Origin of the sequence: Dactylosporangium cerinum (assembly GCF_042653625.1) — a bacterium.
GTDB lineage: Bacteria > Actinomycetota > Actinomycetes > Mycobacteriales > Micromonosporaceae > Dactylosporangium > Dactylosporangium cerinum.
The window spans coordinates 1-48,988 of the sequence record NZ_JBHSIU010000051.1; the positions used below are offsets into that span (position 1 = coordinate 1).

41 protein-coding genes, 10 tRNA genes and 1 riboswitch are annotated in these 48,988 nt (G+C 71.0%); of the genes, 27 read left to right on the forward strand and 24 right to left on the reverse strand.

The window, feature by feature from the left end:
- Window positions 1-212 precede the first annotated feature (212 nt).
- The gene (locus ACFPIJ_RS36685) at window positions 213-3,794 is read right to left on the reverse strand and encodes a cobaltochelatase subunit CobN (RefSeq protein ID WP_380122297.1); all 3,582 of its coding nucleotides are present in this window, start codon (window positions 3,792-3,794) and stop codon (window positions 213-215) included.
- A 39-nt stretch (window positions 3,795-3,833) separates the two neighbouring features.
- A riboswitch (cobalamin riboswitch) is annotated at window positions 3,834-4,022 on the reverse strand.
- Between the two features lie 35 nt (window positions 4,023-4,057).
- Between ACFPIJ_RS36685 and ACFPIJ_RS36690 the strand changes: the two genes are divergently transcribed.
- From ACFPIJ_RS36690 to ACFPIJ_RS36700, 3 genes are all read left to right on the forward strand, one after another.
- A complete protein-coding gene (locus ACFPIJ_RS36690; RefSeq protein WP_380122299.1) occupies window positions 4,058-5,185 on the forward strand; it encodes a precorrin-3B synthase in 1,128 nt (375 codons plus the stop codon).
- Between the two features lie 85 nt (window positions 5,186-5,270).
- Window positions 5,271-5,897, forward strand: coding sequence for a precorrin-8X methylmutase (locus tag ACFPIJ_RS36695; protein ID WP_380122301.1), 627 nt, complete (start codon window positions 5,271-5,273; stop codon window positions 5,895-5,897).
- Window positions 5,894-7,417 carry a precorrin-2 C(20)-methyltransferase gene (locus tag ACFPIJ_RS36700; protein ID WP_380122303.1) on the forward strand — a complete coding sequence of 508 codons (1,524 nt, stop codon included), beginning with the start codon at window positions 5,894-5,896 and terminating at the stop codon, window positions 7,415-7,417. The genes ACFPIJ_RS36695 and ACFPIJ_RS36700 overlap by 4 nt, the downstream gene beginning before the upstream one ends.
- Here the strand turns inward: ACFPIJ_RS36700 and ACFPIJ_RS36705 are convergent.
- The 3 genes from ACFPIJ_RS36705 to ACFPIJ_RS36715 form a co-directional block, all read right to left on the reverse strand.
- The gene (locus ACFPIJ_RS36705) at window positions 7,408-7,758 is read right to left on the reverse strand and encodes a hypothetical protein (protein WP_380122305.1); all 351 of its coding nucleotides are present in this window, start codon (window positions 7,756-7,758) and stop codon (window positions 7,408-7,410) included. The genes ACFPIJ_RS36700 and ACFPIJ_RS36705 overlap by 10 nt on opposite strands.
- Window positions 7,759-7,780: 22 nt before the next feature.
- The gene (locus tag ACFPIJ_RS36710) at window positions 7,781-8,338 is read right to left on the reverse strand and encodes a GOLPH3/VPS74 family protein (protein ID WP_380122307.1); all 558 of its coding nucleotides are present in this window, start codon (window positions 8,336-8,338) and stop codon (window positions 7,781-7,783) included.
- 100 nt (window positions 8,339-8,438) lie between these two features.
- Window positions 8,439-9,218 carry a class I SAM-dependent methyltransferase gene (locus ACFPIJ_RS36715; protein ID WP_380122309.1) on the reverse strand — a complete coding sequence of 260 codons (780 nt, stop codon included), beginning with the start codon at window positions 9,216-9,218 and terminating at the stop codon, window positions 8,439-8,441.
- A 75-nt stretch (window positions 9,219-9,293) separates the two neighbouring features.
- Between ACFPIJ_RS36715 and ACFPIJ_RS36720 the strand changes: the two genes are divergently transcribed.
- The 4 genes from ACFPIJ_RS36720 to ACFPIJ_RS36735 are packed head-to-tail and all read left to right on the forward strand — an operon-like array spanning window position 9,294 to window position 12,584.
- Window positions 9,294-10,511, forward strand: coding sequence for an MFS transporter (locus tag ACFPIJ_RS36720; protein WP_380122310.1), 1,218 nt, complete (start codon window positions 9,294-9,296; stop codon window positions 10,509-10,511).
- Complete coding sequence (locus ACFPIJ_RS36725) at window positions 10,508-11,080, forward strand: cysteine hydrolase family protein (protein WP_380122312.1); 573 nt, start codon at window positions 10,508-10,510, stop codon at window positions 11,078-11,080. The genes ACFPIJ_RS36720 and ACFPIJ_RS36725 overlap by 4 nt, the downstream gene beginning before the upstream one ends.
- Entirely contained in the window at window positions 11,080-11,979 is a 900-nt protein-coding gene (locus tag ACFPIJ_RS36730; RefSeq protein ID WP_380122314.1) for a GlxA family transcriptional regulator, read from the forward strand. Before ACFPIJ_RS36725 ends, ACFPIJ_RS36730 begins: the two co-directional genes overlap by 1 nt.
- Window positions 11,980-11,987: 8 nt before the next feature.
- Entirely contained in the window at window positions 11,988-12,584 is a 597-nt protein-coding gene (locus tag ACFPIJ_RS36735; protein WP_380122316.1) for a hypothetical protein, read from the forward strand.
- On the opposite strand, the gene ACFPIJ_RS36740 is transcribed toward ACFPIJ_RS36735, so the two are convergent.
- The 13 genes from ACFPIJ_RS36740 to ACFPIJ_RS36800 form a co-directional block, all read right to left on the reverse strand.
- Window positions 12,499-13,707 carry a YbfB/YjiJ family MFS transporter gene (locus tag ACFPIJ_RS36740; protein WP_380122318.1) on the reverse strand — a complete coding sequence of 403 codons (1,209 nt, stop codon included), beginning with the start codon at window positions 13,705-13,707 and terminating at the stop codon, window positions 12,499-12,501. The two genes, ACFPIJ_RS36735 and ACFPIJ_RS36740, sit on opposite strands and share 86 nt — an antisense overlap.
- Window positions 13,708-13,884: 177 nt before the next feature.
- Window positions 13,885-13,959: transfer RNA gene (locus tag ACFPIJ_RS36745), tRNA-His, on the reverse strand.
- A 17-nt stretch (window positions 13,960-13,976) separates the two neighbouring features.
- Window positions 13,977-14,048: transfer RNA gene (locus tag ACFPIJ_RS36750), tRNA-Val, on the reverse strand.
- 18 nt (window positions 14,049-14,066) lie between these two features.
- A tRNA-Pro gene (locus ACFPIJ_RS36755) sits at window positions 14,067-14,140 on the reverse strand.
- A gap of 5 nt (window positions 14,141-14,145) precedes the next feature.
- Window positions 14,146-14,218, reverse strand: a tRNA-Leu gene (locus tag ACFPIJ_RS36760).
- Between the two features lie 77 nt (window positions 14,219-14,295).
- Window positions 14,296-14,368: transfer RNA gene (locus ACFPIJ_RS36765), tRNA-Thr, on the reverse strand.
- A gap of 13 nt (window positions 14,369-14,381) precedes the next feature.
- Window positions 14,382-14,460, reverse strand: a tRNA-Thr gene (locus ACFPIJ_RS36770).
- A 9-nt stretch (window positions 14,461-14,469) separates the two neighbouring features.
- Window positions 14,470-14,540, reverse strand: a tRNA-Gln gene (locus tag ACFPIJ_RS36775).
- Window positions 14,541-14,549: 9 nt separating this feature from the next.
- Window positions 14,550-14,621 (reverse strand) — tRNA-Phe (locus ACFPIJ_RS36780).
- A 13-nt stretch (window positions 14,622-14,634) separates the two neighbouring features.
- Window positions 14,635-14,707, reverse strand: a tRNA-Ala gene (locus ACFPIJ_RS36785).
- A gap of 152 nt (window positions 14,708-14,859) precedes the next feature.
- A tRNA-Trp gene (locus ACFPIJ_RS36790) sits at window positions 14,860-14,932 on the reverse strand.
- 278 nt (window positions 14,933-15,210) lie between these two features.
- Window positions 15,211-16,113 (reverse strand): N-acetylmuramic acid 6-phosphate etherase, encoded by a 903-nt coding sequence (murQ, locus tag ACFPIJ_RS36795; protein ID WP_380122319.1) that lies wholly within the window; start codon window positions 16,111-16,113, stop codon window positions 15,211-15,213.
- Window positions 16,110-17,024: a MurR/RpiR family transcriptional regulator gene (locus tag ACFPIJ_RS36800; protein WP_203844424.1), complete on the reverse strand. Its 915-nt coding sequence runs from the start codon at window positions 17,022-17,024 to the stop codon at window positions 16,110-16,112. Before ACFPIJ_RS36800 ends, murQ begins: the two co-directional genes overlap by 4 nt.
- 53 nt (window positions 17,025-17,077) lie before the next feature.
- Here ACFPIJ_RS36800 and ACFPIJ_RS36805 point away from each other — a divergent pair, with 53 nt between their 5' ends.
- The 6 genes from ACFPIJ_RS36805 (at window position 17,078) to ACFPIJ_RS36830 (ending at window position 24,114) form a co-directional block, all read left to right on the forward strand.
- A complete protein-coding gene (locus ACFPIJ_RS36805) occupies window positions 17,078-18,058 on the forward strand; it encodes an N-acetylglucosamine kinase (RefSeq protein WP_380122321.1) in 981 nt (326 codons plus the stop codon).
- Between the two features lie 253 nt (window positions 18,059-18,311).
- The gene (gene ngcE / locus ACFPIJ_RS36810; RefSeq protein ID WP_380122323.1) at window positions 18,312-19,721 is read left to right on the forward strand and encodes an N-acetylglucosamine/diacetylchitobiose ABC transporter substrate-binding protein; all 1,410 of its coding nucleotides are present in this window, start codon (window positions 18,312-18,314) and stop codon (window positions 19,719-19,721) included.
- 3 nt (window positions 19,722-19,724) lie between these two features.
- Entirely contained in the window at window positions 19,725-20,633 is a 909-nt protein-coding gene (locus ACFPIJ_RS36815) for a carbohydrate ABC transporter permease (protein WP_380122325.1), read from the forward strand.
- A gap of 8 nt (window positions 20,634-20,641) precedes the next feature.
- Window positions 20,642-21,499 carry a carbohydrate ABC transporter permease gene (locus ACFPIJ_RS36820; protein ID WP_380122327.1) on the forward strand — a complete coding sequence of 286 codons (858 nt, stop codon included), beginning with the start codon at window positions 20,642-20,644 and terminating at the stop codon, window positions 21,497-21,499.
- A gap of 10 nt (window positions 21,500-21,509) precedes the next feature.
- The gene (locus ACFPIJ_RS36825; protein ID WP_380122329.1) at window positions 21,510-22,559 is read left to right on the forward strand and encodes a leucine-rich repeat domain-containing protein; all 1,050 of its coding nucleotides are present in this window, start codon (window positions 21,510-21,512) and stop codon (window positions 22,557-22,559) included.
- A gap of 43 nt (window positions 22,560-22,602) precedes the next feature.
- Window positions 22,603-24,114 carry a dolichyl-phosphate-mannose--protein mannosyltransferase gene (locus tag ACFPIJ_RS36830; protein ID WP_380122331.1) on the forward strand — a complete coding sequence of 504 codons (1,512 nt, stop codon included), beginning with the start codon at window positions 22,603-22,605 and terminating at the stop codon, window positions 24,112-24,114.
- A gap of 217 nt (window positions 24,115-24,331) precedes the next feature.
- Here ACFPIJ_RS36830 and ACFPIJ_RS36835 read toward each other — a convergent pair whose 3' ends face one another.
- Together ACFPIJ_RS36835 and ACFPIJ_RS36840 are read right to left on the reverse strand one after the other, a co-directional pair.
- Complete coding sequence (locus tag ACFPIJ_RS36835) at window positions 24,332-24,697, reverse strand: STAS domain-containing protein (protein WP_380122333.1); 366 nt, start codon at window positions 24,695-24,697, stop codon at window positions 24,332-24,334.
- Window positions 24,698-24,780: 83 nt separating this feature from the next.
- Complete coding sequence (locus ACFPIJ_RS36840; protein WP_380122367.1) at window positions 24,781-25,407, reverse strand: alpha-ketoglutarate-dependent dioxygenase AlkB; 627 nt, start codon at window positions 25,405-25,407, stop codon at window positions 24,781-24,783.
- A gap of 82 nt (window positions 25,408-25,489) precedes the next feature.
- On the opposite strand from ACFPIJ_RS36840, the gene ACFPIJ_RS36845 reads away from it, so the two are divergent.
- Window positions 25,490-26,581 carry a cytochrome P450 gene (locus ACFPIJ_RS36845; RefSeq protein ID WP_380122335.1) on the forward strand — a complete coding sequence of 364 codons (1,092 nt, stop codon included), beginning with the start codon at window positions 25,490-25,492 and terminating at the stop codon, window positions 26,579-26,581.
- Here ACFPIJ_RS36845 and ACFPIJ_RS36850 read toward each other — a convergent pair.
- Window positions 26,559-27,836 carry an ROK family protein gene (locus ACFPIJ_RS36850; protein ID WP_380122337.1) on the reverse strand — a complete coding sequence of 426 codons (1,278 nt, stop codon included), beginning with the start codon at window positions 27,834-27,836 and terminating at the stop codon, window positions 26,559-26,561. The genes ACFPIJ_RS36845 and ACFPIJ_RS36850 overlap by 23 nt on opposite strands.
- Before the next feature lie 539 nt (window positions 27,837-28,375).
- On the opposite strand from ACFPIJ_RS36850, the gene ACFPIJ_RS36855 reads away from it, so the two are divergent.
- A complete protein-coding gene (locus tag ACFPIJ_RS36855; RefSeq protein ID WP_380122338.1) occupies window positions 28,376-32,656 on the forward strand; it encodes a galactose-binding domain-containing protein in 4,281 nt (1,426 codons plus the stop codon).
- 26 nt (window positions 32,657-32,682) lie between these two features.
- Here ACFPIJ_RS36855 and ACFPIJ_RS36860 read toward each other — a convergent pair whose 3' ends face one another.
- Window positions 32,683-34,071, reverse strand: a complete 1,389-nt coding sequence (locus ACFPIJ_RS36860) for an aminotransferase-like domain-containing protein (protein ID WP_380122340.1) — start codon at window positions 34,069-34,071, stop codon at window positions 32,683-32,685.
- On the opposite strand from ACFPIJ_RS36860, the gene ACFPIJ_RS36865 reads away from it, so the two are divergent.
- From ACFPIJ_RS36865 to ACFPIJ_RS36880, 4 genes are all read left to right on the forward strand, one after another.
- Window positions 34,070-35,017, forward strand: a complete 948-nt coding sequence (locus ACFPIJ_RS36865; RefSeq protein WP_380122342.1) for a DMT family transporter — start codon at window positions 34,070-34,072, stop codon at window positions 35,015-35,017. The genes ACFPIJ_RS36860 and ACFPIJ_RS36865 overlap by 2 nt on opposite strands.
- Before the next feature lie 21 nt (window positions 35,018-35,038).
- Window positions 35,039-35,626, forward strand: coding sequence for a hypothetical protein (locus ACFPIJ_RS36870; protein ID WP_380122344.1), 588 nt, complete (start codon window positions 35,039-35,041; stop codon window positions 35,624-35,626).
- An 18-nt stretch (window positions 35,627-35,644) separates the two neighbouring features.
- Complete coding sequence (locus tag ACFPIJ_RS36875; protein ID WP_380122346.1) at window positions 35,645-36,055, forward strand: RpiB/LacA/LacB family sugar-phosphate isomerase; 411 nt, start codon at window positions 35,645-35,647, stop codon at window positions 36,053-36,055.
- Between the two features lie 281 nt (window positions 36,056-36,336).
- A complete protein-coding gene (locus ACFPIJ_RS36880) occupies window positions 36,337-38,106 on the forward strand; it encodes an ABC transporter substrate-binding protein (protein ID WP_380122347.1) in 1,770 nt (589 codons plus the stop codon).
- 144 nt (window positions 38,107-38,250) lie between these two features.
- Here ACFPIJ_RS36880 and ACFPIJ_RS36885 read toward each other — a convergent pair whose 3' ends face one another.
- The gene (locus ACFPIJ_RS36885; protein WP_380122349.1) at window positions 38,251-38,868 is read right to left on the reverse strand and encodes an NAD(P)-dependent oxidoreductase; all 618 of its coding nucleotides are present in this window, start codon (window positions 38,866-38,868) and stop codon (window positions 38,251-38,253) included.
- 82 nt (window positions 38,869-38,950) lie between these two features.
- Here ACFPIJ_RS36885 and ACFPIJ_RS36890 point away from each other — a divergent pair, with 82 nt between their 5' ends.
- Window positions 38,951-39,517 carry a TetR/AcrR family transcriptional regulator gene (locus tag ACFPIJ_RS36890; protein WP_380122351.1) on the forward strand — a complete coding sequence of 189 codons (567 nt, stop codon included), beginning with the start codon at window positions 38,951-38,953 and terminating at the stop codon, window positions 39,515-39,517.
- 56 nt (window positions 39,518-39,573) lie between these two features.
- Here ACFPIJ_RS36890 and ACFPIJ_RS36895 read toward each other — a convergent pair whose 3' ends face one another.
- Both ACFPIJ_RS36895 and ACFPIJ_RS36900 read right to left on the reverse strand, forming a co-directional pair.
- Window positions 39,574-40,662, reverse strand: a complete 1,089-nt coding sequence (locus ACFPIJ_RS36895; RefSeq protein WP_380122353.1) for a baeRF3 domain-containing protein — start codon at window positions 40,660-40,662, stop codon at window positions 39,574-39,576.
- A 58-nt stretch (window positions 40,663-40,720) separates the two neighbouring features.
- The gene (locus tag ACFPIJ_RS36900; RefSeq protein ID WP_380122355.1) at window positions 40,721-41,356 is read right to left on the reverse strand and encodes a class I SAM-dependent methyltransferase; all 636 of its coding nucleotides are present in this window, start codon (window positions 41,354-41,356) and stop codon (window positions 40,721-40,723) included.
- An 80-nt stretch (window positions 41,357-41,436) separates the two neighbouring features.
- On the opposite strand from ACFPIJ_RS36900, the gene ACFPIJ_RS36905 reads away from it, so the two are divergent.
- The 7 genes from ACFPIJ_RS36905 (at window position 41,437) to ACFPIJ_RS36935 (ending at window position 48,783) form a co-directional block, all read left to right on the forward strand.
- On the forward strand, window positions 41,437-42,810 hold the full coding sequence (locus ACFPIJ_RS36905) for a condensation domain-containing protein (RefSeq protein WP_380122357.1): 1,374 nt from the start codon (window positions 41,437-41,439) through the stop codon (window positions 42,808-42,810).
- A 54-nt stretch (window positions 42,811-42,864) separates the two neighbouring features.
- Window positions 42,865-43,191, forward strand: coding sequence for a YciI family protein (locus ACFPIJ_RS36910; RefSeq protein ID WP_380122359.1), 327 nt, complete (start codon window positions 42,865-42,867; stop codon window positions 43,189-43,191).
- Complete coding sequence (locus tag ACFPIJ_RS36915) at window positions 43,179-44,408, forward strand: RNA polymerase sigma factor (protein WP_380122369.1); 1,230 nt, start codon at window positions 43,179-43,181, stop codon at window positions 44,406-44,408. Before ACFPIJ_RS36910 ends, ACFPIJ_RS36915 begins: the two co-directional genes overlap by 13 nt.
- A gap of 141 nt (window positions 44,409-44,549) precedes the next feature.
- Complete coding sequence (locus ACFPIJ_RS36920) at window positions 44,550-45,917, forward strand: FAD-binding oxidoreductase (protein ID WP_380122371.1); 1,368 nt, start codon at window positions 44,550-44,552, stop codon at window positions 45,915-45,917.
- Window positions 45,914-47,230 (forward strand): class I SAM-dependent methyltransferase, encoded by a 1,317-nt coding sequence (locus ACFPIJ_RS36925; RefSeq protein ID WP_380122361.1) that lies wholly within the window; start codon window positions 45,914-45,916, stop codon window positions 47,228-47,230. The genes ACFPIJ_RS36920 and ACFPIJ_RS36925 overlap by 4 nt, the downstream gene beginning before the upstream one ends.
- Window positions 47,231-47,317: 87 nt before the next feature.
- Complete coding sequence (locus ACFPIJ_RS36930) at window positions 47,318-47,857, forward strand: PadR family transcriptional regulator (RefSeq protein ID WP_380122363.1); 540 nt, start codon at window positions 47,318-47,320, stop codon at window positions 47,855-47,857.
- On the forward strand, window positions 47,854-48,783 hold the full coding sequence (locus tag ACFPIJ_RS36935; RefSeq protein ID WP_380122365.1) for a CPBP family glutamic-type intramembrane protease: 930 nt from the start codon (window positions 47,854-47,856) through the stop codon (window positions 48,781-48,783). Before ACFPIJ_RS36930 ends, ACFPIJ_RS36935 begins: the two co-directional genes overlap by 4 nt.
- The last annotated feature ends 205 nt before the right edge of the window (window positions 48,784-48,988 follow it).

Below are 48,988 nucleotides of genomic sequence, written 5' to 3' on the forward strand. Positions count from 1 at the left end.
TGGCTCGCCGCTGGCCTGGTCGGTGTTCGCGCAGCATGGTGTCCGGCATGGGCGGTCCACGGCGTAGGCACTTCGCGCATTCCCGCACCGGCCTGCCACCCCACGGTGAACGGGCATGATCGAAGGACAGGTCTGGTCGCCCACGACCAGACCTGTCCTTCGATCAGTGCCGCAACGGCGTTGAAGGGGTGGGAGATCCGGCGGGGTCGGCGTCAGGGGCTGTCTTCCAGGTCGCCTTCGGTTTCGAGGTAGACCTGGCGGAGAGCGTCCAGGGTGGACTGCTCGGGATGTTCCCAGAGGTTGCGGTCGGCGGCTTCCAGGAGGCGTTCGGCGATGCCGTGCAGGGCCCACGGGTTGGACTCGTCGAGGAACTTGCGGTTCTCGGGGTCGAAGACGTAGGCCTCGGCGAGCTTCTCGTACATCCAGTCGGCCACGACGCCGGCGGTGGCGTCGAAGCCGAAGAGGTAGTCGACGGTGGCGGCGAGTTCGAAGGCGCCCTTGTAGCCGTGGCGGCGCATGGCGGCGAGCCAGCGGGGGTTGACCACGCGAGCGCGGAAGACGCGGGCGGTCTCCTCGCTCAGGGTGCGGGTGCGCACGGCGTCGGGGTTGGTGCTGTCGCCGACGTACGCGGCGGGGGCGCGACCCGTCAGCACACGGACCGTGGCGATCATGCCGCCGTGGTACTGGAAGTAGTCGTCGGAGTCGGCGATGTCGTGTTCGCGGGTGTCGGTGTTCTTGACCGCGACGCTGATCCGCTTGTAGGCGCCTTCCATGTCGCCGCGGGCGGGGAGCCCGTCCAGGCCGCGGCCGTAGGCGTAGCCGCCCCAGACGGCGTACACCTCGGCGAGGTCGGCGTCGTCGCGCCAGTTACGGCTGTCGATGAGGGGGAGGATGCCCGCGCCGTAGGCGCCCGGTTTGGAGCCGAAGACGCGCAGCGTGGCGCGGCGCTGGTCGCCGTGCAGGGCAGCGTCGGCATCGACATGGGCGCGCACGTAGTTGTCGTCAGCGGACTCCGGAAGCGAGGCCACCAGCTGCACGGCGTCGTCGAGGAGGGCGACGACGTGCGGGAACGCGTCGCGGAAGAAGCCGCTGATCCGCATCGTGACGTCGATGCGGGGGCGGCCCAGCTCGGTCAGGTCGACGGGGGAGAGGCTGACCACCCGGCGGGACGCGTCGTCCCAGACCGGGCGGACCCCGAGCAGGGCGAGGGCCTCGGCGATGTCGTCGCCCGCGGTGCGCATCGCGCTGGTGCCCCACATCGACAACCCGACGGAACGCGGCCACTCGCCGTGGTCGGCGCGGTATCGGGCGAGCAACGAGTCGGCCATCGCCTGGCCGGTCTCCCAGGCCAGCCGGCTCGGGATCGCCTTGGGGTCCACGGAGTAGAAGTTGCGGCCGGTCGGCAGGACGTTGATGAGACCACGCAGCGGCGAGCCGCTCGGCCCGGCCGGGACGTAGCCGCCGTCCAGGGCGTGCAGCACCATCGTCAGTTCGTCGGTGGTGCGCGCCAGCCGCGGCACGATCTCCCGGGCCGCGAACTCCAGCACCCGTACCACATCCGGAATATCGGAAATATCGGAGATGTCCGAAGTGGGCCAGCCCCGCGACTCCATCTCCGCAACCAGCGCGCGGGCTGAAGACTCCACCGTGTCCACCGAGACGCGGCCGGAAGCGCCCTCGGTCAAACCCAGCGCCTCGCGCAGACCCGGCAGCGCGGCCACCGTGCCACCCCACATCTGGCGGGCCCGCAGCATCGCCAGGACCAGGTCGACCCGCGCCTCACCCGACGGTGCCACCCCCAGCACGTGCAGCCCGTCGCGGATCTGCACGTCCTTGATCTCGCACAGCCAGCCGTCGATGTGCAGGATGAGCTCGTCGAAGCCGTCCTCGCCCGGCCGGTCGGCCAGGCCCAGGTCGTGGTCGAGCCGGGCGGCCTGCAGCAGCGTCCAGATCTGGGCGCGGATCGCCGGCAGCTTCGCCGGGTCGAGGGCCGCGATCGTCGCGTGCTCGTCCAGGAGCTGCTCGAGGCGGGCGATGTCACCGTACGAGTCGGCCCGCGCCATCGGCGGGATCAGGTGGTCGACCAGCGTGGCGTGCGCCCGGCGCTTCGCCTGGGTGCCCTCGCCGGGGTCGTTGACCAGGAACGGGTAGATCAGCGGCAGGTTGCCCAGCGCCGCGTCGGCGCCGCAGGACGCGGACAGTCCGACGGTCTTGCCCGGCAGCCACTCCAGGTTGCCGTGCTTGCCGACGTGGACGACCGCGTGCGCGCCGAACTCGTCGGCCAGCCAGCGGTACGCGGCCAGGTAGTGGTGGCTCGGCGGCAGGTCCGGGTCGTGGTAGATCGCGACCGGGTTCTCCCCGAAGCCCCGCGGCGGCTGCACCATCACCACGATGTTGCCCTCGCGCAGCGCTGCCAGGACGATCTCACCCTCGGGATCACGGGACGTGTCGACGAACAGCGACCCGGGCGCCGGCCCCCAGTGCTGCTCCATCGACGCGCGCAGTTCCGGCGGCAGGGTGGCGAACCAGGCCTTGTAGCGACCAGCGGAGATCCGGATCGGGTTGCCCTGCAGCTGATCCTCGGTGAGCCAGTTGACGTCCTGCCCACCGGCGGCGATGAGCGTGTGCATGAGTGCGTCGCCGTCCTTGGGGAACCCGTCCGCGCCCACATAGCCCCGCTCGTCCAAAGCGGACAGGAGCCGGACCACGCTGGCGGGCGTGTCGAGGCCGACGGCGTTGCCGATTCGCGCGTGTTTGGTGGGGTACGCACTGAGCATGAGCACGATCTTGCGCTCGCTGGGCGGCAGGTGCCGCAACCGTGCGTGCCCGACGGCGATCCCGGCGACCCGGCCGGCCCGCTCAGGATCGGCGACGTAGACGGTGAGTCCGTCGGCGTCGACCTCCTTGAACGAGAACGGCACCGTGATGATCCGCCCGTCGAACTCGGGGATCGCGACCTGCGTGGCGGTGTCGAGCGGCGACAGGCCGTCGTCGTTGGCGTCCCAGGTGTCGCGGGCGCTGGTCAGGCACAGTCCCTGCAGGATCGGCACGTCGAGCGCGGCCAGGGCACCCACGTCCCAGGCCTCGTCCTCGCCACCGGCCTGCGCGTCGGCGGGCCGCGTGCCGCCCGCGGCGAGGACGGTGACGACGAGCGCGTCGGCCTGCCGCAGCGTGTCGAGCAGCTCGGCCGGCGCGGTGCGCAGCGACGACGCGAACACGGGCAGCGCCCGGCCGCCGGCATCCTCGATCGCATCGCACAGCGTCCCCACGAACGCGGTGTTGCCGGCCAGGTGGTGCGCCCGGTAGTAGATGACACCGACGGTGGGGCCTGTTGCGGTTGAGGGACGGTCGAGCAGCCCCCAGGTGGGGGTGGTCGCCGGCGGCGCGAAGCCGTGGCCGGTGAGCAGGACCGTGTCGGACAGGAAGTTGTGCAGCTCACCCAGGTTGGCCGGGCCGCCCTCGGCGAAATACGCGTGGGCCTGCGCGGCGACCCCGGCGGGCACCGTGGAGTGCGACATCAGCTCGGCGTCGGGCAGCTGCTCACCACCGAGCAGGACCACTGGCAGCGGGAGCCGGGAGCTGCCGGAAGGGCGTGACAGCCGGAGCAGCGCGTCGAAGCCCTCCTGCCAGTCCCGGTAGCCGCCCAGGAACCGCACCACGACCAGGTCGGCGCCGTCGGCCAGGCCCGGGAGGTCCTCGACGGCGGTCCGGGACGGGTTGGCCAGCCGGAACGCGGCACCGCTCGCACGCGCGCTGAGCAGGTCGGTGTCAGACGTCGACAACAGCAGGATCACGCCGGGGTCCTCCCTCGGGGTCCGCGCCCCAAGTCGGTCGGGAAAGGTCGGGCGACGGAGAGTCTCCTGGCTCCCGGATCGGCGCTCGCCTCCGGCCTTCCCAGGTGTGCAAAACCCGGTGGCCTTCTGTCGAAGGTCAGCTCCCCGGTCACAGTGGCGGGACCGCGCCGGATTCACACCGGCTTCCTCCACACGTCGCCGTACAGCACCGACAACTCTCCTGGACAGCGCTGTCTTGCGTCAAGCGCAGTAGTATCCGGCCCGTGCAGGCTGCCAGTGGACGCGACGCTCCGGACCGGTGCCCGGGCGCGGTGCAGGTCCACGCCGCGGCCGACGGGGGCCTGGCCCGGGTCCGGCTGCCCGGCGGGCGGCTGACCGTGGACGGCCTGCACACGCTCCGCGCGGCCGCAGCGGCGCTCGGCGATCCCGCCCTGGAGCTGACCTCACGCGGAAACATCCAGGTCAGGGCGCTGCGCCCGGGGGCGGAGACGGAGCTGGCCGCGCGGTTGTCCGCCGCCGGGCTGCTGCCGTCGGACACCCACGAACGGGTGCGCAACATCATCGCCAGCCCGCTCAGCGGCCGCGACGGCCTCGGCGACGTCGATGTGCGGTCGGTGGTGACCGCGTACGACGCCGGCCTGTGCGCCGACCCGGCCCTGGCCGCGCTGCCGGGGCGGTTCCTGGTCACCGTCGACGACGGGCGCGGCGACGTGACCCCGCTCGGCGGCGACGTCGGCCTGCACGGCGACCGGCTGACCCTGGCCGGCACGCCGACCACCGCCCGCGGCCACGCTGACCTGCTGTTGCGGGCCACCGGAGCGTTCCTGGCGGAGCGGGCCGAACAGGGCGGCAACGCGTGGCGCCTCGCCGAGCTGACCGACGGCCCGGCCAGGGTGGCTGCCCGCCTGGACGCGGCCGTCGACCCGCGTCCTGTGAACAACGGCACCGGCCCGGCCGTCGGGTGGACGCCGCAGACAGACGGGCGGGCCGCCCTCACGGTCGTCGTCCCCCTCGGGCTGCTCACCCCGGCGCAGTCGGCGGCGCTCATCGAAGCCGCGCCGGGAGAGATCATCGTCACCCCGTGGCGGACCGTCGTCGTGCCGGACGTACCGATGGCAGAAGCTGAACCCGTCGAAACCCTGCTGACGGCGGCCGGCCTGGTCACCGACCCCGGATCGCCATGGGCGGGGGTGACCGCGTGCGCCGGTCGGCCGGGCTGCGCCAAGGCCCTCGCCGACGTGCGGGCGGACGCGCGCGCGGCGGTCGAGGCGGGCACGGCGCCGACCGGACTGCCGGTGCACTGGGTCGGTTGCGAACGGCGCTGCGGCGCACCGAAGGGAAGGCACGTGGAGATGCTCGCGACCGCGGACGGCTACCAGGTGGTTACGTGACCGGGCCGGAGCGCAGCGGAGGAGCCGGGCACCATGTGCACAGTGTCGAGTCAGGCCGGCGCCGGAGCGAAGCGGAGGTGACGGCGTGACGAACTATGAGTACGTGAAGGACGGCGCGGAGATCTACCGGCGGTCGTTCGCCACGATCCGGGCCGAGGCCGACCTGTCCGGCCTGCCCGCCGACATCGCCCAGGTCACCGTCCGCATGATCCACGCGTGCGGGATGGTGGACCTCGCCGGTGACGTCGGGTACAGCGCCGACGTGGTCCGCCTCGCCCGCGCCGCGCTGCGCGACGGCGCCCCGATCCTGTGCGACGCGGAGATGGTCGCGTCCGGCGTGACCCGGGCTCGGCTGCCCCGCGACAACGAGGTCCTGTGCACCCTGCGGGACCCGCGGGTGCCGGCGCTCGCCGCCGAGCTCGGCACGACCCGCAGCGCCGCCGCCCTCGAGCTGTGGGGCGAGCGCCTCGGCGGGGCCGTCGTTGCGGTCGGCAACGCGCCGACGGCGCTGTTCCGGCTCCTGGAGATGATCGAGGCGGGCGCGCCGCGACCGGCGGCGGTGCTCGGCATCCCCGTCGGGTTCATCGGCGCGGCGGAGTCGAAGGCGGCCCTCGCCGCATCGGACCTGCCGCACCTGGTCGTGCACGGCCGCCGGGGCGGCAGCGCGATGACGGCCGCCGCCGTCAACGCGATCGCGGACGAGAAGGAATGACCACAGTGGACAGTGCAGGGGTGACCGGGCGGCTGTACGGCGTGGGCCTCGGACCGGGCGACCCGGAACTGATGACGGTGAAGGCGGCCCGGCTCGTTGCGGCCGCACCCGTGGTCGCGTTCCACAGTGCCCGCCACGGGCGCAGCATCGCGCGGTCGATCGCGGTGCCGTACCTGCGCGAAGGCCAGATCGAAGAGGCCCTCGTCTACCCGGTCACCACCGAGGAGATCGGCGACTACCGCGCGGTCATCGAGGAACACTACGACGCGTGGGCGGCCCGGCTCGCCGCGCACCTCGACGCGGGCCGCGACGTGGTGGTGCTCTGCGAGGGCGACCCGTTCTTCTACGGCTCGTACATGCACATGCACAAGCGGCTGGCACACCGGTACCCGACCGAGGTCGTGCCGGGCGTCACCTCCGTGGCCGGCGCGTCCGCGGTGCTGGGCCGGCCCCTCGTCGAACGCGACGAGATCCTCACGATCCTGCCCGGCACGCTGCCGGCCGACGTCCTCGCCGAGCGGCTCGCGGCGACCGACTCGGCCGCGGTCATGAAGCTGGGCCGCACGTTCGGCACCGTCCGCGACGCCCTGGAGCGGGCCGGCCGCCTCGACGACGCCTGGTACGTCGAGCGTGCCACCACCGACCGCGAACGGGTCGCGCCGCTGTCCACTGTGGACCCGGACAGTGTGCCGTACTTCTCGCTCGCGCTGCTCCCGAGCCGGGTGCACGAGTCGACTGCTTCCGTGCTGCGTGAACAGAAGCCCGCGACCGGCCTTGGTGAGGTCGTGGTCGTCGGGCTCGGGCCGGCCGGGCGGGACTGGCTCACCCCGGAGGCCCGGGCCGCGGTCGAGGCCGCCGAGGACCTCGTCGGCTACGGCCCTTACCTGGCAAGGATTCCGGCCAACCCGCGGCAGCGCCGGCACGCCTCCGACAACCGCGTCGAGTCGGAGCGGGCCGAGTTCGCTTTGGCGCTGGCCAAGGACGGCCGCCGCGTCGCCGTCGTGTCATCCGGCGACCCGGGTGTGTTCGCGATGGCGGCGGCGGTGCTGGAGATCGCCGCCGAGCCCCGCTGGAAGGACGTGCCGGTCCGGGTCCTGCCGGGGCTGACCGCGGCACAGGCGGTGGCGAGCCGCGTCGGCGCGCCGCTCGGCCACGACTTCTGCGTGCTGTCGCTGTCGGACCGGCTGAAGCCGTGGGACGTGATCGCCGGCCGTCTCGAGGCCGCGGCGCAGGCGGACCTGGTCATCGCCGTGTACAACCCGGGCTCGCAGAGCCGGACCTGGCAGGTCGAGGCGGCCAAGGAGCTGCTGCTGCGGCACCGGTCCCCGGACACCCCGGTCGTGCTGGGCCGCGACGTCGGCGGATCCGGGGAACGCGTCAGGGTGGTGCGCCTCGCCGACCTGCAACCGTCCGAGGTGGACATGCGGACGCTGCTCATCATCGGCTCGTCGCAGACCCGCGCGGTGGAGCGCGGCGACGGCGGCACCCCGGTGGTCTTCACCCCTCGCCGCTATCCCTGACCGGTCGGCGGGTTGGTGCGGTAGAGGCCGAGGATCTCCGGCAGCGGCACGATCCCCGGCCCGCCCGCCTCGACCCACGCGGTCAGGTCCCCGATGACCGCGTCGTCGAGGACGTACCCGAGCCAGACCGGCCTGGCCCCGGCCCGCCGCGCGGCCGGGGTCGGGTGCACGACGACGATGTTGGACCGCTCGCACGCGTCGAGGCAGGCGCTGACCCGCACCCCGGTCTGCCCGAGCGCCGTGCGCAACCTGGCCACCTGCGCGGCGTGGTCGACGTCCGGATGCTTGCGCGCCGACCCGCAGCAGCAGTCCCGGCACACGGTGACAAGGGGTCGTTCCACCCGCAGAGCCTAGCCTGGCCGGTCAGTCGCTCTCCAGGAAGATCGACTTCTCCAGGGCGCGGGCGAAGTGCGGCAGGATCTGCGGATCCAGGCCCACCGGGGGGATCTGGCCGGCGGCGACCCGGGTGCCGGCGTCGAGCAGGGCCTGGAGGTGGTCGCCCGGCCGGGCCGACCATCGCATCAGGTTGCCGACGCCGACGAGCACGGCGAGCGCCGCCGAACGGGGGTCCGGCGCCGGGCCGAATCCCGCGTAGAGGCGTTCCTGGGCCGCGTGCCGGCCGGCCAGGTCCCGCACGAGGTGCTTCGGACCGGAGAGCCAGCCGCCCCGCTTGCCGATACGCTCGATCCTGCCCTCGGCGGCGAGGCGCTCCAGCCACGGGTCCAGGCTCTTGCGCGCGCTGAACCGCAGCGTGCGCATGATCGCGCTGTAGGTCGGCACGGGCCCGCCGGCCAGCACCTGGTCGACCAGCTCGGACGTGCGGACAGTGTCGCGCAGCCCGTGGTGGTTGTGCAGGTCGCGGGTCTCGGTCGGGTGCAGGGCGAGCAGGACGATGTCTTCGGCCAGTGCTGGAACGGACACCAGGCGAGTTTCCTGGGAGCGCACCCATCCGGCGATCACCGACCCGACACCGCTGCGGCGGGAACCGGTCACCGCCGCTGCGGCGGGACCGGCACCGCCGCTACGGCCGGGCCAGGATCTCGCCGTGCAGGATGGACAGCCAGCCGTCGGGGGAGGCGGCCCAGGCGCTCCAGCCGTCGGCGAGGCGCTGCAGGTCCTCCTGCGTCACGCCGCTGGCCAGGGCCTGCGTCGCCATCGCTGAGGCGCGGACGCGGTCCGCCCACATGCCGCCCCACCAGGCGCGGTCCACGTCGTCGGCGAAGCACCAGGTGCTCGACGTCGCCGTGACGTCGGTGAAGCCCGCGGCCCGGGCCCAGGACAGCATCCGGCGGCCGGCGTCGGGCTCGCCGCCGTTGGCGCGGGCCATCCGCTGGTACAGCGCCAGCCACTCGTCGAGCTCCGGCAGCTGCGGGAACCAGGTGAACGCCGCGTAGTCGCTGTCGCGGGCCGCCACATAGCCGTCCGGCTTGCACACCCGGCGCATCTCGCGCAGCGCCTGGACCGGGTCGGCGACGTGCTGCAGGACCTGATGGGCGTGCACCACGTCGAACGTGTCGTCGGGGAAGTCGAGCGCGTGGACGTCGCCGACCACGTACGCGACGCCCTGCACGCCGGCCTTGGTGACCTCCAGGGCCGAGTCGGTCGCCTCGAGGGCGGTCACCGCGCCGGGGGCGACGACGGCGGCCAGGTCGGCGGTGATCGTCCCGGGTCCGGCGCCGACGTCGAGCAGGGTCATGCCCGGCCGGAGCACCGGCAGCAGGTACGCGGCGGAGTTCGCGGCGGTGCGCCAGCGGTGGGAGCGCAGGACCGACTCGTGATGCCCGTGGGTGTAAACCGTCATGTCCCAGACTTTAATATTCGCGTCTCTAATAATGGGAGACGCTTCCCAAATAGTGGAACCCGTAAGATCGCGGCGGTGAGAACGTCGCTGCTCGTGCTGGCCTATTTCGCGTTCATCAGCCTCGGGCTGCCCGACGGTCTGCTCGGCGTCGGCTGGCCCTTCATGGCCGGCACCTTCCACGTGTCGACCGAGTCGGTCGGCTACCTGCTCGTCGCGGCGACCACCGGCTACCTGACCTCCAGCGTCGCCGCCGGCTTCCTGCTCGCCCGCGTCGGCGTCGGCTGGCTCCTCGCCGCCAGCACCGCCGCCACCAGCCTCGCCCTGGCCGGCTACTCCCTCGCCCCCGGACTGTGGTTCGTCGTGCCATGCGCCCTGCTCGGCGGCTTCGGTGGCGGCGCGATCGACGCCGGACTGAACGCCTACGCCGCCGCCAACTTCAACGCCCGCCACATGAACTGGCTGCACGCCTGCTTCGGCCTCGGCGTGGCCATCGGCCCGCTCATCATGACCTCGGTGATCAGCGCCGGATCACCGTGGCGGCTCGGGTATGCCCTTGTCGCCGCGGCCCAGCTGGCCCTGTCGCTGTCGTTCGTGACGAAGGCGCGGAGCTGGGGGAGGGCGCCGGCGCCCGTGCACGAGACGCCGCAACGAGGACGGGACACCCTCAAGCTGCCCGTGGTGTGGGTGCAGGTCGTCGCCTTCGGCGTCTACGTCGCCGTCGAGGCCGGCGCCGGCCTGTGGGCGTTCCTGCTGCTCACCGATGGCCGCGGGGTCAGCGCCGCGGTTGCCGGCGTGTGCGTCTCCGGCTACTGGGCCATGCTGTTCCTGGGCCGCGTCGTGCAGGGCGCCGTCGCCGACCGCATCGGCGTGCACCGCGTCATCACCGGCTGCATGATCGGCATGGCGGCCGGCGCGTTCCTCGTCGCGCTGCCCGGCCCCGGCTGGCTCGCCGCCACCGGCCTCGGCCTGATCGGCTTCGCCGCCGCACCCGTCTTCCCGCTGCTCACGCTCACCACCGCCGACCGCGTCGGCGCGGCACACGCCGACCGGGCGATCGGCCTGCAGATCGCCGGTGCCGGCCTCGGCGGAGCCCTCGTCCCGACCGCCATCGGTGTCCTGCTCGCCCGCGCCGGCGTCAACATCCTCGGCTCCACCCTGCTCGCCCTGGCCTTGCTCCTGCTGGTGTTGTACTGGGTCAGCCAGCGCCTGGCGTCGCATGACCAGATGCGTCCGGCCTCCGGCCAGGCGGTGCCTGTTCCCGGGACCGCCGACGGCGCAGGATCGACGGCATGAGAAGCGCGTTGCTCGTCATCGACATCCAGGAGTCCTTCCGCCAGCGCCCCAGCTGGGCCGCCGTCTCCAACCCCGACATCGTCGCGACGGTCAACCCGTTGATCGACGCTGCCCGCTCCCGCGGTGACCTGATCGTGTGGATCCTGCACCACGAGGTCGACAACGTCTTCGACCCGCGCAACGGCCACGTCCGCCCCATCGAGGGCCTTTCCCCGTTGCCGGACGAGCCGGTCATCACCAAGACGTCGGCGAACGCGTTCACCACCACCGGCCTGCAGCAGCTGCTCACCACCGAGGGCATCCGGCACCTGATCGTCACCGGCATCCAGACCGAGCAGTGCTGCGAGACGACCACCCGGGTCGCCGGCGACTACGGCTACGACGTCACGTTCGTCACCGAGGCCACCGCCACGTTCCCGATCGCGCACCGCGACGAGAAGCACCTGCCCTACGACGAGATCCTCGCCAGCCCCCGCACCCTGTCCACCGACGACGTCATCGCCCGCACCGAGTACGCCCTGGCCGGCCGCTTCGCCACGATCGCCACGGTCAAGGAGCTCATCGGCTGATGAAGGTCGTCTTCCTGCTCGTGCCACAGCTGCATCTGCTCGACCTGGCCGGACCGGCGCAGGTCTTCTCCACGGCCCGCGACTTCGGCCTGGACTACGCACTGCACTACGTGGCCGAGCAGGACGACGTGCCGTCGGCGCAGGGTTTACCGGTCCGCCGCACCGACCCGCTGCTCGACCTGGAGGCGACCGACCTCGTCGTCGTGCCCGGCTGGCGCAGCCACGGCTTCCCGAACAACGGCCGGCTCAGCCCCACGGTGCGGGCCTGGCTGGCGGCCCACCACGACGCCGGCGGCACCTGCGCCAGCGTCTGCTCCGGCGCCGACGCGCTCGGGCAGGCAGGTCTGCTCGACGGGCGCCGCTGCACCACCCACCACGTGCTGCAGGACCGGCTCGCCACCCGGTACCCCCACGCCAAGGTGCTCAAGGACGTCCTGTTCGTCATCGACGACAGGATCGTCACCTCCGCCGGGATCGCCAGCGGCATCGACCTTGCCCTGCACCTCGTCGCGACCCGGCACGGCCCCGGCCTCGCCGCGCAGATCGCCCGCGAGATGGTCGTCTACGCCCGGCGCAACGGCGACGAACCGCAGGACAGCGCCATGCTCCGGCACCGCGGCCACCTGTCCGACGTCGTGCACCGCGTCCAGGACCTCATCGACGCCCGGTTCGCCGACCGCCTGCCGCTGCGCGACCTCGCCTTCGTCGCCGGCGTCAGCGAACGCACCCTGACCCGCGCGTTCGGCGACGCGACCGGGCTGACCCCGCTGCGCTACCAGCAGCTGCTGCGGCTCGAACGCGCCGAGCACCTCATCGGCCACGGCGCCACCGTCGAGGCCGCCGCCCGCGCCGCCGGCTTCGAGGACGCCCGCATGCTGCGCCGCCTCCGCGCGCGGTAAGATCGCGCATGGGTTCGACCGACTTCGATCCCGACCCCCTGCTGGTGTATGGCGACGCGCTGGCCGAACTGGTGCCGGGGGAGCGGGCCCTCGCCGCCGTGGTGACGAAGCCGTCGATCGGCGTCGACCCGCCGCTGCCGCCCGATGAAGGGCCGCACGAATACACGGCCGGTTCCGTCGCCGCCGGGGTCGTCGGGGCGGTCCTCTCGCCTTCGCTGCCCGGCGCGATGTTCCCCTGGTGGCTGCTGTTCGGCCGGTCGGCCGCGGGGACACCGGCCTCGACCGCCGCGGCGTCCCGCCGTGCCTGCACCGGCAGCGCCACGGTGCTGCTGGTGGTCACCGACACGACGCTGCGGCTGTTCGAGCCCCGCGACTCCGCGCACTTCATCTTCGAGCCCGGCAAGGATTACGGCCCGGCCGCGCAGCGCCTGCGACCGCTGTGGGAGACGCCGCTGCCGACCGTCCGGTCCGCCAGGGTGGGCTGGTATCGCCTGCACCCGTGCCGCCTGACGATCGAGTTCACCGACGGTTCGTGGACGGCGTTCGCGAGCCTGTTCGAGATGGGACGCCGCAAGGCTCGGACCGCCGTGCGGGCGCTGTCCTGACCGTTGGTGTCGCGAGCAGGGCGCCACCCGCGCACAGGACGGCGGCCCACCAGAGGGCGGCCGCGGCGCCGGCCCGGTCGGCGAGCCACCCCGACGCCCACGGCCCGGCCGCCTGCCCGGCCGCGAACACGACGGTGAGCGCGGCGATCAGCCTCGTCGCCCCGCCGGGCGGCCGGCCCGCGACGGCGCGGGCGGTGACCGCCGCGGGCACCATCATGAACGCGGACCCGAACAGCACCGCGGACCCGCCGACGGCCGGCGGGCCGCCGCCGAGCAGCGGCAGGGCCGCGGCGACGGCGACCACGGCGAGGAGCACGGCCAGCGCCCGGGTTCCCGGCCAGGTCGCGATCGGCCGGCTCCACAGCACCGGCGCGGCCGCCGCGCTCAACCCGAGCACCGTCCACGTGAGGCAGACCAGCCCGAGCGTGGCATGCCGGGACGCCAGATACGCCGACAGGAACGTCATGTACGCGATGTAGCCCGCGCCGAACATGGCGTACACCAGGAACAGCCGCCAGTGCGCAGCACCCTGGCCGGGCTCGGCGGGCGTCCCAGCGCTCGGCGTCGTCGCGCCGGCGGCCCGCCAGCTGCCGAGGGTGGCGAGCGCGGCGGCGCCGGCGAGCAGTGCCCAGCCGAGCGGCCACCGCTCCGGGTGCCGGTCCAGCAGCACCGGCACCGTCCCGCCGGTGAGCACGACGCCGAGGCCGGTGCCGCAGTAGTAGACGGTGACCGGGGCGACGGACCGCGTTGTTCCGGCCAGCCGCGCCGCCAGGACCGCGCCGGCGATGAACACCAGGGCGCCGCCGAGGCCGCCGAGCGTGCGGACGGCCAGCAGCAGCGGGTAGCGGCCGGTCGCGGCGGTCCCCGCGAGGGACGCGGCGGTGAGCAGCATGCCCGCGCGGAACGTCCGCGCCGGTCCGATCCGGCCGGCGACGCCGGCGGTCACGGCCGCGCCGAGCAGGTAGCCGGCGCTGTTGGCGGTGGTCAGCCCGCCCGCCTCCGCGAGGCTCCAGCCGAGCCGCTCCCGCATGGCGGGGATGAACAGCCCGGGCCCGAACCGCGCCAGCCCGAGTGCCGACGCCGTCCCGAGCGCCAGCCCGGCGGCCCGCCAGAGTCCTCGCACGGACGCCTCCAACGCAGATGGTACCGATCGGTTCGACCCACCCTAACGGGGAATCGAACCGATCGGTACCATCTAGCGCGTCGTGGGTCCCGGTGTCGATCCGGGCACACCGCCGTTATGAGCAGCGGCCGGGCAGCCAGCGCCCGCACCCACGGTGGTCCACAACGGACGGCATGAGGGCGATCGTCGGGAGTCGAACCCGAACCACCAGGGCCACAACCTGGCGTGCACATCCGGTACACCACGAACGCCATGCTTTTGCTTTTGCGTGCCCGCGGAGGGACTCGAACCCCCAACATCCTGTTTGTAGGACAGACGCTCTTCCATTGAGCTACACAGGCTTGACCTTTCACCGTGAGTCGGGTTGGCGGGATTCGAACCCACGACCTCTCGCACCCGAAGCGAGCGCGCTACCAAACTGCGCCACAACCCGTTCCGTACCCGACCAGGGATTCGAACCCTGAACCTCCGCGACCTGAACGCGACGCCTCTTCCATTGGGCTACCCGGGCAGAGTGGACAACCTCGGTATCGAACCGAGCAGGCGCTGCTTGCAAGGCAGTGCTGCACACCTGTGCGTCGCCCAGAGAGCCAAAGGTCGGACTCGAACCGACTACCTTCCGATTACGAAACGGATGCACGACCAGTCGTGCTGCATTGGCATTGAGATGGTGGTGGAGCCGAAGACCGGATTCGAACCGGTGAACCTCTGTCGTACCAGGACAGCGCTCTGACCAGACTGAGCTACATCGGCAGACACACGCTGGGAGCGGAGGACTCGAACCCCCACAGCGAGGACCAAAACCTCGTGGCCTGCCATTAGCCGAGCTCCCATCGGCCTCGTGTCCTCACCCGGAGTCGAACCGGGACCCGCTGGGCTTCAACCAGCCGCGCTACCGCTTACGCCAAAAGGACAACGAACACTGCGTGGAGAAGCGGGGAATCGAACCCCGGGCCCCCGGCCTGCCGAGCCGGCGCTCTTCCAACTGAGCTACAACCCCATGTGTCGGGAGCCGGGGAATCGAACCCCGCGCTTCCTGGCCCCAAACCAGGTCCGGTCACCAAGCCGGTCGCTCCCGAAATTGCCATCCGCTGTGGAGTTTTCAATGTGGTGCCGTGTGCCCGCAGCGTGCTGGGGCCGTGCAAAGACGCGCAGGGGCGACAGGACTCGAACCTGCAGCCTTCGGTTTTGGAGACCGACGCTCAACCAGTTGAGCTACGCCCCTATGGGAAAAGAAAAACCGCCCGGTCCCTGTGCGGGGCGGGCGGTTGGAAGGCTTGGTGTTCTAGCCTTTCCACCGTCCCGCGGTGCGCATGGCCGGCATGCTGTGCGGGTGGGCCGCCGGGACCGCCGGGGCCATGGGCAGCGCAGCGGCAAACGCCGGCAGCTGCCGGGTTTGCGTGGCGGTCCAAGTCCTCATCGGGGGCTCCTGGGGATCGGGGGTGGTCGTTGCCTTGTGCATTCAACGATAAGTGCGTGGCGGGCAAAGGCCAAGCGAATTAATCAGCGCACATGGTGCAGGGCCTGATGGACGACGCCGCCGGCGGCGCGCAGGGCCTGGCGGGCCTGGTCGACGTCGGCCCGGGTGAGCAGGGTCAGCAGGGCCACCTTCGCCTCGTTGCCGGCGGCGGTGAGGGCGGTCTGGCACGTGTCGGCGGGCAGTCCGGTCGCCTGGACCAGCATGCGGACCTGGCGCACCCGCAGCTTGGCGTTGCTGGCGACCATGTCCGTCATGAGGTTGGAGTAGGTGCGGCCGAGGCGGATCATCACCGCGGTCGACAGGGCGTTGAGGACGAGCTTCTGCGCGGTGCCGGCCTTCATGCGGGTGGAGCCGGTGACGACCTCGGGGCCGGTGTCGACGGCGATGTGGATGTCGGCGTGCACGGCGATGGCGGCCATGGGGTTGGCGGAGAGCAGGACGGTGCGCGTGCCGCGGTCCCGGGCGGCCTGCAGCGCGCCGCCGACGAACGGGGTGCCGCCGCTGGCGGTGATGCCGAATGCGACGTCGCCGGCGGTGAGGACCTCGGCGGCGGTGGCGGCACCCGCCTCGGCGTCGTCCTCGGCCGCCTCGACGGCGTCGGTGAGCGCCCGGATGCCGCCGGCGAGGTGCGCGACCACGTGGCCGGGCTCGACCCCGTACGTGGGGCGTAGTTCGGTCGCGTCCAGGACCGCCATGCGTCCGGAGGTGCCGGCGCCGAAGTAGTGCAGGCGGTGGCCGGAGCGCAGGGCGTCGACACAGCGGTCGACGGCCTCGGCGAGGTCCGGCAGCACGGCGGCGACGGCGGTGGCGACGGTCGCGTCCTCGGCGTTGATCAGTTCGAGGATGCGCAGGGTCGGCAACCGGTCGATCTGGTGGGTCCGCGCGTTGCGTTCCTCCGTCGGGGCGATCGGGGGAGAGACGGTCACCAGGGTCCTCGTTCCGGTCGCACCCGCCGGCTGCGGACGGCCTCGCGGGTCTTTTCCACGGCCGCCTTGGTCTGCGCGTAGGTCTTCTGGGCGACGCCGACGAACACGCAGTCGACGACGGTGAGCTGGGCCAGCCGGCTGGCCATCGCGCCGGAGCGGAAGGTGGTCTCGCGGGCGGCGGTGGTGAGGGTCAGATCGGCGATGCGGGTCATCGGCGACTTGGGGAAGTTGGTGAGGGCGACGGTCGTGGCGCCGCGGCGGCCGGCCTCGGCGAAGGCCTCGATCGTGTCCATGGTGGTGCCGGTGTGCGAGATGCCGATGGCGACGTCGCGTTCGTCGAGCAGCGCCGCGCTGGTGAGGGCCAGGTGCAGGTCCGACCAGGCATACGCGACCAGGCCGACGCGGTGCAGCTTCATCTGGAAGTCGCGGGCGACGAACGCGCTGGCGCCGACGCCGTAGATGTCGACGCGGCGGGCCGCGGCGACGGCGTCGATCACCTGCTGGAGGATCGCGAGATCGAGCTGGGCGGCGGTGTCCTCGACGGCCCTGGCGTCGGCGAAGGCGATGGTCTTCACGACGGTGGCGAGGTCGTCGGTCTGGCTGATGTCGCTGCCGGGTGCCTCGCCGGCGCCGCCGTCGTCGAGCGCGCGCCCGGCCTCGGCCGCGAGTCTCAGCCGGAGCTCCGGGTAGCCGGAGAAGCCGATCGCCCGGCAGAACCTGATGACCGTCGTCTCGGACGTCTCGGCTCGTTTGGACAGCTCCGTGATCGTCAGCTGAGCGGCGGTGGCGGACTCGTCGGCGATGATCCGCCCGACGCGCTGCTCCGCCGGGGAGAGCGAGGGCAGCAGCCCCCGGATCTTCACCGCGGTGGACGTTGCGCCGCCTTCGGCCGGCTGCCGGCTCACCTTCATGTGGGAAAGTTTCCGTTCTCGGAACCTTTTCGTCAATGCAGTACGGTGTTCGGGTGCGTACACCCCTGGTCGTCGGTGTGGACGCGGGTGCGACGAGCACCCGCTGCCTGGTCAGCGCCATCGATGGGACGGTGCTGGGCCGCGGTCACGCGGCCGGGGCGAACCAGAACTCCAGCGGTGGCCGGCCCGCAGAGGCCCTCGCCGGTGCGTTGCGGATGGCCCTCGAGGGTCTCGATCCGGCCGCCGTGGAGCTGGGCGTGATCGGTGCGGCCGGTGCCGCGGCGGCGGGTGCGGCGGAGGCCCGGCAGGCTGCCGAGGAGGCGTGGCACGCCACCGGACTGGGCGGGGCGCTGCGCAGCGTCACCGATCTCGAGGTTGCGTTTTCCGCTGGTACGCCGCACCGATCCGGCCTGCTCCTGCTCGCCGGGACCGGTGCCGCGGCGGTCGCGTTCCGCGACGGCGTGCCGTTCGTGCGGTGCGACGGCTACGGCTGGCTGCTCGGTGACGAGGGCTCGGCCGTGTGGCAGGGCCGGGAGGCGTTGCGCGCGGTGCTGTGCGCCGTGGACGGCCGGGGGCCGGCGACGCTGCTCACCGGCCCGGTCTCCGCGGCCCTGGAGGTGGCCGCGCAGGATGACCCGGAAGGGCACGCCCAGGCGCTCGTGCGGGTCGCGTACCGCCGCCCGCCCGCCGCCCTCGGGCTGCTCGCGCCCCTGGTGGGTGCCGCCGCCGGCGCCGGTGACGAGGTGGCCCGCGGTATCACGGCGGCCGCTGCCGGGCACCTGCTGCACGCGCTCGACGTGGTCGCCCGCCGCGGCGGCCGGCCGGCCGGGTCGCCGGTGGTCCTGGCCGGATCGGTGCTGCTGAGCGCCGGTCCCGTCGCCGATCTGGTCCGCGCCGGCATCCAGGAACGGTTCGGGGCCGGCCCGGCCGAGGCGCGCGACGGTGCGGCCGGCGCCGCCGCCCTGGCCGTGGCCGCGCTCACCGGGTCACCGCTCGACCCCGCTGTGCACGCCCGGCTCACCGTCAGTAGGTAATGCTCCGGCAACGATTTCGTCAATATTTTACCGGGCGGCAAGGTTCGCCGCGGCCGCCTGAATACTTCGACATTGACATATATGGGCAGGTCGGCGAGCATGATCACGTCCCCCGGAGTGGTGTCGGCGGGCCCGTCGGCGCTGCCGGAACGCCAGTTGGCAGGAATCTTCCGACTCTTGAAACTTCCGTTGGAAACCTTCATTCTCGTCATCAGCGAGCGCCCCCTCGAACCCCCACGAAGGAGCACGACGGATGAACACGTTGACCCGCAGGGGCGTCCTGCAGACGGCGGCTGCCGCCGGGCTGCTGGCCACCACCCCGGCCGCGCTGAGCGCCTGCGCCACGGGCGGCGACGGGGACACCAAGACCGAGCAGGGTGACAAGACCAACGTCAACCCGCTCGGCGTCAAGGAGGACGCCCCGCTCGAGGTCGTCATCTTCAACGGTGGCTTCGGCGAGGACTACGCCAAGGCCCACGAGGCCATGTACAAGGAGAAGTACCCGAAGGCGGAGATCAAGCACTCCGCCACCGCGGAGATCAGCAAGACGCTGCAGCCGCGGTTCGTCGACGGCAGCCCACCCGACTTCGTCAACAACTCCGGCGCGGCGCAGATCGACTTCAACGGGCTCGTCTCGCAGAACGCGCTCACCGACCTCGCCCCGCTGCTCGACGCGCCGAGCCTCGACGTGCCGGGCAAGAAGGTCCGCGACACGCTGCTGCCCGGATCGCTGCTGCCGGGCACCTACAACGGCAAGGTGTTCTCGCTCAACTACGCGTACACCGCCTACGGCATCTGGTACGACGAGAAGCTCCTCACCGACAAGGGCTGGCAGTACCCGAAGACCTGGGACGAGATGATCGCCCTGTGCAAGACCATCAAGGCCGCCGGCCTCGCGCCGTGGACGTACCAGGGCAAGCACCCGCGCTACATGAGCTGGCCGATCCTGTCCGCCGCGGCGAAGATGGCCGGGCCGGAGATCCTGCTCGCCATCGACAACCTCGAGCCCAACGCGTGGAAGCACGAGGCCATCAAGACCGCCGCCGACGCGTACTCGCAGCTGGCCGTGGACGGCTTCATCCTGCCCGGCTCGGAAGGCCTGGACCACATCCAGTCGCAGACCGAGTGGTCGCAGGGCAAGGCCGTGTTCATCTCCTGCGGCTCCTGGCTGGAGAGCGAGCAGAAGAAGGTCACGCCGCCCGCGTTCAGGATGGCGATCGCGCCGACGCCGAGCCTGAGCAGCGGCGACAAGCTGCCGTTCGAGGCGCTGCGGGGCACCGCGGGTGAGCCGTACATCGTCCCGGCGAAGGCCAAGAACGCCATCGGCGGCATGGAACTGATGCGCATCATGCTGTCCAAGAAGGGCGCCTCGGACTTCACGAAGAAGACCTCGAGCCTGACCTGCGTCGCGGGTGCCGAGGAGGGCGTCGAGCTGCCGCCCGGCCTCACCAGCGTCACCAAGGCGCTGAAGGCGTCCGGCGACAAGGGCTTCAACTGGGTGTACAACTCCTTCTACCGCAAGCTGGAACGCAACCTCGTGGACGCGGCCTGCGGCGACCTGTTCACGAAGCGGATCAACGCGCAGCAGTTCGTGGACGCGTGCCAGAAGGGCGCCGACGAGATCGCCAAGGACACGTCGATCACGAAGTACAAGCGGAGCTGATCGATGCGGCACGGCCGGCGCCTGTTCGTCTTCACGTTCCTCGTACCGCCGCTGGCGCTGTACGCCGTGTTCGTCATCTCGCCGTACCTGCAGGCGTTCCAGATCTCGCTGACCAACTGGCGGGGCCTGTCGCCGACCTACGAGTACGTGGGGCCGGAGAACTTCACCCGGCTCCTGCAGGACCACTACGTGTGGAACGCGCTGAAGAACAACGCCATCATCCTCGTGGCACTGCCGATCATCACGATCGTGCTGGCGTTGTTCTTCGCGTCGATGCTCAGCGTCGGCGGCCGGTCCGGGAAGGCGGGCGTGCACGGGGTCCGCGGCGCCGCCTTCTACCGCGTCGTCTACTTCTTCCCCCAGGTGCTGTCGGTGGCGATCATCGGCGTGCTGTGGAAGGAGGTGTACGCCCCGCGCAGCGGCATCCTCAACGGCTTCCTCCGCGCGATCGGGCTGGACGGCCTGGCCAAGCCGTGGCTCGGCGACCCGGACCTGGCGTTCTGGTGCGTCCTGGCCGTCATGGTGTGGAGCAACGTCGGCTTCTACGTCGTGCTGTTCAACGCCGCCATGCAGTCGATCCCCAAGGAGATCTACGAGGCTGCGCTGCTGGACGGCGCCGAACGCGGCGAGATCCTGCGCAAGATCACGGTGCCGCTCGTCTGGGACACGATCCAGGTCGCCTGGGTGTACCTGGCGATCCTGGCCATCGACGCCTTCGCCATTGTGCAGATCATCACCGACGGCGGGCCCGGCAACAGTTCCGACGTCATCGGGCTGCGGCTGTACGGCAACGCCATGAATGATTCCAAGTTCGGCTACGCCTCCGCGATCGGGGTCGCGATGTTCTTCCTGACGTTGTCCATCGCGGTCGTGTCGCTACGCCTGAGCCGCCGCGACCGGGTCGAGCTGTGAAGCCCGGGATGGACCGCCGAGCGCCACGGGGGCGCTTCGGCATCGTCAACGCCTTCTCCCACACGTTCCTCGTCGGGTGGGCGGTGCTGACCACGTTCCCGCTCGTGTGGGCCGTGCTCAGCGCGTTCAAGTCCGACAACGAGATCCTCACCAGCGCGTGGAGCCTGCCGTCGAAGCTGCGCTTCGACAACTGGGTGCGCGCCTGGACCGAGGCGAACATCGGCCTGTACTTCCTCAACACCGCAGTGGTCGTCTCCGGCGCGCTGGTGCTCACCATGCTGCTCGGCGCGATGGCCGCCTACGTGCTGGCCCGGTACACCTTCAAGTTCAGCCGGGCGATCTACTTCCTGTTCGTCGGCGGCATGATGTTCCCGGTCTTCCTGGCGTTGGTCCCGCTGTTCTTCGTGGTGAAGAACCTCGGCCTGCTCTCCACCCACCTCGGCCTGATCCTGGTCTACACGGCGTACTCCCTGCCGTTCACCGTCTTCTTCCTCACCGCGTTCTTCCGGACGCTGCCGTCGGAGGTCGCCGAGGCGGCGATGGTGGACGGCTGCTCCCACTGGGGCCTGTTCTTCCGGATCATGCTGCCGATGGCCCGCCCCGGCCTGATCAGCGTCGGCATCTTCAACCTGCTCGGGCACTGGAACCAGTACGTGCTGCCGATCGTGCTCATGCAGGGCCAGGGCGCGGAGAAGAAGTGGGTCCTCACCCAGGGCCTCACCGCGCTCACCGTCAACCAGGGCTACGCCGGCGACTACAGCGCCCTGTTCGCCGGCATGGCGATCGCGATGCTGCCCGTGCTCATCCTGTACCTCGTCTTCCAGCGCCAGGTGCAGTCCGGCCTCACGGCGGGGCACCTCAAGTAGATTCGACGGCATGGATCGCGACGAGTTCGCCGCCCGGTTCGCGGCGTCGGCGGCTGCCGCACGGGCGGTCGCGCTGCCGATGGTGATCGAGCCGCTGCCGGAGCCGCTGCTGTTCCGGGTGCGGCTCAACCAGTCCTACGACGGCAACCCACCGGCGCCGGGGGAGCGGCGCTACCCGCAGGACGGCTCGATGGAGCGGGCGGTGGCGCTGCACCGGTGCGACGCGGAGACGGCGATCGCCGAGCTGTGGCGCGACGGTCACGTCCCCCAGTGGATCAACGTCGCGGTCGTCGGCGAGACCGGTGATGCGACGGTCGTCGAGCTGGTCTGCTGCGGTCGATTCGACCCGTCCCCGCAGGGCCCGGTGAAGCTGCCACCGTTCAACGTGGGCGGGCCGACGATGGGGTTCGGCCGCGACGAGGTCCCGTTCAACATCCACGCGGTCGCCGAGTGCTGGGACTCCGCCGACCTGCGCCGGCTGGCGATCATGCCGGACGTGGTGCGGTCGTTGACCCTGATGACCGGCGACCTCGACACCACCCTGCCGGCCCTGCCGAACCTGGAGATGCTCGAACACGGGATGTGGACGCTCGGGGACCTCTCCGTCTTCGCCCACTTCCCGAAGCTGTGGATCCTCCGGCTGCACGCGCCGGGCATCGTCCGGGTGGTCGGTGCCGTGCCCGCGTCCGTGCGGGGCCTGACGATCACGGCCGGCGAGCTCGGCGGGTCCGCGGCGCTGCCCGGCGAGCTGGACAGCCTGGACCTCCATCTCGCCCGCGGCACCGACCGGGACGTGGAGCGGCTCCTGGAGGGCGTTTCCGCACTGCGGTACCTCGACCTGAGCGGCACCCCCGTCACCGACGCGATCATCCCCGCGCTCGACCGGCTCGACCTGGCCGTGCTCGACCTGCGCCGCACGGCGGTGAGCGACGAGGCCCTGGCCCGCTTCCGCGAGGAGCGTCCCGGCGTCCGCCTGCACCCCTACGTCCCGCCGCCGGGCTACGTGCCGCCGCCGTCCGGCTACGAGAACGTCCAGCTCCGGTTGGCCGACTTTTCGTAGGTCGGGTCCCCGCCCGGACGGGCCGCACCCCTACGATCACCGGATGACCTCGGATGCCCAGACCGTGCCGTCCCCGGTCGCCGACGTGGTCCGTCGCCGGCTCGCCCGGCCCGCACCCGCCACGCCGGGGTTCTGGCTGGCGGCGATCCTGGTCACGGGGATCGGTCTGCTGTTGCGGATGGTGAATCTGTCCCATCCGAAGGAGACGATCTTCGACGAGGTCTACTACGCGAACGAGGCGTGGGACCTGTTGCAGCACGGGGTCGAGTGGAACCCGGAGGACAGCACTCCGCAGTACGTGGTGCATCCGCCGCTGGGCAAGTGGATGATCGGGCTCGGCGAGCAGATCTTCGGGTACAACTCGTTTGGGTGGCGCATCGCGGCGGTCACGGTCGGGGTGGTGTCGATCCTGCTGATCGTCCTCGCCGCGCGGAAGCTGTTCCGCTCGACGCTGCTGGCGGCGACGGCGGGGCTGCTGATGTCGCTGGACGGCATGCACTTCGTGCTGTCGCGGGCGGCGCTGCTGGACATCTTCCTGATGTTCTGGATCGTGGTCGCGTTCTACTTCCTGGTGCTGGACCGCGAACACCGCCGCGCCCAGTGGCTCCGCGTGCTGGAGACCGGCGGCGACCCCGACCACCCCCGGCTCGGCATCCCCTGGTACCGGCTGGCCTGCGCGGTCTCCCTCGGCCTCGCCGCCGGGGTCAAGTGGAGCGCGCTGTGGTACATCCTGCTCTTCGCCGCCCTGACCGTCGTCTTCGAGGCCAGCGCCCGCCGCACCGCCGGCGCCCGCCACCCCGTCCACACCGCGATCACGAGTGACGGCCGGTGGGTGCTCGTCTTCGGCGCCCTGATCCTCGTGACCTACCTCGCCACCTGGACCGGCTGGTTCGCCTCCGACGACGGCTACTTCCGCCACTGGTACGCGCAGACCAACGGCCTCCCGCACGACCGGCTGATCGACCCGCTGGTCAACCTGTGGCACTACCACCAGGAGGCGTACGGCTTCCACACCCAGCTCGACGAGAAGCACCCCTACCAGTCGTGGCCGTGGATGTGGCTGCTGCTCGGCCGCCCCGTCAGCATGTACGTCAACACCGACGGCCCCTGCGACGCGACCAGCTGCGTCTCGCAGATCCTGATGCTCGGCACCCCGGTCCTGTGGTGGTCGTTCCTCCCGGCGCTGGTCGCCCTGGGCTGGCTCGCGATCGCCCGCCGCGACGGGCGCGCCTGGCTCATCATGGCGTGCGCCCTCGCCGGCATCCTCCCGTGGTTCCAGTCCATGCCGTCGCACCGCACGATGTTCGCCTTCTACGCGCTGCCCGCCGAACCGTTCCTGGTCCTCGCCGTCGTGTACGTCCTCGGCGCCATCATCGGCCCGCCCCGCCACGTCGACCCGACCAGCGACCGCCGGCTGATCGGGGCGATCGTCGCGGGGACGTATGTGTCGCTGGTCGCGGTGTGTTTTGCCTACTTCTACCCGATCTATGCCGCGGTGGACATCACGAACGCTGAGTGGCTGTCGAGGATGTGGCTGGGCTCTCGCTGGATGTAGCCGGCTGTGGTTGCGGCTCGCTGTCTCTTGTCGGCCAGACCTTCAAATATTCGCCCAGAGTTGCGGGGACTTGATGGCTCCGCAACGTTGGGCGAATATTTGAAGGTCATGCTGACCAGAACCGCGAACCGCAACCAGCGACATGACACGGCCCGCGCTTGACCGACGGAAGCGTGGTGGCCGCCCAGGCGAGTCCAGGCGACCATCCGGACGGTGATCAGGCGGCCGTGCCCGTGGCGTCCGGGGCGCCGAGCACCTCCATCAGCCCGAGCAGGTTCAGCACCCGCCGCACTCCCGGGCTGGGGTTCACGATCCACAGGTCGCTGTTGTTGGACCGGGCGTGGGCCCGGGCGCCGACCAGCTTGCCGATGCCCGTCGAGTCGATGAACGACACCAGGCTCAGGTCGACCTCGACCCCTGTGGCGCGGACGTCGTCGATGGCGCGGTGCAGGACGGTGCGCAGCTGGGCCACGTTTTCCAGGGTGACCTCGCCGGCCACCCTGACTCTGATGGCCTGGTTCGGCATGGGGTCGACCGTGATGTGCAACTCCGGGAACACCGCGAAACGATCGCCCTGGTTCATTTGGCTCACCTTCTCAATATCCGAGCCGGTCTCACGATACGGGTTGCGCGGCCGTCCCGCATCAATCGAGGGATCGAACCCGATCAGGCGACGCCGGTGGGGCGGAACTGCACGCTGACGCGAGGGCCCACAGGGCGGGCGGTCTTGGGGATGGAGTGCTCCCAGGTGCGCTGGCAGGAGCCGCCCATGACGACGAGGTCGCCATGGCCGAGCGGGAAGCGGATGCTGTCGCCGCCGCCGCGGGGGCGCAGCAGCAGCGTGCGCGGGGAGCCGAACGAGACGATCGCGACCATCGTGTCGAAGCGGGCGCCGCGGCCGATGGTGTCGCCGTGCCAGGCGACGCTGTCGCGGCCGTCGCGGTAGAGGCACATGCCGGCGGTGACGAAGGGCTCGCCGAGCTCCTCGACGTAGTGCCGGGTCAGGTCGCGGCGGGCCTCGGTGAGCAGCGGGTGTGGCAGCTCGTCGCGTTCACCGTACCAACGCAGGAGGCGGGGGACGTCGACGACGCCGTCATACATCTTGCGGCGCTCGGCGCGCCAGTCCACCTCTTCCAGCAGCACGGAGAGGATCGTGTCGGAGCCGAGGACCCAGCCGGGCAGGTGGTCGACCCAGGCGCCGCGGCTGAGCTGGTGGCGCACCATTCCGCCGGTGAGCGGCCCCACGGCGGGCATGACCGTGTCCAGCATCGACGGCTGGTACGCGAGCTCCATCATGCGATCAAGTTTACACTCCATTTCGAACAAACGTACGAGCAACACACCGAACCGTCGAACCCGTATCGTATGGGTCACCATGAGTAGCAGGAAAATCGATCGCACCTACGAACCCGACGGCACGGCGGTGCGGGTCACCGGATATGCGCAGGCCAAGGAGGTGCTGCGCAGCACCGGCACGGTTCAGGCGGGCCTCGGCGTGGAGACGGTCGAGAAGCTGCCACCGAGCATCCGCCGCCCGGTGTTGTACCGCGACGGCGAGGAGCACCGGGAGCATCGCCGGCAGACGGCCCGGTACTTCACGCCGAGACGGGTCGACGAGCATTACCGCGAGCTGATGGAGCGGGTCGCCGACGAGCAGCTCGCGCACCTGCGGTCCGAGCCGGCGGTGGACCTCGCCAAGCTCAGCTTCCGGATGGCGATCGAGGTCGTGTCCGCGGTGATCGGCCTGACGGAGAGCCGGCCGGGCCTGGACAAGCGCCTCGACAGGTTCTTTCCGGAGAAGTTCGGCAAGCCGGGGTTCACGAGCCTCCACGGCATCTACTGGGTGTTCAAGCAGAACTTCCAGTTTCTCGGCATCTACCTCGCCGACGTGCGTCCCGCGGTCAAGGTCAGGCGCCGGCAGCGACGCGACGACCTCATCTCGCACCTGATCGACGAAGGTTGCCGCGACGGGGAGATCCTGGGGGAGTGCCTGACGTTCGCCGCGGCCGGCATGGTGACGACCCGCGAATTCGTCAACGTCGTGGCCTGGCATCTGTTCACCGACGACGCACTTCGCCAGCGGTACACCGGCGGCGACGAGACCACGAGGGTGGCGCTGCTGCACGACCTGCTCCGGCTGGAGCCCGTGGTCGGCAACCTCAAGCGGCGCACGACCGCGGCGATCCCGGCCGGCGAAGCGGTGATCCCGAAGGACGCGCTAGTGGACGTCGATGTCAGCACCGCCAACCTGGAGCGCGCCGACGAAGGGCCGGGGCTGGCGTTCGGCGACGGGCCGCACAAGTGCCCGGGCGCCTACGTGGCGATCCAGGAGGCCGACATCTTCCTCAGCAAGCTGTTCGCGATCGAGGGTCTGCGCATGGTCAAACCACCGCGGGTCGCGATGAAACCGGATATTTCCAGCTACGAGCTGCGGGACTTCATCATCAGCGTGCGGCCGCCAGCGTAGGCGCGGGCGCGAGGGACACCGCGGTCGGATCCTCGATCATGCGCTCGACCACGACACCGGCGCCGCCGCGCGCGGCCGCGGTGAAGCCCAGATGCGACGCGACGAAGTGGCAGCGGGCGGCGGTGCTGGCGACCGCCAGGCGGGCCAGGTTCGCCTGCGCCGAGGGGATCAGGTGGTCGGCGAGCTCGGCGAAGTAGCCGCCGAGCACGATCACCCGCGGGTTGAACAGGTTGACCAGGATCGCGCCGCCGTGGCCGAGCCAGCGGCCGACCTCGGCGACCGCCGCGGCCACCGCCTTGTCGCCGCGGCCGAGCCGGCGCAGCACCTCCGCGACCCGCTCCTCTGGGTCGGGGATCGGGCCCTGCTCCAGGCCGTAGGCGGCATCCGGAGTGGCCCGGCGGACCAGTTCGGCGAGGCCGACCTTGGTCTCCCAGCAGCCGACCCGGCCGCAGCCGCACAGGTCGCCGCCCGGGTCGAGCGGCAGGTGCCCGACCTCGCCGGAGAAGCCGTCGGCGCCGCGCAGGAGGCGGCCGTTGACGATCACCCCGCCGCCCACGCCGACCTCGCCGGTCAGGTAGACGAGGTCGTCGGTGCCGGCGGCGACCCCCCAGGTGTACTCGGCCAGGGCGGCCAGGTTGGCGTCGTTGTCCACGCCGATCCACAGGTCGGGGTCGAGGCCGTGGGCGAGGCGGGTGGCGACGGGGACGTCGCGCCAGCCGAGGTTGGGCGCGAGCACGACCACGCCGCGGGCCACGTCGACGAGGCCCGGCACGGCGACGGTCAGCCCGACCGGGGTCACGCCGCGGCGGACCAGCTCGGCGAGGGACCGCTGGGCGGCCTGGGTGAGGTCGTCGAGGCAGCGCTCGACGTCGCGGCCCTTGGCGTCGAAGCTGACCCGCTTCTCGATGACCGTGCGGCCGGTGAGGTCGCTGCCGTGCACGGCGAGGTAGTCGACGTTGATCTCGATGCCGACCGCGCCGACGTCTGGGGACAGCGCGATGCCGCGGCCGGGACGCCCGGCCGCGCCGGAGTGCTCGGTGCCGATCTCGCGGACCAGGCGCCGGCTGAGCAGCTCGTCGACGAGGCTCGACACCGTCGCCTTGTGCAGGCCGGTCGCGGCGGCGATCGCGGCCCGGGAGCGGGGCCCGTTGGTGCGGATGTGCCGCAGGGTCCGGCTCAGGTTGGCCCGGCGCAGGGCGAGCTGGTCCGTGGGCTCGTCGACGGAACCGGCGCCGGCCCTCTCCTTGCTCACCATCTGAAGCGCACCATCGGGAGACTCCTGTCGGGCGACCATCGAAGATCGGGCGACTGTCGACGATCGCGGCGGCCGTCGACGATCGGGCGATCATCGGGCATCGGCGACCTTCGACGCAGCCCATTCGTCTGTCAGTCCGACGAATCAACCACGAAACATCCCAGCAACACCAGCCCCCCGGGCAACGAATCCAGAACGTTTCGAAACTCATTTCAACACCCGTGTCGAGGTGCCCACGATCCAACGCAAGAACCCCACGTGATGCCACAGAACCCCTCGCTGCCGAATCCAGTGACAGCCGTTGACTTCTTGGTAGCAAGTCTGCAACATTTGGGCCAACGCTATGCAAGATTCCAACAAGCCGACGGCAGACTCTCGCCACTCTCCGCAACTCACGCTGTGACCTCACCGCCAACGGGTCACGCGTGCCGCACCGCACCGCCACTGCACGAGGGATCCCGACCGCCAACCCCGCGGTCCCTCGCGGAGCCGCCAACTCCCGCACCGCACACCCCGTCCCCTGGAACAAAAGGATCGCGATGAGTAAGAGGCACGTGACGCGAAGGGTGCTCTCGGCGTTCGCCGTGGCAGCCCTGGTCGCGGTTACGGCTCAGATTCTGCCGGCGGAAGCCGCCGGTGGACCCAACCTCGCCAGCGGCCGACCCGCCACGTCGAGCAGCACCAACGGCGCCAACGGCATCGGCAACATCAACGACGGCAACCAGGCCACCTACTGGGAGAGCGCCAACAACGCCTTCCCGCAGTGGGCGCAGATCGACCTGGGCAGCGCCAAGAACATCGACCAGGTCAAGCTGAAGCTGCCCAACGACACCGCCTGGGCGACGCGGCAGCAGACCCTGTCGGTGACGGGGAGCACGGACGGCAGCTCGTTCAGCACGATCGCCGGGTCGCTCGGGTACAGCTTCAACCCGGCCCAGCAGAACACCGTCACCATCGACTTCACCGCGGTCAACACCCGGTACGTGCGGCTGAACTTCACCGCCAACACCGGCTGGCCCGCCGCGCAGATCTCCGAGTTCGAGATCTACGGCGTCGCGTCGTCGAGCACCAACCTGGCCGCCGGCAAGACGTTCTCCTCCAGCAGCACCAACGCCTCGTACACCGCCGCGAACGCCGGCGACGGCAACCAGGCCTCCTACTGGGAGAGCAGCGGCGCGCTGCCGCAGTGGGTCCAGGTCGACCTCGGCTCGGCCGTGCCGGTCAGCTCGGTCGTGCTGAAGCTGCCCACCAACTGGGGCACCCGCAGCCAGACGCTGACCCTGCAGGGCAGCACCACCGGCAGCTCGTTCACCAACATCCTGGGCTCCGCGCAGTACGAGTTCAACCAGGGCACCGGCAACACGGTGACCATCCCGTTCACCCAGCTGACCACCCGCTACATCCGGGTGAGCATCTCGGCCAACACGGGCTGGGCCGCCGCGCAGCTGTCCGAGCTCGAGGTCTACGGCCCGTCCAGCGGTGACACCCAGGCGCCGACCGCGCCGGGCAACCTCGCGCTGACCCAGCCGGCCAGCGGCCAGATCAAGCTGACCTGGAACGCGTCGACCGACAACAGCGGCAGCATCGCCGGCTACGACGTCTACGCCAACGGTGCGCTGCGCACCAGCGTCGCGGGCACCGTGCTCACCTACACCGACTCGCAGCCCGACACGGCGACCGTGCAGTACTTCGTGAAGGCCCGCGACGCGGCCGGCAACCAGTCGCCGAGCAGCAACACGGTCACCCGCACCGGCACCACGCCGGACACGCAGGCACCGACCGCCCCGTCGAACCTGGCCTACACCCAGCCGGCCAGCGGCCAGATCAAGCTGACCTGGTCCGCGTCGACCGACAACAGCGGCAGCATCGCCCGCTACGACATCTACGCCAACGGCTCCTACCGGGCGAACGTGGCCGGCACGCTGCTGACGTACACCGACAACCAGCCCGACACGGCCACCGTGTCCTACGAGGTGAAGGCCGTTGACGCCGCCGGCAACAACTCGGCGGCGAGCAACACCGTCACCCGCACCGGCACCGGCAACCCGCCGGTCGGCACCAACCTCTCGGTGAACAAGCCGGTCACGGCCAACGGCTCGGTCTTCACGTTCATCCCGGCCAACGCCGTCGACAACAGCGTCACCACCTACTGGGAGGGCGCGGGCGGCTTCCCGGCCACCCTGACCTCCAACCTGGGTGCGAACGCCGACATCAGCAAGATCACGCTGAAGCTCGACCCCAGCACCGCGTGGGGGGCCCGGACCCAGAACATCGAGGTCCTCGGCCGTGAGCAGAGCGCGTCCGGCCTCACCAGCCTGGTGCCGGCCCGGGACTACCGCTTCGACCCGGCCACCGGCAACAGCGTCGACATCACGCTGACCGCCCGCGTCGCGGACGTCCAGTTGAAGATCAACTCCAACACGGGCGCGCCGTCCGGCCAGATCGCCGAGTTCCAGGTCTTCGGTGTCGCGGCGCCGAACCCGGACCTGGTCGTCACCGGCATCTCCAGCTCGCCGGCGAACCCGATCGAGACCGACGCGCTCAGCCTCACCGCCGTGGTGAAGAACCAGGGCACCGCGGGCTCGGCGGCGACGAACGTCAAGTTCTACTTCGGCACCACGCTCGTCGGCACGGCCAACGTCGGCGCACTCGCCGCCGGCGCGACCGCCAACGTGACCGCCAGCATCGGCGCCCGCGACGCGGGCTCCTACACGCCGATCGCGAAGGTCGACGAGAGCAACACGGTCGTCGAGCAGGACGACGCGAACAACACCTTCACCGGCTCCGCGTTCACCGTCGCGCCGGTGCAGACGTCCGACCTGATCGCCTCGCCGTCGGGCTGGTCGCCGAGCAACCCGTCGGCCGGCAACACCGTCACCTTCACCGTCGCCATCAAGAACCAGGGCACGCAGGCCTCGGCCGGCGGCGCCCACGGCATCACGGTGACCCTGAAGGACGCCACCAGCGGCGCGACCGTCAAGACGCTGACCGGCTCCTACACCGGCGTGATCAACGCCGGCGCCACCAGCACCCCGGTCAACCTGGGCACCTGGACGGCGGCCAACGGCAAGTACACGGTGACCACGGTGATCGCCGCGGACACCAACGAGCTGTCGGTCAAGCAGGCGAACAACACCTCCACGACCTCGTTCTTCGTCGGCCGCGGCGCGAACATGCCGTACGACATGTACGAGGCCGAGGACGGCACCGTCGGCGGCGGCGCGCAGGTCGTCGGCCCGAACCGGACCGTCGGCGACATCGCCGGTGAGGCCTCCGGCCGCAAGGCCGTCAACCTGAACAGCACCGGCAACTACGTCCAGTGGACCACCAAGGCGCAGACCAACACCCTCGTCGTGCGGTTCTCGATCCCGGACAACACCACCACCACGCTCAACATCTACGTCAACGGCACGTTCCTCAAGAACATCCCGCTGACGTCGAAGTACGCGTGGCTGTACGGCAACGAGACGGCGCCGCAGAACTCCGGCACCGGCCCGCGCCACATCTACGACGAGGCCAACGTGCTGCTCGGCACCACGGTCGCGGCCGGCGCCACGATCAAGCTGCAGAAGGACGCCGCCAACACGGGTCCGATCGCGGTCGACTTCATCAACCTCGAGCAGGCCACGGTCATCCCGAACCCGGACCCGACGAAGTACATCGTCCCGGCCGGCTTCACCCACCAGGACGTGCAGAACGCCCTGGACCAGGCCCGCCAGAGCAGCACCGCGCTCGGTGTCTACCTGCCGACCGGTGACTACCAGACGGCCAGCAAGTTCCAGGTCTACGGCAAGGCGATCAAGGTCATCGGCGCCGGCCCGTGGTTCACCCGGTTCTACGCACCGTCCACGCAGGACAACACCGACGTCGGCTTCCGGGCCGAGGCGGCCGCGGGCGGCTCCACGTTCTCCGGCTTCGCCTACTTCGGTAACTACATCATCCGTAACGACGGCCCCGGCAAGGTCTTCGACTTCGCCAACGTCGCCAACATCACGATCGACAACATCTGGACCGAGCACATGGTCTGCATGTACTGGGGTGCCAACACGGACTTCATGACGATCAAGAACTCGCGGATCCGGGACACCTTCGCCGACGGCATCAACATGACCAACGGCAGCACCAACAACCTGGTGACCAACAACGACGCCCGTTCGACCGGTGACGACGCCTTCGCGCTGTTCTCGGCGATCGACGCCGGTGGCTCCGACGAGAAGGACAACGTCTACGAGAACCTGTCCACGACCCTGACCTGGCGTGCCGCCGGGCTCGCGGTCTACGGCGGATACGCGAACACGTTCCGGAACATCTACATCGCCGACACCCTGGTCTACAGCGGCATCACCATCAGCTCGCTCGACTTCGGTTACCCGATGAACGGTTTCGGGGCCAGCCCGCCCACCCAGTTCTCGAACATCTCGGTCGTCCGCTCCGGTGGCCACTTCTGGGGCAACCAGGTGTTCGGCGCGATCTGGGTGTTCTCGGCATCCAAGGTGTTCCAGGGCATCCGGGTCAACGATGTGGACATCATCGACCCGACCTACTCCGGCATCATGTTCCAGACGAACTACGTCGGCAGCTCCCCGCAGAATCCGATCACGGACACCATCTTCACGAACGTGAGCATCTCCGGCGCCCAGCGCTCCGGTGACGCATACGACGCGAAGTCCGGCTACGCGATCTGGGCCAACGAGCTCCCCGAGGCGGGCCAGGGCCCGGCGCGAGGCGCGGTCACGTTCAACCACCTGACGCTGACGAACAACTACATCGACGTCAGGAACCTGAACCCGACCCTGCTCGTCATCACGATCAACCCGTAACACCGTTCAACGAGGGGGCCGTCGGTTCATCCGGCGGCCCCCTTCAATCTGCGGACCCCCTCCCGCAACTGCTCCGGCGCCGCAGCGGCGAACGTCAGCCGCAGATACGCGCCGTCGGGCTCCGCCGCGAACCACGGCCGGCCGGGAAACACCACCACCTGCAGCGCCGCCGCCGCGTTGGTCACGGCGACGTCGTCGGCGCCCTCGGGCAGCCGTCCCCACACGTGCAGCCCTCCCGCAGGAGCCAGAGCCAACTGCAGCGTCGGTACGTCCACCGCCAGCGCCTCCAGCAGCGCATCGCGGCGGGCCCGCAGCGCCACCCGCAGGGCCTTGAGGTGCCGGGCCCAGGCCGGCGACGTCACCAGGTCCAGGGCCGCCTGTTGCAACGGGCCGGAGACGAAGAAGTCGTCGAGGACCCGCGCCGCGCGCAACCGGGCCCCGGCCGCACCGCGGGCCCCGATCGCCGCGACCCGCAGCCCCGGCGCGGCGGACTTCGTGAGCGAGCGCAGATACACCACGTGCCCGTGCGGGTCGTCGGCGACGAGGGGCCGCGGGGGATCGCCGTCGATCGCCAGGTCCCGGGCGTAGTCGTCCTCGAGCAGGAACGCGCCCGCCGCCCGGACCGCCGCCAGCACGTCCGGCCGGCGGGCCGCGGACAGGGTCGCGCCGTGCGGGTTCGCATACAGCGGCTGGCAGTAGAACAGCCGGGCGCCGGTGCGCTGGAACGCGGCCCGCAGCAGGTCCGGGCGCACGCCCTCGGCGTCGGTGGGCACCGGCACGACCCGGAGCCCGGCGGCGCGGGCGGCGGCGAGCGCGCCGAGGTAGGTCGGCGCCTCCACCAGGATCGCGTCGCCGGGCGCGCACAGGGCCCGGAACGCGGTCGACAGCGCCGACTGCCCGCCGGGGCAGACGGTCATGTCCTCGGCCCGCAGCGCACCGCCGGCCGTGCGGGCGAACCAGGCCCGCAGGTCCTCGCGCCCCTCGACCGGCCCGCGCCCCCACGAGGCGGGCTGGCGGGCGGCCCGGGCGAGCGCCGCGCCGAGCACCGCGACCGGCTGCAGGTCCGGTTCGAGATAGCCGCTGGACAGCGGGATCATGCCGGGCCGGGGGACGGCGAGCAGTGCCTGCATCGCGTCCTCGCCGGGCGGCCGGGCGCCGAGCGCGATCGACTGCCAGCTGAGATCCTGCGGCCCGGCGGCGGGCGCCCGGCGCTGGACGAACGTGCCGCGGCCGGGCTGCGCGTCCAGGACCCCCTCGGCGGTCAGCGTGCGGATCGCCCGGGTCACGGTCACCGGCGAGGCCTGGTGGCGGGCGCTGAGCTCGCGCACCGTCGGCAGCCGCGATCCCGGTGCCGCCACGCTGGCCGCCGCCCGGAGATCTTGGATAACGCGGGCCGCTGCGTTATCGTCATTCATGAGAGACAAGAATAGCGTTACTGCGCCGAAGGCGATAACGGGCGTGGTTCTGGGCCTGCTGGGGGTCCTGTCGTTCAGCATGTCGCTGCCGGCCACCCGGGTCGCCGTCGGCGACCTCGACCCCTGGTTCGTCGCGTTCGGCCGTGCCGTCGGCGCCGGACTGCTCGCGCTGGCGTACCTCGCGGTCACCCGCGCGCCCCGCCCCACGCCCGCGCAGTGGCGGCGGCTCGCGGTCGTCGCGCTCGGCGTGGTCGTCGGCTTCCCGCTCTTCACGTCCCTCGCCCTCGTCACGAGCACCGCGTCGCACGGCGCCGTGGTCATCGCGCTGCTGCCCGCCATCACCGCCGGCTTCGCCGTCCTGCGCAGCGGCGAGCGCCCGTCGCCGGCGTTCTGGATCGCCGGGGGTGCCGGGCTCACCGCGGTGCTGGTGTTCCTCGTCGCCAGCGGCGCGGTGCACGGGTCCGTCGGGCCCGCCGACCTGTTCCTGCTCGTCGCGGTCGCCCTGTGCGGCCTGGGCTACGCCGAGGGCGGCGCGCTTGCCCGCGACCTCGGCGGCGCCCGCACCATCTGCTGGGCCCTCGTGCTGTCGCTGCCGGTCACGGTCGCGGTGACGGTGATCTCCGTCGCGCACCAGCCGCCGCACGCGTCCGCGGCGGCCTGGACCGGCTTCACCTACGTGACCCTGATCTCGATGTTCCTCGGCTTCTTCGCCTGGTATGGAGGGCTCGCCCGGGGCGGTGTCGCGAAGATCGGCCAGCTCCAGCTCTCCCAGCCGGTGCTGACCCTCGCCTGGTCGGCGCTGCTGCTGCACGAGTCCGTCCCGCCGGGCGCGATCACCGCCGCCGTCGCGGTCCTGGTGTGCGTCGCGCTCACGCAGCGGCTGCGCGCCGCTACCGTCGCGCGCCCGATTGATGACATTGGCCGGTACGCGACTGATCTTCGCTGAACCGGGCACCAGCATCACCGCGTGAAGAAAGTCTTCCTCATCCTCGGAATCATCGCGGGCTCGCTGCTGCTGCTGTGTTGCGGCGGCGGCGTGGCCCTGTACTTCCTTGCTGACACCTCATACACCAAACCCGCCGACGCCTGCGCCACGGTCACCGGCGCCCAGGGCGTCTCCGCCTTCGGGACCGTCAAGGACAAGCAGCCGAAGGACACCACGGCCTTCGGTCGCACCTACGGCGGCTGCGTCGTCTCCTTCGAGGCGACCGGCACGCTCACCGTCATGATCGACGTGCCGTCGTCGGGGTCCGACGTGCGGACCCACTACGACGCGGTGAAGAAGCTCGCGCTCGGGTCCACCAGCGCGGGCGCCACCGTGGTGGACGTCGACGGCATCGGCACGAAGGCGTTCGCGATGTACACCACCGCCGGCGGCGCCCTCATGTACGAGCTCGACTTCTACGACGGCAACCTCTACATCAGCCTGAACATCACCGCACCGGCCGGCACCACGCTCACCCCCGACAAGGTCCGCGGCGACTTCCTCACCATCGGCACGTCGATGATGTCGGCCCTGGAGAGCACGTCGTCGGGGAGCGACTGGGACGACTGACGGACTACGTTGGACAGCGTGCGTATCGCGTTCGCCGCAGACGACTCCAACGAGACCACCGCGGCCGTCGTCCGGCACCTCACCGAGCACCATGAGGTGCTGGACGTCGCCGCGCCCGGCGCGCCCTGGCCGGACCTCGGCACCGCCGTCGGCCGGGCCGTCGTCGACGGCCGCGCGGACCTCGGCGTCGTGATGTGCTGGACCGGCACCGGCACGGCGATCGCCGCCAACAAGGTGCCGGGCGTGCGGGCGGCGCTCGCCTGGGACCCGTGGATCGCCCGCGGCGCCCGGCTCTGGAACGCCGCGAATGTCCTCGCGATGAGCCTCAAGCGGCTCGCGCCCGACGTCGCGGTTGAGGTCCTCGCCGCGTTTCTCGCCGTCGAGGACCCCGACCCCGCAGAGGCGGACAACATCGCGTCGCTCGACTGAGTGACCGGTCGGCCCCTTAATCGAAGCGTGACCTGAACCGCCGCAACCGCATCGCGGTGCCCGAGGTCTTTGCTCAATGAACGGCGACGCACATCGCCGTCATGCGAGCAGCTTCGTAGCCCCGTACAGACGACTCGACGACCCACACGGTGGGCGCGGTGCATGCCCGCGCCTGTCCACAGTAGAGGGTCCATCGTGGACGCCTGGCGATGCGTGCTGCCCGTGTGCCGAAACGCCGTCCACGACCGCACAGTCGTGGCATCCGGGAAGGTTCAACACACGTGAATATCAGAACAGGTGCGCTGGTGGCCGGGGCGGTCACCGCGACGCTTGTGCTGTCCGCCTGTGGCAGCGGCTCAAGCAGCAACAATAGCAGCAAGGACAACACGCAGAAAGGTGCCAGCGGGTTCAACGCGGCGATCACCGGCGTGGTCAACCCTTCGGACAAGAAGGGCGGCACGCTCAAGCTCACCAACCACGACAACCCCGACTCCTACGACCCGGTGCGCGCGTGGTACGCGAACATCTGGAACTTCATGAAGGGGTACTACGTCCGCACGCTGGTGACCAACCAGGCCAAGCCCGGCGCCGACGGCCTCGTGCTCACCCCCGACATGGCCACGGACCTGCCGAAGATCGAGGACGGCGGCAAGAAGTACACCTTCACCCTGCGCGACGGGCTGAAGTTCGAGGACGGCTCGCCCATCACATCCAAGGACGTCAAGTACGGCATCGAGCGCGTGTTCGCCTCCGACGTGCTGTCCGGCGGCCCGAGCTACCTCGTCGACGTGCTCGACCAGGGCCAGAAGTACCCGGGGCCGTACAAGGACGCCGACCCCGACAAGCTGGGCCTCCGGTCGGTGCAGACGCCCGACGACAAGACCATCGTGTTCACGCTCAAGGAACCACTGAGCGACTTCACCTACCTGCTCGCGATGCCGGGTGCCGGCCCCGTGCCGAAGGCGAAGGACAAGGGCGAGCAGTACGCGAACCACCCGGTCTCCTCCGGACCGTACAAGTTCGAGTCCTACGACGAGGGCAAGAAGGCCGTCCTGGTGCGCAACGACCAGTGGGACCCGAAGACCGACCCGATCCGCAAGGCGCTGCCCGACCGCGTCGAGGTCACCTTCGGCACCGCCGTCGAGGAGATCGACAACCAGCTGCTGGCCGGCGACGTCGACCTCAACCTCGCGCAGACCGGCGTCCAGCAGGGTTCGCAGCCGAAGATCCTGCTCAACCCCGAGGTGAAGAAGTACGCGGACGCGCCGACCACCGGCTTCCTGCGCTACTTCGCCATCAACACGAAGGTCGCACCGTTCGACAACATTCACTGCCGCAAGGCCGTGGTGTACGCCACTGACAAGATCACGCTGCAGACGGCCCGCGGCGGCCCCGAGGCCGGCGGCGAGATCGCCACCAACATGATCCCGCCGACCATCGCCGGCCACGACCCGAACCTCGACCCGCTGAACACCAAGTCGGGCAAGCCGCAGATCGACAAGGCCAAGGAGGAGCTGGCCCTGTGCGGCAAGAAGGACGGCTTCGACACGGTCATCGCCACCCGGAACTCCGGCAAGGAGCCGAAGACGGCCGAGGCCCTGCAGGCCGCGATGAAGAGCATCGGCATCAACGCCCGCCTCGACCCGAGCGATGCCTCGCTCTACTTCCGGTCCACCGTCGGCGCGCCGTCCAACACCCACAGCAAGGGCTACGGCCTGATCATGGCCGGCTGGGGCGCCGACTTCCCGACCCCGGCGGGCTTCCTCCAGGTGCTCGTCGACGGCCGGCTGATCCTGCCCAGCGGCAACCAGAACCTCGAGGAGCTCGACAACCCAGAGATCAACAAGCTCATCGACCAGGCCAGGGCGGAGTCCGACCCGAAGAAGTCCGCCGAGATCTGGGGCCAGGTCAACAAGCTCGTCATGGACGAGTCGGTGCTGGTGCCGTTCACCGTCGACAAGGCGCTCAACTACCGCAACCCGCGGCTCACCAACGTCTTCATCAGCCAGTACTACGGCATGGTGGACTTCGGCAGCCTCGGGGTGAGCTGACCGCACCGGGAATGCCCGGGTTGACGAGGGACTTCCCGGGCATGCGGTGACGCTCGCGGCCGCCTTGCCTCCTTGGGGTGGCCGCGAGTCGTCCGGCCCGGATCCGTGCCCGTCGGATCCGGGCCGCGGTGCTGTCGTCGTCGCTCAGTAGGCGATGTTGACGCGGCGGTGGATGTGGGTGTCGTCGCGGACGGACTTCAGCATCGCGTCGGCGACGTCGGCCCGGGACAGCGTCCGTCCACCGTGGACGTTGCGGTCGACGACCGTCCGGTATGGACGGTGGCCGCCGTCGGTGAGCCGGGGCGGGCTGATCAGCGTCCAGTCCAGGCCGCTGGCCCGCAGGACCCGCTCCGCCTCGGCGAGATCGTCGAAGCCTTCCTTCAGGACCCGCTGCAGCAGCGGCTTCGCCACCGCACGCATGAGCAGGCTGTCGCCGCGGTCGGCGACCCGCCCCGCCGCGTCGACCGACACGATGCGCCGCACGCCCGTCGCCCGCATCGCGGCGACCGCGGCCCGTGCCCCGTCCGCCTGCACGGTGGCGGGGCCGCCCTTGCGGCGCCCGAGTGCGGTGAGCACGGCGTCCCGGCCCGCGACGGCTCCTTCGAGGCCCGCGGCATCCTCCAGTGTCGCGCGGACCACGGTCGCGCCCGGCACGTCGTAGTCGCGCCGGACCACCGCCGTCATCTCATAGCCCAGCCGCAGTCCCTGCTCGACGAGGTGCCGCCCGATCCCGCCGGTCGCTCCGAACACGGTCACCTTCATGTCGTCCCCTCGGTGGTGAGTGAGCACTTACTAACCACTATGATGGTGGGTGAGTGTTCACTAACTTGTCAAGGGAGCCGGCTTGGCCACGCGTGAGGTGATCCTGGACGCCGCCGCCTCGGTGCTGCGGACCCGGGGACTGGCCAACTCCACCACCAAGGAGATCGCCCGCGCCGCCGGCTACTCGGAGGCCACGCTCTACAAGCACTTCCGCGACAAGATCGAGCTGATGGTGGCGGTCCTGCACGAGCGCGGCCCGCAGTTCATCCCGATGCTGCAGACCATGTCCGACCGGGTCGGCACCGGCACCGTCCGGGACATCCTCACCGAGCTGGCCACCGTCGCGATCGGCTTCTACCGCGACGGCTTCCCGATGTTCGCCTCGATCTTCTCCGACCCGGCGATCCTCAACGCCCACCGCGACCGGCTCCGCGCCCAGAACCTCGGCCCCCACCGCGCCAACGACGGCCTGGTCGACTACCTGCGCGCCGAGCAGCGCCTCGGCCGCATCACCCCGGACGCCGACCTGGAGGCGATCGCCGGCCTGCTGCTCGGCGCCTGCTTCCAGCTCGCCTTCATCGGCCACTTCGCCGACCACCGCGCCGACCTCGAGTCCGCCACCGCCTTCGTCGCCCAGCTCCGCCTGTAGCGCCGCGCTGCCTGGAGCGCCGCGCCGCCGCCGGCCCGGCCCGGCGCGGAAGCCGGTCAGTAGCGCAGGATCAGGGCGATCCGGCCGTCCGTGGCGAGGCTGCCGTCGCCGACGAAGGTGACGTCGCCGCCCTGGCGGGCGACCTGTTCGACCACGTCGTCGACGGCGTCGTCGACGAGGGTGCCGGCCGGAGCGCTGGTCGGCTGCTGCTCGGCGGGGTGCAGGTGGTCGTCGTGGATCCAGGCGGGGCTGTGGTAGTCCTCCTCGACCAGCAGGTGCGCGCCGCGGCCCTGGCAGGCCAGTTGCCACACCTCGGGCAGGCCGGCGGCGTAACGGTTCGCGCCGCGGGCAACGTCGAGGTGTTCCAGGGCGGCGATCTGCTCGAAGGCCTGATACGCGGCGAGGTGCGGGGCCAGGATGCGGTGCAGGTCGTGCGGGCCGGCGTGGTCGTAGTTGCCGGGGACCGTGCCGGCGATCGCCGCGGTCCATTCGGCGCTGAAGAAGGCCAGGTAGCGCTCGACGCCGAGGACGAAGACCGGCCGGGTGTCGAGGGCGTCGACCTGGGTGAGGCCGGTGACGATGTCGCGGAAGAACTGGCGGTGCCGCTCGTCGCGGTGGGCGCTGGGGTTCTGGCCGTAGTCGCGGGGCAGGCCCTGGGTGCCGCCAGGGCCCTCGTGGGTGAACGGGAAGCCGTGCGAGGTCACCTCGACGAGGGTGCTGCCGTCGCCGCTCCACAGCCGGGTCGGCTGCTCGGACAGCACCAGCGCCCAGTACCGGTGGCGGCGGGCCGCGTCGGCGACGACGTCGCGGATCTCGTAGGTGTCGGCCACGACGACCCGCTCGTGGACCGGGGTCTCCAGCAGGCGGACGTGCACCTGCCCGGGCGAGGCGAACAGCGCCAGCCCCTCGCCCACCTGCCGCAGGTCGACGTGTGCGGCGGCCTCGGCGATCTCGTCGTACACCGCGGCGGCGACGTCGGCGGGCACCCCCTCGTCCGCCTCGAGGCGGCGGCGGGTCTCCGTGAGGAGGTTCCGCAGCCGGATCGGATCCTGCTGGTTGTCGGGCGGCGTCTTGTGCGTCGGCATCAGCAGGGACACCGCCGGGTAGCCGCTCGGCGTCAGGGTGGCCAGATCCTTCACCGTCATGCGCCCACGGTTGCTCGGTAGGCGGCGCGCTGGCTCACCCGTACCATATGAAAACGGGTCAAAAGGTGAAAAGGCGGCCGCTGAGCGCGCCGGGTCGCGCCGTGCCGGCGAGCCGGTGCATGCCGACCCGGAAGCGGGCGTCTTCGGGGGCGGTGAAGGACAGCTCGGTGAAGCCGTGCTCGGCGAACAGTGCCCGGATCTCCTGCGCCGGCTCGGATCCGCCGTCGCCGCGGGCCCGGGTCCAGATCACGATGCCACCCGCGACGAGCAGGGTCGGCAGCGCGGCGATGGTGCGCCGGACGTCGTCGGCGCTGACGTTGCCGAAGACCCCGCAGGCCAGCAGGACGTGCGCGGGCCACACGTCGAGGTAGGTGTCGGCCTGGCCGGCGTCGGCGGTGCGGATCTCCACCCCGGACAGGCCGAGGTCGTCGGCGGTCTCGCGGGCCCGCCGGGCCAGGGTCGGGTCGAGCTCCACCAGCAGCGCCCGGACCCGGCGGTCGTGTTCGGCGATGACCGGCAGCACGTCGCGGCCCTCGCCGGCGCAGATGCTGAGCACCCGCCGCGTGCCGTCGGGCTCGGCCGGCGAGGTGCCCAGCGCCCGGCGCAGGTCCCGTCGCACGACCTCGAGGCGGCGATCGAGTGCGGAGCCCGGCGTGTCGTATTCCTGGTGCCAACGGACCCAGTCTCTGTTCACCGCGCCATTCAACCAGGACAGGCATGGTGTGGATGGCCCTATATTGACAGCCATTGAAGCATGTGGCTTGAATTCCAACGATGACGACAGCGGTCGTGGTGGAGTTCAGCGGCAGCCGGAGCGGGGTCAGCGCGCTGAGCTGGGGACAGGTCGCGATCTGGCGGGCGATCCAGCGGATGGTCCCCGACGACGCGGCGCTCAACATGAGCTGGGTCACCGACCTGGAGGGCGAGGGCATCTCCACCGGGACGCCGTTGTCGCGGATCACCGACACCGTCCGCACGGTCATGGAACGGCACGAGTCGTTGCGCACCAGGGTCCGTGCCGACGCGGACGGCGCACCGCGGCAGGTCCTCGCCGCGGCCGGCACGATCGAGGTCCAGGTCGTCGACGCGACCGCCGGGACCGCCACCGCGGCGGCGAAGGCGCTGCAGGAGCGGCTGACGCAGCCGGCGTACGACTACCCGCACGAGTGGCCGCTGCGGGTCGGCGCGGTGCGGGTCGGCGACGTCGTCACCCACGCCGTGTTCGGCATCTGCCACCTGGTCACCGACCGCGGAGGGCTGACCGCCCTCGTCCGCGACGTCGTGCTGGGCCTGCGCGGCGAGCCCCTCGCGGATTCGTCGGACCGGCAGCCCTACGACCAGGCCCTGCACCAGCAGTCGCCAGCCGGCCGGCGGCAGAGCGCCAAGGCGCTGCGGTACTGGCGTCGGCACCTGGAAACCGTGCCGTTGCAACGGTTCCCGGACGCCGTCGGGTCGCCGGCGGGCGAGCCGCCGTTCTGGTCCGCGACGCTGAGCTCGCCCGCCGGGGACCTCGCCGTCACCGCGCTCGCCGGCCGGGAGCAGGTCAGCACCTCGGCCGTCATCCTCGCCGCCGCCGCCGTGCAACTGGCCCGGCAGACCGACATGCAGAAGGCGGTGCTGCAGGTGATCGTCAGCAACCGCTTCCGGCCCGGCCTCGCCGGCTCGGTCGGCCCCGCGTCGCAGGATGGCCTGTGCGTGGTGGACACCGGCGCCGGGGACCTGCCGGCGGTCATCCAGGACGCGATGCGGGCGTCGCTGCAGGCGTACCTGCACGCCCAGTACGACCCGGCCGAGCTCGACGAGCTCCTGGCGGACGTCGGGGCCGCGCGCGGCGGCGAGGTCGACCTGTCGGTGTCGTTCAACGACCGCCGGTTCGACGCGCAGACCCCGGTCGCCGCCGGCGGGGACGTGACGCCCGCCGCGATCGAGGCGCTGCTGCCGGCGACGACCCTGCGCTGGGAGCGGGTCGAGCACTACGGTGCCCGCTATTTCCTGCACGTCAACGCGGTGCCCGGCAGCATGGACCTGACGCTGTTCGCGGACACGACGGTGCTGCCGGCGGCCGCGGTCGAGGAGCACCTGCGCGGCATCGAGGCGCTCGTGGTGGAAGCCGCCGGCAAAATTGTCGTGGGGACCCTGTCGATCTGAGGCCCCACCGTTCGTCGTGAGCACGACAGCGACACGGACGGAAGGGGTGTGGTCGTGAAGTACCTGATGATGGTCGTCGCCGACGGCAAGGCCAGCGAGGACCCGACCAGCGACGACATCGTCGCGTGGGTGAAGGAGATGGACGACAGGGGCATCCGGCTGTTCGGCAACCGGGTGGTGTCTCCGGACGAGGCGACGACCGTGCAGGTCCGCGACGGTGAGGTGCTGCTCACCGACGGCCCGTACGCGGAGACCAGGGAACAGATGGCGGGCTTCGACATCATCGAGTGCACCGACCTCGACCAGGCGATCGAGGTCGCGGCGCAGCACCCGATGGCCCGCCACGGCCGGATCGAGGTGCGGCCGTTCTGGCAGGAGTGAGGGAGCTCCTCGCCGCCGTCTACGCCGAGGAATGGGGCCGGATCGTGGCGACACTGATCCGGTCCACCGGCGACTGGGACCTCGCCGAGGAGTGCGCCCAGGACGCCTTCGCCCAGGCGCTCGCGCGCTGGCCCGTCGACGGGGTGCCGCGGCGGCCCGGCGCCTGGCTCACCACCACCGCCCGCAACCGGGCGCTCGACCGGCTGCGCCGCGACGCCGTCGAGGCCGGAAAACTGCGGGAGGTCGCGATGTCGATGCCGGAAGCCGATCCCTGGGACGAGCCCGACGCCGTGCCGGACGACCTGCTGCGGCTGGTCTTCACCTGCTGCCATCCGGCGCTGTCGCTGGAGACGCGGGTGGCGCTGACCCTGCGCAGCCTCACCGGGCTCAGCACGGCGGAGATCGCGCGGGCGTTCCTGGTGCCGGAGCGCACCATGGCGCAGCGCCTGGTGCGTGCCAAGAACAAGATCCGCCGGTCCGCGATCCCGTTCCGGGTGCCGCCCGCGCACCTGCTGCCGGAGCGGCTCGAGGCGGTCCTCGCCGTGGTGTACCTGCTGTTCAACGAGGGCTACGCGGCGACCGGCGGCGAGGTGCTCATCCGGGGTGGCCTCAGCGCCGAGGCGATCCGGCTCGGCCGGGTCCTGGCCGCGCTGATGCCCGACGAACCCGAGGTGCACGGCCTGCTCGCGCTGATGCTGCTGCACGAGGCCCGCCGCCCCGCCCGCCTGGACGCCGGCGGGGACCTGGTGCCGCTCGAGGAGCAGGACCGCACCACCTGGGATCACCCGCGGATCGAGGAGGGCCTGGCGATCCTCGACCGGGTGCTGCGCCGGCGCCGGGCCGGCCGCTACCAGGTGCAGGCGGCGATCGCGGCGTGTCACGCGTCCGCGCGCCGCGCCGAGGAGACCGACTGGCCGCAGATCAGCCTGCTGTACGGGCAACTCATCCGCCTCGTCCCGGGGCCGGTCGTGGAGCTGAACCGGGCGGTCGCGGTGGCGATGGCCGACGGGCCCGCGGCCGGGCTGGCGCTCGTCGACGCGCTGCGTGACGACGGTCACCTCACCGGATATCACCTGCTGCCGGCGACCCGGGCGGATCTGCTGCGCCGGCTCGGGCGGCGGGAGGAGGCTGTGGTGGCATACCGTGAGGCGCTGTCGATCGTCGGCACGGACGCGGAGCGGCGATACCTCGCCAGGAGACTTGAGGAACTCGCTTAGTCAAGTTACCGGCGCGTGCCGTGAGGTTGATCACCAGCCATTGGTTGATCTTGCCTGATGTGCAAGTTTCAACTCTTGAACACCTGGAATGTGCAAGGTCACGGGGACCTTCACAGGAAAGGAGGTGATCGAGTGAGACGGATCAACCCGAAAGGGAGACCCGAGCACGAGCGCGCGGTGGCCGTGCTGCGAGCCTCGTATGCGGCGGTGCCGGACGGCAGCCCGGTCCGCTTGGCCAAGAAGACATCCAACCTGTTCCGCCCGAGATCCGCGGCCGGACCGGCCGGCCTCGACGTCAGCGGCCTCGACGGCGTCATCGAGATCGACCCCCTGGCGATGACCGCCGACGTGCAGGGCATGTGCACGTACGAGGATCTCGTCGACGCGACCCTGCCGCACGGACTCATGCCGCTGGTCGTGCCGCAGCTGCGCACCATCACGCTCGGCGGCGCCGTCACCGGCCTCGGCATCGAGGCCACCTCGTGGCGGCACGGACTGCCGCACGAGTCGGTGATCGAGCTCGACATCCTCACCGGCGCCGGTGAGGTTGTCACGGCCCGGCCCGACAACGAGCACGCTTCGTTGTTCGCCGCGTTCCCCAACTCGCTGGGCAGTCTCGGGTATGCCACCCGGCTGCGCATCGAGCTGCAGCCCATCACCCCGCAGGTGGCGCTGCGCAACATCCGCTTCGACGACGTCGGGGACCTCCTCGAAGCCGTCGGTGAGGTGATGCGCACCGGGCACTGGGACGGCGAGGACGTCGACGTCATGGACGGCGTCGTGTTCCGCCCGGAGGAGTCCTACCTGGTGCTGGGCCGCTTCGGCGGCACCGGCACCACGAGCGACTACACCGGGCAGTCGATCTACTACCAGTCGCTGCGGTCCAAGGCGACCGACCACCTCACCGCCTACGACTACCTGTGGCGGTGGGACACCGACTGGTTCTGGTGCTCGGCCGCGTTCGGCGCGCAACAGCCGCTCCTGCGGAGGTTGTGGCCGACCCGGCTGCGCCGCAGCGACGTCTACCACCGCATCGTGCGGCTGGAGAACCGCTACGGCGTCGCTGCGAAGGTCGACCGCTGGCGGGGCAACCCCGACCGGGAGCGGGTGGTGCAGGACGTCGAGCTGCCACTGGCCCTGACCGGGAAGTTCCTGGAGTGGTTCACCGACAACGTGCCGATGGCACCGATCTGGCTGTGCCCGTTGCGCCTGCGCTCCGGCACCGCCTGGCCCCTCTACCCGATGCACGCGGGCGAGCCCTACGTGAACGTCGGATTCTGGGGCACGGTGCCGATCGTGCCCGGCGCCGCCGACGGCGACGTCAACCGGGCCATCGAGGCAAAGGTGTCCGAGTTCGGCGGCCACAAGTCGCTGTACTCCGACGCGTACTACGACCGGGAAACCTTCGACCGGCTCTACGGTGCCACCGCGTACCGCGTCGCGAAGGACCGCTACGACCCAGACCACAGATTGACCGACCTCTACGACAAGGTAGTGGGGCGACGATGACCATCACCAACAAGCGTTCCTCGGCGCCGCGGCAGCGGCCGCCGATGCCCACCGTCGCGGACATCGTCCGCGCCGTCACGACGAGCGAGCCGGCCGTGCGCGTCACCGCGTACGACGGCAGCGCGGTCGGACCCGCCACGGCGACGATCGGCCTGCACGTCGCCTCCGAACGCGGGTTGTCCTACCTGCTCACCGCCCCCGGTGACCTCGGCATGGCCCGTGCGTACGTGACGGGCGACCTCGAACTGCGCGGCGTGCACCCCGGCGACCCGTACGAGGCACTCAAGGCCCTCGACGGCCTCGAGCTGCGCATGCCGTCACCAGCCGACGCCCTCCGGCTGGTCCGCGGCCTCGGCTGGGAGCGGCTGCGTCCGCCGCCACCTCCGCCGCAGGAGCACACCCCCAACTGGAAGCGGACCCTGCAGGGCCTGCGCCACGGCCGAGGCCGCGACGCCGAGGCCATCCACCACCACTACGACGTCTCCAACGCCTTCTACGAGAAGGTGCTCGGCCCGTCGATGACCTACACCTGCGCGGTGTTCCGCTCGCCGAGCGACACCCTCGAGCAGGCCCAGTCCAACAAGTACGACCTGGTCGCCGGCAAGCTCGCGCTCAAGCCCGGCATGCGGCTGCTCGACGTCGGCTGCGGCTGGGGCGGCATGGTCCGGCACGCGGCCCGCGAGTACGGCGTCAAGGCCCTCGGCGTGACCCTGTCGCGGGAGCAGGCCGCGTGGGCGCAGGCGGCGATCGAACGCGAGGGCCTGGGTCACCTCGCCGAGGTCCGCCACCTGGACTACCGCGACGCGCCCCTGGAGCACTTCGACGCGATCAGCTCCATCGGCCTCACCGAGCACATCGGGCTGCGCAACTACCCGCGGTACTTCAAGACGCTGCGGGACCGGCTCAAGCCCGGCGGCCGGCTGCTCAACCACTGCATCACCCGCGCCGACAACCGCACCTCGCACCGCACCGGCGCGTTCATCGACCGGTACGTCTTCCCGGACGGCGAGCTCGCCAGCCCCGGCAAGCTCGTCAGCGCGGTGCACGACGCGGCGTTCGAGGTGCAGCACGAGGAGAACCTGCGGATGCACTACTCGCACACCCTCGCCGGGTGGAACCGCAACCTCGTCGAGCACTGGGACGCCTGCGTCGACGAGGTCGGCCTCGGCACGGCGCGGGTGTGGGGGCTGTACATGGCCGGCTCCCGGTTCGCCTTCGAACGCAACCAGATCCAGCTGCACCAGATCCTGGGCACGAAGACCACCCGCCTGGGCGACTCCTCCTACCCGCTGCGGCCCGACTGGACCGCCTGACCTCTGAAAACAAGGCGCCTCTGAAAGGCGCCTTGTTTTTGGGACAATGTATCTGCTAGAAATATCTGCCAGATACATGAGGTGGTCATGAGTAGATCCAGCCAGACGCAGGTGGCGGTCCTGGGCGGGTTGAGCGTCGAGCCGATGACGGCCTACGCGTTGCGCGAGGCGATCCGGGACGTGCTCGGACATTTCTGGAGCGAGAGCTTCGGCCAGATCTACCCCACGCTGCAGGCCCTCGAGGACGCGGGCCACGTGGAGCGCCGGGGCGGTGCCAGGGCCCGCTCGTCGGTCTTCGCCATCACCAGGTCCGGCGAGGCCCGGCTGATCGAGCTCCTGAACGAACCCGTCCAGGAGAGCCCACCGCGAAATGGGCTGCTGCTGCGGCTCTTCTTCGGCCGCGTGCTCGGCCGGGACCGGTGCCGGGAGCTGCTGCAGTCGGCCCGGGACGCCGCCTCGTCGCAGCTCGCCGAATACGAGCAGCTCCTCGCGGGGCTGCAGGCTGCGGAGGGCGACACGCCCGACTGGCCGTTCATCCGCATGACCGTCCTCGCCGGGATCCATCACGCCCGGGCAGCGGTCGCCTGGGCCGACGAATGCCTCGACACCCTGCAGGGGGAGCAATGACCCGGGCCCGGCGCAACTTCGTCCTCTTCGCCGTCGCGGTCGCCGGCGCCGGCTGGCTCGGCGTCGCCGCCGACCTGGCCGGTGGCGCCGAGCTGGCCAACGACGCCGCCTTCAGCGACAGCGGCGGCACCCCCGGCATGCTGGTGTTCATCCTCGGCCCCGTGGTCACCGCGGTCGTGCTCTTCTTCGCCTCCCGCGACGGCGCCGGACCCCTGGGCCTCACCCTCCGGTTCCCGCATCGCACCCGCTGGTTCACCGCCGCCCTGCTGCTGTATCCGGTGATCACCGCCGTCAGCGTCGGCGCCGGCCTCGCCGTGGGCGCGGTGACGTTCTCCTGGACGGGCAGCGAACCGCTGGTCGCCGCGTTCCTCACCGTCTTCGCGGTCCAAGTGATCAAGAATCCGATCGAGGAGTTCATTTTCCGCGGGTACGGCACGCGCACGGCCATGGCGCTCAGCCTGCCCAGCCGCCTGGCACCGCACCTGCTGGTCGGGGTCGTGTGGTCGGCGTGGCACCTGCCGCTCTACCTGATGTGGACCTCTGCCGCCGACATGCGCCTCGTGACGTCGCTGTCGTGGCCGCTCTTCCTGGTGCTGATGTTCGCCGGCCTCACCGCGGCCGCCGTGCTCTATGGTGAGGTCAGGGTCCGCACCGGCTCGATCTGGCCGGGCGTCGTCCTGCACAGCATGACCAACGCGATCGCGACCCCGCTGGTCGTCAACGGCCACCTCGGCTTCACCGGCCACGCCGACGCGCTGTTCTCCCCGATCGCCAGCTCGGTCGTGGTGATGGTGCTCTTCGGCGCGCTCGGCCTGCTCCTGGTGTCCGGTCGCCGGCCCGACCAGGCGCCGGCTCCGCGGCCCGAGCGTGACCCAGCGGTGGTGCTGACCACCCTGCACGAGGCTCACGGCGAGTTCCCAGGATAAGTCCAGTTTTGGCGGAGGTGCGTTGTGCAAGGTGGACACCATGAGTGACGAGGACCGCCAGTGGAGCGCACCGCCCACCGCCGCACATCCCGCGACGCCGGGCCAGCCGCCGGGTGCGCACAGCTCGCCGGAGACCTCTGAACTCCCGCAGGCCTCCGGGCCGCCCGCCTCCACGCCGCACGCCGCCGCGCCCGCGCCGCACGCC

Excerpts from the sequence above, each read along its gene's own strand:
- ACFPIJ_RS36855 (WP_380122338.1), top strand. The coding sequence starts at position 28,376 with ATGAGTAAGAGGCACGTGACGCGAAGGGTGCTCTCGGCGTTCGCCGTG.
- ACFPIJ_RS36930 (WP_380122363.1), top strand. The coding sequence starts at position 47,318 with ATGAGTAGATCCAGCCAGACGCAGGTGGCGGTCCTGGGCGGGTTGAGC.
- ACFPIJ_RS36830 (WP_380122331.1), top strand. The coding sequence starts at position 22,603 with ATGACCTCGGATGCCCAGACCGTGCCGTCCCCGGTCGCCGACGTGGTC.
- ACFPIJ_RS36820 (WP_380122327.1), top strand. The coding sequence starts at position 20,642 with ATGGACCGCCGAGCGCCACGGGGGCGCTTCGGCATCGTCAACGCCTTC.
- ACFPIJ_RS36730 (WP_380122314.1), top strand. The coding sequence starts at position 11,080 with ATGAAGGTCGTCTTCCTGCTCGTGCCACAGCTGCATCTGCTCGACCTG.
- ACFPIJ_RS36885 (WP_380122349.1), bottom strand. The coding sequence starts at position 38,868 with ATGAAGGTGACCGTGTTCGGAGCGACCGGCGGGATCGGGCGGCACCTC.
- ACFPIJ_RS36845 (WP_380122335.1), top strand. The coding sequence starts at position 25,490 with ATGAGTAGCAGGAAAATCGATCGCACCTACGAACCCGACGGCACGGCG.
- ACFPIJ_RS36935 (WP_380122365.1), top strand. The coding sequence starts at position 47,854 with ATGACCCGGGCCCGGCGCAACTTCGTCCTCTTCGCCGTCGCGGTCGCC.
- ACFPIJ_RS36815 (WP_380122325.1), top strand. The coding sequence starts at position 19,725 with ATGCGGCACGGCCGGCGCCTGTTCGTCTTCACGTTCCTCGTACCGCCG.
- ACFPIJ_RS36735 (WP_380122316.1), top strand. The coding sequence starts at position 11,988 with ATGGGTTCGACCGACTTCGATCCCGACCCCCTGCTGGTGTATGGCGAC.
- ACFPIJ_RS36925 (WP_380122361.1), top strand. The coding sequence starts at position 45,914 with ATGACCATCACCAACAAGCGTTCCTCGGCGCCGCGGCAGCGGCCGCCG.
- ACFPIJ_RS36800 (WP_203844424.1), bottom strand. The coding sequence starts at position 17,024 with ATGAAGGTGAGCCGGCAGCCGGCCGAAGGCGGCGCAACGTCCACCGCG.
- ACFPIJ_RS36850 (WP_380122337.1), bottom strand. The coding sequence starts at position 27,836 with ATGGTGAGCAAGGAGAGGGCCGGCGCCGGTTCCGTCGACGAGCCCACG.
- ngcE (WP_380122323.1), top strand. The coding sequence starts at position 18,312 with ATGAACACGTTGACCCGCAGGGGCGTCCTGCAGACGGCGGCTGCCGCC.
- ACFPIJ_RS36835 (WP_380122333.1), bottom strand. The coding sequence starts at position 24,697 with ATGAACCAGGGCGATCGTTTCGCGGTGTTCCCGGAGTTGCACATCACG.
- ACFPIJ_RS36865 (WP_380122342.1), top strand. The coding sequence starts at position 34,070 with ATGAGAGACAAGAATAGCGTTACTGCGCCGAAGGCGATAACGGGCGTG.
- ACFPIJ_RS36715 (WP_380122309.1), bottom strand. The coding sequence starts at position 9,218 with ATGACGGTTTACACCCACGGGCATCACGAGTCGGTCCTGCGCTCCCAC.
- ACFPIJ_RS36860 (WP_380122340.1), bottom strand. The coding sequence starts at position 34,071 with ATGAATGACGATAACGCAGCGGCCCGCGTTATCCAAGATCTCCGGGCG.
- ACFPIJ_RS36700 (WP_380122303.1), top strand. The coding sequence starts at position 5,894 with ATGACCACAGTGGACAGTGCAGGGGTGACCGGGCGGCTGTACGGCGTG.
- ACFPIJ_RS36905 (WP_380122357.1), top strand. The coding sequence starts at position 41,437 with ATGACGACAGCGGTCGTGGTGGAGTTCAGCGGCAGCCGGAGCGGGGTC.
- ACFPIJ_RS36825 (WP_380122329.1), top strand. The coding sequence starts at position 21,510 with ATGGATCGCGACGAGTTCGCCGCCCGGTTCGCGGCGTCGGCGGCTGCC.
- ACFPIJ_RS36725 (WP_380122312.1), top strand. The coding sequence starts at position 10,508 with ATGAGAAGCGCGTTGCTCGTCATCGACATCCAGGAGTCCTTCCGCCAG.
- ACFPIJ_RS36840 (WP_380122367.1), bottom strand. The coding sequence starts at position 25,407 with ATGGAGCTCGCGTACCAGCCGTCGATGCTGGACACGGTCATGCCCGCC.
- ACFPIJ_RS36895 (WP_380122353.1), bottom strand. The coding sequence starts at position 40,662 with ATGACGGTGAAGGATCTGGCCACCCTGACGCCGAGCGGCTACCCGGCG.